A 42,109-nucleotide genomic window follows, 5' to 3' on the forward strand; every position below is an offset into this window, starting at 1 on the left:
TCGCAGCCTTCGGCAGCTCCTACGCCGACCGCGTTTGCCCGTCGGTTCGCCAATCCCCTGTAGGAGCTGCCGCAGGCTGCGATCTTTTGATCCTGGCGTCCGTCGGGGCAACGCATTGTCCGCCGAAAAGATCGCAGCCTGCGGCAGCCCCTACGCCGACCGCGTTTGCCCGTCGGTTCGCCAATCCCCTGTAGGAGCTGCCGCAGGCTGCGATCTTTTGATCCTGGCGTCCGTCGGGGCAACGCATTTGTCCGCCGAAAAGATCGCAGCCTGCGGCACCCTCACTCGAGCATCTTCCCCAACAACCAGCTCCCCGCCGGCCCCGGCGGATGCAGGCGTGACCAGAGGGCATCGACCGCCACCGGTCGCGGCCAGCCGCGCACCTTGAGTTCCTGCAGCGAGCCGGCGCCAAAGCGGCCCACCAGCCAGCGCGGCAAGGGTGCCCAGCCGAACCCGCGCTGGGCCATTTCCAGCAGCATCAGGTAACTCGGCGCCGACCAGACCCGGCCTTGGGCACGGCTTTCGTAAGGGTTGACGATGGTCGCCAGGCGCAACTCGCGGTGCTGTTGCAGGCTGTCCTTGTCGACTTTGTTCAGTGCCGCCAAGGGATGGTCACGAGACACAAACAAGGCAATTTCCGTGCGTTCGTCCACTGTCGAGCTGGCGAGGTCCGCCGGGTAATTCGGTTGCATCTCGGCAAAGGCAATCTGCGCCCGGCCACTCTGAACCAGGGCGATCAGATCGGCGCATTCGGCGATCAGGCATTCGAGTTCGAGGTCTGGGTAACGCTGCTCGAAGGCGCTCAAGCTCGCCTCGAAACGATCGGACTGATAGGTATCGGAAATGGCCACGGTCAGCTTCGGCTCGAAACCTTGAGACAGCTGACTGGCGGCCATTTCCAGGCGACTGGTCGCGTCGAGGATGTCTTCGGCGCGCTGCAGCATGACGTGCCCGGCCGGGGTCAGCGTCGGCTTGCGGCTGCTGCGATCGAACAGCACCACATCCAGGTCGATTTCCAGGCTGGCAACGGCGGCGCTGATGGTCGACTGGCTCCTTCCCAGCTTGCGCGCCGCCGCGGAAAACGAGCCTTGGGTCGCGGCCTGGACAAAGGCCAGTAACACTTCGTGAGAGGCCATAAACTATCGCCTTGATCGATGGTTATTAGTTATGAAGTATCGGTCTGCAAGGTGATGATGGCAACATCTTCACTTAGGGAGCCCAGTCATGAGCACCAATAAATCCATCACTGAACGTATTTTCCAGGCCATCGGTTTCGAGCTGCTCGCGGTCCTGTTGTGTACCCCGCTGCTCGCCTGGCTGATGGACAAGCCGCTGGTCGACATGGGTGTCGCGACCATCGCCATCGGCCTGATTGCCCTGGGTTGGAACGTCCTGTTCAACGGCCTGTTCGACCGCTTGCTCAAGCACCTCGGCATGACTCCAAGCGGCTGGACCCGCGTGCTGCACGCGCTGCTGTTCGAGGGTGGTCTGGTGGCGGTCAGCGTGCCGCTGATCGCCTGGTGGCTGAACATCAGCCTGTTGCAGGCACTGATTCTGGACCTCGGCGTGCTGCTGTTTTTCCTGCCATACACCTACGTCTATCACTGGGCGTATGACGTGCTGCGCGAGCGACTGCTGCTGAGTCGGATGATCTGAGCCAACGCGTTCAGCGCCGCACCGAATGCTGCTGCGGCGCGAGGAACGCATCATGGAAGTAATCACGGAACGCTTGCATCGCCGGAGTGAAGGCGTGTTCGCGGTGCCAGGCCAGGCCGACGCTCATGGGCGTCACCGGGTCGGTCACGGTCAGGGTTTCGATGCGTTTGCCTTCCAGCGACCAGGGGCGATGCACCAGGTCGGAGAGGATCGCTACACCACTGCCATTGGCGACCATGCTGCGCACCGCCTCCACTGAACTGGTGCGCACCCGCACCTTGGGTTGTTGGCCGGCGTGTTCCCAGTAACGCATCGCACTTTGTTCGGCCTCGTCGACCGTCAGCAGGATGTAGGGTTCTTGCGCCACATCGGCGAGGCTGACCGCCGAGCGCTCGCAAAGTGGATGATGGCTGGGCAGCCACAGGCGGCGCTCGGAGTTGAAGAGTATTTCCGAGACGATGTCCGGGTGGGTGAGGTTAGCGGTCAGCACCACCGCCATGTCGAAGCGGCCCTCCAGCAGGCCTTGTTCGATGGCCTGGCGTTCCTGCTCATGGACTTCGATCGACACGTCCGGATGCCAGTGGCTCATGCGCTGAAGGTGATGGGGCAGGAAGTAGCCAATCACCGTGTAGCTGGCGGCGACGCGCAATACACCGCTGGCGCGATAGTCCGGCAACGGGCTGTTCAGCGCATCGTCGACGCTGCGCAATATCACGTAGGCCCGATTGAGAAAATGCCGACCGGCGTCGGTCAGGCTCATGCCCTGGGCCGAGCGTTGAAACAGCAAGGTGCCCAACATGCCCTCCAGTTCCTTGATCGCCGTGGTCACCGCCGACTGAGAAATATTCAGATGGATCGCCGCCTGGGAGATCTGCCCGATCTCGGCGGTGGCGACAAAGTAGCGGACCTGACGCAGGGTAAGGGACATGGAAAGTTCCTGAGGTTTTTATCGACCCTTGTCGCCGCGCAGGCTCTGGTAGCGGCTTCATTGAGGTATCTGTTTTTCAGAAGATACCCTATCTGTTAATAGATCTTCCCAAGGGGTTGGCGGAAATTTAACGTGGACTGCATGAAGTCACAAGAGTCAGGAGCAAACATCATGCAGGCAGTGGATTTCAATTCGGACATGGGCGAAAGCTTCGGCCCGTGGACCATCGGCGATGGCGTCGACACTGAGTTGATGGGCTTTATCAGCTCGGCCAATATCGCCACCGGCTTTCATGCCGGTGACCCCGGCACCATGCGCCGTACCGTCGAGCAGGCCAAGCGCCTGGGCGTGGCCATCGGTGCCCACCCGGGGTTTCGCGACCTGGTGGGGTTCGGTCGTCGACATATCAACGCGCCGGCCCAGGAGTTGGTCGACGACATGCTCTACCAGCTCGGTGCCCTGCGGGAAATCGCCCGCGTCCAGGGCGTGCCGCTGCAACACATCAAACCCCACGGCGCGCTCTACATGCACCTGGCCCGGGACGAGGAGGCCGCCCGGCTGTTTGTCGAAAACCTCAACCGCCTCGATCCTGAATTACTGCTGTATTGCATGCCGAACTCGGTGATCTGGCGCATCGCCAAGGAGCTCGGCCAACCGGTGATTCGCGAGTTCTACGCCGACCGCGATTACGACCTCAGCGGCTCCATCGTCTTCACCCGTAATGTTCGTGCGCTTGATCCGGCAACCGTAGCCGCCAAGGTTCTGCGCGCTTGCCAGCAAGGTCTGGTGCGCACCGTCGAGGGCGAAGACCTGTTTATCGAATTCGATTCCATCTGCCTGCACAGCGACACCCCGGGTGCGCTGGATCTGGTTGAGGCTACACGTACCGCGCTGGATCAGGCCGGGATCGAGGTGCGCGCGCCGCGCTAAGCGTTTAACCCAACACCCCGCGCCCAGACGCGGGGGTTTCAGAGACTGGTTTCACTTTTTGCCTGCCTTTCTACAACTATTCCAAGAGGAACAGACATGGCCGAATACACTGTTATCACCCCGTTGCCGGGAACGTTCTACCGCAAGGCCACGCCCGAGTCGCCGAACTTTGTCGAGGTCGGTGCGCTGGTTGGCGCCGACACCGTGATTGGCCTGATCGAGGTCATGAAGCAGTTTTCCGAACTGACCGCCGGGACGGCCGGTCGTGTGACAGCCTTTATGGTAGAAGACGGCGATCCGGTGGAGCCGGGTCAGATCGTCGCGACGCTCGACGAAGAGTGAGGACGCGATCATGACTCAGCGCATTAGCAAACTGTTGATCGCCAATCGTGGCGAGATCGCGGTGCGGATCATCCGTGCCGCCAAAGAACTGGGGATCCCCACCGTCGCCGCCTGCAGCGAGGCGGATGTCGATTCGCTCGCGGCGCGCATGGCCGATGAAGTGCACATCCTCGGCCCGGCCCGTGCCGATAAAAGTTACCTGAATGTCGAGGCCCTGCTGGGCGCCTTGAAAGCCAGCGGCGCCAACGCGGTACACCCTGGCTATGGCTTCCTGTCGGAGAACGCCGCGTTCGCCGAAGCGGTGCAGGCCGCCGGCGCGATCTTCGTCGGGCCGAGCCCGGAGACGATCCGGCGCATGGGCGACAAGGCCGAAGCACGGCGCACAGCGCAAGCCGCCGGGGTGCCGGTGGTGCCTGGTTCACCCGGTGAACTGTTTGACCTCGAGTCGGCGTTGCGGGCGGCCGAAGCAGTCGGCTTTCCGCTACTGATCAAAGCCTCGGCCGGTGGTGGCGGGCGCGGTATTCGCCTGGCCGAAAGTGCCGCGCAGCTGGCCGAAGAATTCCCCCGTTCGCAACGCGAAGCGCAAGCGGCGTTCGGCAACGGCGCGGTGTATCTGGAACGCTTTATCGGCAAGGCCCGACACATCGAAGTCCAGGTACTGGGCGATGGCAAGCACGCGGTGCATCTGTTCGAGCGCGAGTGCTCGCTGCAACGGCGGCGACAGAAGATCTTCGAAGAAGCGCCGTCGCCGGTGCTGAGTTCGCAGCAACGCGAATCTCTTTGCGCGAGTGCCGTACGCCTGACTGAAGCCCTCGGCTACAAGGGCGCCGGTACCCTGGAATATCTCTACGACGACAGCACCGGCGAGTTCTTCTTTATCGAGATGAACACGCGGATTCAGGTCGAGCATCCGGTCAGCGAACTGATCACCGGCATCGACCTGGTCCAGGCGATGTTGCGCATTGCCGGTGGCGAGCCGTTGGGGTTGCAGCAAAGCGATATCCGGATGAACGGTGCGGCGCTGCAAATGCGCCTGAACGCCGAAGACCCGGCGCGGGATTTCTTTCCAAGCCCGGGGCTGGTCGAACAGTTGGTCTGGCCCGAGGGCGAAGGGGTGCGAGTCGACACCCATCTGTACCAAGGCTATCGTGTGCCGCCGTACTATGACTCGCTGCTGGCCAAGTTGATTGTGCATGGCAGCGATCGCGCCGAAGCCCTGGCCCGTGCCCGTATCGCGCTGCAAAACACCACCCTGACCGGCATGGCCAGCACCTTGTCGCTGCATCGCCAATTGCTCGACCAGCCGTGGCTGCACAGCGCCGACTTCCATACCGGCACCCTGGAAACCTGGCTGGCCGAACGCCCCATGGGAGGTGAGTGATGAGCAGTTCGATTCGCTACAGCTTCGGCGCTGATGAACATTTGTTCGCCGAGGTCAGTGAAAGCATGTCCCTTGAGGCGTTCTTCAAGGGCATGGCGGTGACGCGTGCGGTGGAGCGTCTGGCCCTCGATGGGGTGCTCGATGTATGCCTGGCCAACGCCTCGTTCCAGATCCGTTTCGACCCGGACCGGATTGCTCCGCACACGCTGCTCGATGCGGTCCAGAGTGCGGAAGCGCAGGCCGTGGCCGAGCGCACGTTGCAGACGCGGATCATCGAGATTCCGGTGCTGTACAACGATCCCTGGACCCATGAAACCCTGATGCGTTTTCGCGACCGCCATCAAGACCCGAGCTCCACCGACCTGGAATACGCCGCGCGGATCAATGGCCTGGCCGACGTCGACGCGTTCATCGCCGCGCACAGTGGTGCGCCGTGGTTCGTCTCGATGGTCGGCTTCGTCGCCGGGTTGCCGTTCATGTTCCAGATGGTCGAGCGCGAGCGGCAGTTGCAGGTGCCCAAATACCTGCGGCCGCGTACCGATACCCCCAAGTTGACCCTCGGTCATGGCGGTTGCTTTGGCTGCATCTACTCGGTGCGCGGTGCCGGCGGCTATCAAATGTTCGGCGTCACGCCGGCACCGATCTACGACCCGGAGCAGAAGCTGGCTTATCTGCAAGAGCACATGGTGTTCTTCCGTCCCGGCGATATCGTCCAGTTCAAGCCCATGCAGCGTGAGGAGTACGACCTGGCGGTGGCTGAGGTCGAGGCCGGACGCTTTGATCTGCGCATTCGTCCGGTGGAGTTCTCATTGGACGCCTTTCTCGCCGACCCGGTCGGTTATCCCAAGTCGTTGCAGGAGGTGCTGGCATGATCAAGGTGCTCAAACCCGGCCTCGCCACCTCGGTTCAGGACCTGGGCCGCGAAGGCTACTATCACCTCGGCATTCCACCCTCTGGCGCACTGGATCAATACGCGTTGAGCGCCGCCAACCAATTGGTCGGAAACCCGGCGGGCGCCGCGGCACTGGAGTGCACGCTACTGGGTCCTGAACTGGAGTTTCATCAGGATGCACTGGTGGCGGTCTGCGGCGCCCTCATGACGCCCCGGGTCGACGGCGTGGAAATGCACCACGACACCGCCTTCAGCGTCCGCGCCGGGCAGGTGCTGCGCTTTGACTTTCCCAAGGCCGGTGCTCGCGCCTATCTGGCGGTCGCGGGCGGGATTGATGTGCCGCTGGTGCTGGGCAGTCGTTCGACTTATGCCTTGGGCGCGCTCGGTGGTTTTCAAGGGCGGCGCCTGGCGATTGGCGATGAACTGCCGATCGGCATCGACAGCGGCAAGAGTCGCGCCGGGGCCAGCTTGCCAATGGCCTTGCGCCAGGCCCTGGGCGGTGAGATCACCCTGCGGGTGGTCCCCGGTCTGTATTACCACCGCCTGACCGAGTCCGCCAAGAGCAGCTTCTTCGCCGAACCCTGGACTGTCGGCTCTGAAGCGGACCGCATCGGCTATCGCTTCAAGGGCGGCAGCGCGCTGAGTTTCCAGCCCCGCGAACAGCCGTTCGGTGCCGGCTCCGATCCGTCGAACATCGTCGACAGTTGCTACCCCATCGGTTCGATCCAGGTTCCGGCCGGGCTCGAGCCAATCGTCCTGCATCGCGACGCGGTCTCCGGTGGCGGCTACGCGATGATCGGCACGGTGATCAGTGCCGACCTCGACCTGATCGGGCAGATGCAGCCCAATCAGAAGGCCCGCTTCGTCGCGGTGACCCTCGAAGAGGCGCTGGAGGCTCGGCGCTCCTATAAGAAAAAACTCAGTTGCCTGAGCAAACTGTTCCCTTCCTGATGCTGCCCGCCGTTTAGCGCGGGCAATGCCAAAAGGTACGCCAACGCCGCACTGCGGTGCGGTGGCGGCTGCCCGCGCTTCAACCTTTGACTGGTTTTGGAGTTCACGCAAATGGCTGCTTTATCGCAATCGAGTCAAACCGGGCAGGACCCGGCCAGCGTTCCGGTCCCGGCGGATGCACGCATGGGTCGACTGTCCCTGACCATGGCCTGGTGGGCCGTCTGCAGCGCGATGTTCTACATCGTGGTCGGCGCGTCCCTGGCGTTGTCCTACGGCACGCGCAATGCGCTGATCGGCATGCTGCTGTCGGTGATCAGCTATGGGCTGGTCAACACTGTACTCAGCCGCTTCGCGATTCGCAGCGGCCTGTCGGTGGCGCTGTTTTCCCGGCTGTTGTTTGGCCGCACGGGGGCCTGTCTGGCAACGCTGATCTTCTTCTCCACGGCGATTTATTACGCGGTGTTCGAAGGCTCGGTGATCGCCGTGGCGCTCAACCACCTGTACCCGGAGCTGGTCTATCCGCTCGCCGCGCTGCTGGTGGTGCTGTACAGCGTGCCGCTGATTCTGGGCAGCGTGCAGCACTGGCTGGACAAGCTCAACGGTGTGTTGCTTCCGGTCTATCTGGGCGGCTTGCTGTTCGCCGTTGGTTTGTCCATCAGCCGCTATGGCTATCAGCCGCAGTGGCTGGATTTCGGTCCGGCAACTCCCCGCGCGTTTGGCTGGTGGGATTGTTTTGTGGCCTACATGGGCGTCTGGGTGCTGATGTTGTTCACCTTCGATTACGCGCGTTTTGGCAAGCCCGAGGACGCCACTTACCATGGTCGCTGGAACTTCGGCATGCCGTTCTATGCAGTGACTTTCCTGCTCAATGGCGCAGCCGGGATCTATCTGGTCAGCAGCATTCCCCACGAAGGCACGCTGAATGAAGTCTCGGTGGTGATGGCGATTCTGCAATTGATGGGGTTGTGGGGGCTGCTGTTCGTCTGGGCTACACAGACCCGGATCAACACCGCCAATTACTACCTGGCGACCCTGAACATGCAGGCGTTCTTCGCCCGTTTCGGCCTGCGTGGTTCGTACCTGATGTGGGCGGTAGCGGTGGGGCTGATTGTGTATGGGTTGATGCTCGCGGATGTCTTTTCCTACCTGCTCAAGGCCTTGGCCTATCAGGGCATTTTCGTGGTGGCCTGGGTCGGTGTGGCGCTGGCGCAGATTCTCTATGGCGGGCGCGATGTGAGCGCGATACACAGCGCGCCGGCGTTCAATCCGGTAGGGCTGACGGCCTGGTTTGGTGGCACGGCATTGGGCTTGCTGTTGATGTTCACGGGAGGTGTGCCGGGGAGTTTTTCGGCGCCGTTGACCGGGGTGTTGGCGTTTGGCTTGCAGGTCGGGTTGTCCAGGTGGCCGCTGAAAAGAGCGCAGTCTGTCGGCAGCTCCTACCCATGACGGCGTGACTCCTGGTGGCCTGGTATAGGTGCGTTTTGCTTGCCAGCGAATGGGCTCGAGCGGACGTCAGTAGTCCTGGCGCTTGCGAAACGCCCAACGCCCGGCCAGCACGGTGAAGGTCGCCACCAGCGCCACCAGAATCCAGAAACCTTCCGGGTCGGCCGAGAGTGGAATGCCGCCGACATTCATGCCGAAGAACCCGGCAATGATGTTGATCGGCAGCGCCAACACCGTCACCACGGTCAGGGTGAACAGGGTGCGGTTGCTTTGTTCGTTGAGGTTGGCGGCGATTTCTTCCTGCAGCAGCTTGATGCGCTCGCCCAGGGCGGTGAGGTCGTTGATGATCAGCGCAAACTCCTCGGTGGATTTGCGCAGTTCCTTGACGTCCTCTTTCTGCAGCCAGTGCGGCGGGCGATTGAGCAGTCGCAGCAACGACCCCGGCTCCAGTGCCAGCAAGCGTTGCAGGCGTACCAGCACCCGGCGGTTGGTACCCAGTTCGGCGCGGTTGGTGGACAGGCGCGAGGACAATAACTGGTCCTCGATCTGATCGACGCTGCTGCTGGTCTTGCGCACGATCTGGGTCAGCACCTCACCCTGGTCGCGCAGTAGATGCACCAGCAGCTCCAACGGTGAGCGGAAGCATTCACCGGCCTTGACCGAGGAGCGCAGCTTGTCCACCGAGTGCAAGGGTTGCAGGCGGGCGCTGATGATCAGGCGGCTGCGGGCGCAGACCCACAAAGTCGAAATATCCGAAGAAACCATGTTGCTCAGGTTGAACACCACATCGTTGACCACCGCCAGCAGCGCCGAATCGACGTGTTCGATACGGGTCGAGCGCGAACCTTCGTGCAGCGCTTCGAAGAACTCCTGCGGCAGTTCCAGGTTGGTTTTCATCCAGCGTTCGCAGGCGGCGTGGGCCAGGTTCAGGTGCAGCCAGAGAAATTCCTCGGGATCGCCGGGTTGCCGCAAGCATTGCACGGCGCTCGCCGAATCGATTTCGCGCCCCCGTTCGCCAGGGCGAAAACTGAACCCGTAGAGCAGACCGAACAGATCAGTGTCGCGATGGCTTTGGCTGATGCTGTGGTTCATGGAGTCTCGCTGGCGGGACGCGCCTGTCCCAGGCTTCACAGGTTCGCTTGAACCGCATCATGACAAGGCTGTTTGACGGTTTTGTGACAGCTTGGCGACATCGGCAAGCGCGCCATGACCAGTGGTCGGCGCCATTAAAGAATGCGAGCCCAGTGCCGATCAAGCTCAGGTAGTCTTTCGCGCCTTTGGCCAAAAGGCCTCGTTGTTTCTGACAGGGATGTCTGGACGTCATGCATGCCTCTGGTTGGCCTGCTTTATCCCTGTCATGAGATCCCACTCGATGTTTGTGCACAAATCCCTGAGAGCTCAAATCCTGGCACTGCTGAGCGGCAGTCTGTTTGCAATGCTGCTGATTGCGCTGGCGTGCTTTCATTTTCTTTCCAGCGGTGTTCAGAGCTATCGCAATCTGATCGATGGCCCGCTGCATACTTCGCAACTGATCGATGAAGCCAACCTGCAATTCAAGGTTCAGGTTCAGGAATGGAAAAACGTCTTGCTGCGTGGCAAGCGGCCAGCAGACTTGAACACGTACTGGAAGCAATTCGAAGACCGCCAGCGCGATGTACAAGGCATTCTCGGACAACTGGGCAGCATCCCGGGGATTGATGCGCAACTCAAAAGTCGTATCGAGCGACTGCGTGAAGAGCACCGCGTTTTGGGTACGGCCTATCAGAAGGGCCGGGATGCCTATCTGGCCGCCGGGGCCGACGCTGCTGCTGGCGATGCCGCGGTCAAAGGCGTGGACCGTGCCGTTAGCGAGCAAATGAGTGAACTGGTGAGCGAACTGCGCAAGCAGGGTGCCAGGCAATCAACCCTGATCAGTGCCAATGCTGATCGCACCGTGTTGCTGGGGATCATGGTGATGCTGGCTTCGGGCCTGTTGATCGGCCTGCTCAGCCTGTGGCTGGTCAACCGCAATCTGGTCGAGCCGATCCGCAAACTGATCGAGTACGTCGCTCAACTCAGCCAGGGTCGGTTTGCCGCGCGTGTGGCATGCGATCGTCAGGATGAACTGGGCAAGCTGGCTGTTGCTGCCAATACCTTGCGGGATTTTCTCGCAGAGACCTTCAGCCGCTTACAACGCAGCGCCACCGATCTGGACAGCGCCAGTGGCGAGCTGAATTCGATCGCCAGCCAGATGACTCAGGGCACCAACGAGCAGTTCAACCGCACCGATCAAGTGGCCACGGCGATGAACGAGATGTCCGCCACGGCGCAGGAAGTCGCCCGGCATGCAGCGGATGCGGCACGGGCTGCCGATGATGCCGATCACTCTGCTCAGCAGGGCGAAAAGGTCATGCAGGGGACGATTCACACCATCACCCGGATGCGTGGCGAAATCGCCAATACCGCTACCGTCATCCGTCAGCTGGAGACCGACAGCGGGCGGATCGGCAAGGTGCTGGAAGTGATTCGTGCCATTGCCGAACAGACCAACCTGCTGGCGCTCAATGCCGCCATCGAAGCGGCCCGCGCCGGCGAGGCAGGACGCGGATTTGCCGTGGTCGCCGATGAAGTGCGCAGCCTGGCTCAGCGCACGGCGGCATCGATCATCGAGATCAATCAGATCATTCAAACGGTGCAGAAGGGTGCAGTGGATGCGGCCCAGGCCATCGACAGCGGCCAGTCACGCAGCGAAGAAAGCGTCGAACAAGTGACTCAGGCTGGCGCGATGCTGGAGCGGATCACCGCTTCGGTGGAAGCGATACGCGACATGAACCGGCAAATCGCTACGGCCGCCGAAGAGCAGACTTCGGTGGCTGAAGACATTTCGCGCAACCTCACTGAAATCACCAGCATCGCCAGCACCAACCTGGACAACGTGCAGCGCACTGAAGCGGCGAGCCGGAATTTACACGGGTTGTCGGGGCAGTTGAATGAGGTGACCGCGCGCCTGAGCGCATAAAAAAAGCCGCGCGACCCGAAGGCCGCGCGGCTTTTTGTGATGCCGTTACTTGTCTTGTTTGTTGCTCAGCACCTGACCGGTCTTGGCGTTCAGGTCCACGTCCCACTTGACGCCTTTGGCGTCACGAATTTCCACCTGGTAGACGTAGTCCGCGCCTTTGAGCTCAAGCTCGGTATCGGTGATGCTGGCCGCCGTTGTGCCTGGATGCTGGGTGAGGGCGGTCTGGTTGAGTTTTTCCAGGTCCATGATGGTGCCGGCTTTGAGCAGGCCTGGAATCTGGTCTGGACGAACGTCGGCCTGGGCCAGGCCGGCAGTCAGGGTCAAGGCAGCAGCGGCGAACAGGGCGGTCAACGTCTTCATAAGGTTCTTTCCTTGGAGTGAAACTGTTTAAGTGGCGTTAGAGTAACCCGCTGAACTTAATTCACCCTTAATTTCATTTCGGCTCGGTTAAAAGCCGTTGGCTTCAAGCAACTGCGCGACAGTGGCCGGGGCCGGACGCTTGAAGTACTTGAGCAGCTCGGAGCTGCGGTTGGTGAAGATGCCATCGACGCCGGCATCCATCACTTTCTGGTAATCCACCGGTTCGTCGATGGTGTAGGCATGCACCAACAGGCCTTTGTCGTGAGCGAAACTGTTCATCCACGGCTGCACCAGGTCCGAATAGCTTTGATCGCCACCGGCGGTCAGGGCGGCCGAAGGTCCGGTGCCAATGGCGCCTTGAGCCTTGGCGTAGTCGACCCACTTCTCGAATTCGGCTTTGTCCTTGGGTTCCTGCCTGGCGTAGAAGGCGGCCTTATCCTTTTCCCCGCTGTCGGCGAAAGTGACGTTGGACTTGGGTTCGATACTGCCTTCACCGACCCACAGCAGGAGGATTTTCGGGACCTGCGGCATCTCTTTTTGCAACAGCTCCAGGCTGCTCTTTTCGAAGGTTTGCAGCACGACCTTGCCTTTGCCCTGGCCGACCGCAATTTCGCCTTTCGCCAGTTTCGAGCCGATCGGGCTGAGCCAGCCACGGTCCTGCAATTTATCCTTGAGGTCGCGTTCCAGGCCCGGAAACTGCTTCGGCTCCTTGGTTTCGATATACAGCCCGGGCTTGTGCAGCGGGTTGCCCTGGGCGATATCGATGATTTCGTCGAGGGTCAGAATCTTCAGGCCGACATAGGACGGGCGCGCGCGGTCCGGGTAGGCGTTGTTGAACCAACTGCCGGCATCCAGAGTTTTCAGTTCGGCCAGGGTGAATTGGTTGGCGGGACTGTCCTTGCGCTCGGGGAATTTACTCGCGACATCGGTGGTGCGTTGCAGGTTGTCGTCATGCAGGGCGAACAACACGCCGTCCTTGCTGCGTTGCAAGTCCAGTTCCAGATAGTCGGCACCCAGGTCGCGGGCCAGTTTGTAAGCGGCCGCGGTGGATTCCGGGGCATCGAAGGATGCTCCACGGTGGGCAATGACCGCCGGGCGCGGAATGCCCGTTGCGGTGGCCAGGGCGCTGGGGCTTGGCTGGCTACTGGCCTGTGCCTGGCCCAGACCGAGCATCAGGCTCAGCAGCAGGGCGCTTTTTTGGAAGGTGGCAGGCATAGTCGAGATCCTTTCGTTGTGAGCGATACTATGTTTTAACAACTGAACGCTGTCAGTGCTATCGCCAAACCGACATAAAGCTGCATTCGAAGCATTTTTTTCAGCGCTTTTGTGCGGCTCTTTGCAGTACTCTTTGGCCCAACAGTCTCCCCGTCAGAGGGACACCTGAAAAAAACTGCTTCACTTGCCCAGCGTGCAAACCATCGATCACCTGTCTTTCGGGACCTACCGTGAGGTTTAGCATGCGCATCACTTCCGAGCTTATCTGCCAGGCCGCCGACCAACTCAAAGGTTTCGTCGGTTTCAATCGCAAGACCGGCCGGCATATCGTTCGTTTCAGCGAAGACTCGTTTGGCATGGACGTCGCGGATGACGCGATCATCCCCTGCAGCGAATTCGTCTGGCAGCCGGCGATCCATCAAACCATGACCCTCAAGCGCGAGCTGATTCAACTGCTGCTGGACCAGAATATCGACGACCGCATCAACATCACCGAACCGCTGCGGGTGTACATGCGTCGCGAGGACGTGCCGGAGATTTCGGCGCAGCGCAGTCTGGTGCAGCCGGTGGTGGGGTGATTCGAGGTAGAGGGTGTCTGGTCTGACGTCTTCGCGGGCAAGTCGGATCGCCGCACTGCCGCTCCCTCAGAGTCCGAGTTGATCCGTCTATCCGTGGTGACGAAACGTGTAGGCGAGCTTGCTCTTTTGGGGCGGTCAGAAAAATCCTTCAGAGATAAGGTCGATAGACGATGACCTTTGTAGCCTTCGCTGATTGAAGCGTGCTGGCTCTATCTTTACGTTAAGTTTCCGCCCTTGAGGTGGTTTCATTAACTGATAAGTGGGATGCCACAGATGCACAAAATCACTCGATCAATGTTGGCTGTTTCTTTCTGTGCACTGGCATTACCTGCCGTCGCTCAGCCCTTCATCTGTGGTGGTTATTTCATTGGCAGCGACACGCAGGCGAAGCTGGCTCATACGATTCTCGAGGATGGCGGCAGGGCAGTCGGCATCCAGCAGGTATTCACCCTATGCCAAAAGGGAGTCATCCAGGTGGTCCTGGACGGCAACAATGAGACGTCCACCCCGAGTTACAAAAACCGCTGGCAACAGCGCGCGGTAACGCTGTTCGAGGTCCCGCAGAACAAAGTGGTCGTTCGCTGATTCAAGCCTTGGGCTCATCCTTGCGCACAAAGTGCTGATGCATTTCGGAGGTCAGGCTTTCTATGCGCTCGGTCAGCGACTTGGTCATCTCGGTCAAGCGGGTGTTTTGCTCAAGCAATGCCATTAACTGTGCGGTGTTGTGCGCCGCTTGTTCCTGGCGCTTGGTATTGGCGTTGGCCAGGGATTCCCGGTGGCGGGCATCGGCGTCGGACTTGGCTTTGTCGCGCGCCGCCTGGCGGGTCTGAGCCAGCAGAATCAGTGGTGCGGCGTAGGCCGATTGCAGGCTGAACGCCAGGTTGAGCAGGATGAATGGGTAAAGGTCGAAATGCGTGAGGCCAGACAGATTGAGGCAGACCCAGATCACCACGATCAGGGTTTGTGCGCCAAGAAAGGTCGGCGTGCCGAAAAAGCGCGCAAAGGCTTCGGCTCTCAAGGCAAAACGGTCAGTGCCGAAGGTCGGAGCCAGATGGGCATGGGGGCGGTGAAAACGCAGGGGGTCGACTGATTCCGTAGACGCTACTTCGGGTTTGCTCGAATTCATGGTGCTCTCTGCAATGCCGTGGGACTGGGGCCTACTATAGCCCTCGAGCCCTCTGGACTGAGGTAAACCGCCAGAGTTTGTATCGGCTGATGCTGGAGGAGCCTGCGCGTTGGTTATTCATTACCCAATTTCTTCAGAAACAAATTGTCGTGTTTCAGTGGGCGCGCTCGTTTACCGGAAAATGTCAGCAATAGTGTCATTTATTCCAGACGCACTAGAGCTGCAGAAGCCCTGAAGGAAAGGGTAACGGGTCTGACAGCAGCCTCGGACTACAGCTGATAGCAAGTCAGGAACATGTCCAGGGTCGACTCGACCACGCAGGTCTGCATCTCTGCCGACAACCCCGGCTGGCCCATGGAAATCTGCGGCCAGAAGGCGAAAGCCTTGATCAGCCCTTGCACCTGGTGCGCGGCAAAAATCGGATCGACCGCTTTCAACCGGCCATCTGCCTGGGCTGCACGAATCCACACCGTAAGACCTTCTTCCCGTTCGCCCAGACGCGCGACCATGTCCTGGCCGCGCTCGGGCGAGTGAATAGTGGCGGCGATTGCCACTCGAGCCAGGTCGAGAAAATTATTGTCCGACAGCGTTTGCAGTTTGGCCCGCAGCACCGCTTCGAGTTGCGGGCGTAGCGGCTGGTCATTGTGGTACGGCGTTTCCTGTTCCGTGCAGATGCTGTTCCACAATTTATTCAGGATCTCGGCAAACAGCTCTTCCTTGCTGGGGAAGTGGTTGTACACCGTTCGCTTCGACACCCCGGCCGTTGCAGCAATCTTGTCCATGCTGGTGATGTCGAAACCGTTGGCACGGAATTCGACAATGGCCGCCTGAATGATGGCGTCGCGTTTACGGTCGGTGAGACGCAGTGGAACTGTCATAAATAGGCTTCGGCGGGAATTAGGGAAACTTACACTCTGGAGTTTACTTGCTCTCGGATTTGTTGCAATCTAGAAACTACACCGTGCAGTGTAACTGTTCGGCAAACATAGAGTCTCGGCCCAAGCGTGCATGCATTGGCCATTTATCGTCCAGCAACGGAACGCGGCAACCTCGTCGAATTCCTTGGAGCCACCTCAATCATGGCCACCTCCTCATCCCGCGACGACTGCGCTGTCGGCCTTGAAGCGTCTTTGCAGGATCAAGGTCACTACCGCAACCACGCGCCGGTGCAGCGCGAAGGCTTGCGCAAAACCTTGCGGATATTCTGGAACATGCTGTTCCATAAACCGCGTAATACCCGCCCGGCAGGGGATATCCCGGTTCAAGCCCTGACCCGCGAAGCGCTCTTTGCCGCGCCCAATCACAGCGTGTTCCGTCTCGGCCATTCCACCGTGCTGCTCAAACTGCACGACAAATTCTGGCTGACCGACCCGGTCTTCGCCGAGCGCGCATCGCCGGTGCAATGGGCCGGTCCGCGGCGCTTCCATCAGCCCCCCATCAGCCTCGAGCAACTGCCTCCCATCGAGGCGGTGATCCTGTCCCACGATCACTACGACCATCTCGACCATCAATCCATCCTCAAACTGGCCGACAAAACCCGGTACTTCCTTACGCCGCTGGGCGTGGGCGATACCTTGATCAAGTGGGGTATCGAGCCAGGCAAAGTGCGCCAACTGGATTGGTGGCGGGACACCGAGGTGGACGGCATGCGCTTTATCGCCACGCCTTCGCAACACTTTTCCGGTCGCGGCCTGTTCGATGGCAACCGCACGTTATGGGCATCCTGGGTCATGATCGATGGCGACACGCGAATCTTCTTCAGTGGTGACACCGGCTATTTCGATGGCTTCAAGCGTATTGGCGAACAGTACGGACCCTTTGACCTGACCCTGATGGAAACCGGTGCCTACAATGTCGACTGGCCGCACATCCATATGCAGCCCGAGCAAACCCTCCAGGCGCATATCGACCTCAAGGGCCGCTGGTTGCTACCGATCCACAACGGCACTTTCGACCTGTCGATGCACGCCTGGCACGAACCCTTCGATCGCATCCTGGCCCTGGCCTGGGAGCGCAATGTGTCCATCACCACGCCGCAAATGGGTGAAGCGTTCAACCTGAAACAGCCCCAGCGTGGACAGGCCTGGTGGCTGGAGGTCGAAAGCGGGACGGAGCAAGTCATCGTCAACAACCTGTAAGCAATTACCCAGCCGCCTTTATGCGCCGAAATATTGCCATGACGGCGGCTACGGGTTATGTAAAGACCGTGAATGAGACAGTCAGCAACGGACCCTGCCATGACCTACAGAATTCATCTCTTCGGAGCTTCCGGCTCCGGTACCACCACCCTGGGCCAGGCGTTGGCCGAGCGATTGGCTGTTGCCCACTTCGACTCGGACACCTTCTACTGGCACCCCACCGAGAAGCCCTTCAGCAGCAGGCGCACTCGCGACGAACGCATTCAACTGCTGCAAGAACGTGTCGCCGGCCTGGATAGCTGGGTGCTTTCCGGTTCCCTCTGCGGCTGGGGCGACCCGATAACTTCTGCGTTCACCCACGCCATCTTCGTCCGCCTCGATCCAGAGGTCCGCTTGCAACGCTTGCGCGCCCGGGAATTCCAGCGCTACGGCGAACAGATCTTCGAAGGCGGAGCGCGCTACGGCGAAACCCAAACCTTCCTCGCCTGGGCCGCCGGCTACGACGAGGGCGGCCACGGCACCCGCAGCCTGCGCCGACATGAAACCTGGCTCAAAACCCTGAACTGCCCGGTGATACGCCTGGACTCAACGGATTGTTCGGTTGAGGCGCTGGTGGGGCAGGTGTTGGAGACGATCATTCGATCATCGCGTAATCAGCCCGCCCGACCGGATCCGGCGTTGCCCCTTTGACATTCATCCCTCTGCCCGGCGCAAAGCCCGGGAAAAACACCAGCCCTTCAGCCTCCAGCCGAAACGCCAGGGCCAAACGGGTGACGTCCAGCAAATCCCCACGGGCTTCGAACAACTGGATGGCTTCTACGGAAACCCCCGACTCCCGAGACAGCCGCTTGAGGCTCCAGCCCAGTAAATCCCGGGCTTGCGCACAGTGTTCGGGGGTGAATTGAAACAGGGCGATACGTTCGAGGGTGACTTTCATCGCAAGAGAGGCCATGGTTTTCTCCGGGGCACGAGAGTGGCGATTCAATAAAATACTGTGTTTTTGTACAGTTGTTTTAGGCCCGGATCAAACTCAATTTTTTGATCAATTCTATTTTTATCGCTCGGATAAACCGTTTGGCGCTGGCCCCGTAGCAGCTGCAGCTGCTACACGAGCCGGACGCCGGCTTCGCCAGCGGCTACAGGAACTACCAGTAGACATCAACTCCCCATTGGCCGAGTCTAGGGCTCAGCACCTTTTGTTGGTCCGAGGACGGACAAAGTGAAAATGGTAACGGTGATCGGCCTGGTCACTCTGCTGCTTTGTCAGCCGGGGCGGGCTGAGGCGGGTTCCGTTCCCGGGGATGACAAAGCCTTGTTCATCGCCGATCTCCTGCAGCGCATGACCATTGAAGAAAAGATCGGCCAGCTCAGACTCAACTGCATCGGCCAGCAAATGCCTCAAGAGACATTTCTTGAAGAAGCTACCCAGGGGCAAGTCGGTGGCCTCTTTTATGTGACAGGCCGTTCGGATCTGCGAGCGTTTCAGGACGCCGCCTTGCGCAGCCGACTGAAAATCCCTTTGTTCTTTGCCTACGACGTCATTCACGGTCATCGCACGCTGTTTCCGATCGGCCTCGGTCTGGCTTCCACCTGGGACGTGGACGCTGTCGCCTTGAGCGCACGCATCGCGGCGAAGGAGGCGAGTGCCGATGGCCTGGACATGGTGTTTTCCCCCATGGTCGATATCACCCGAGACCCGCGTTGGGGGCGGATGTCCGAAGGTCTGGGCGAAGATACCTATATGGCCTCGCGTTATGCCCAGGTGATGGTCAACGCGCTGCAAGGGTCGAAACTCGGTGCAGTGGACAGTGTCATGGCCAGCGCCAAGCATTTTGCCTTGTACGGTGCGGCGGAAGGCGGTCGCGACTACAACTCGGTCGATATGAGCCTGCCGAAGATGTATCAGGACTACCTGCCGCCTTATCGTTCCGCGGTAAACGCTGGCGTGGGGGCCATGATGCTGACCTACGTCGCCATCAATGGCACGCCCGCCACCTCCAATACCTGGTTGATCCATGATCTGTTGCGCAAACAGTGGGATTTCAAAGGCCTGACCATCAGCGATTTCGATGCGGTCAACGAATTGGTGACCCATGGCGTGGCGCGCGATGGCCGTGAGGCCGCCCTGCGGGCGATCAAGGCCGGGGTCAACATGAGCATGACCGACACGCTTTATCGCAAGGAACTGCCGGGTCTGTTGCAATCAGGAGAGGTCTCGCAGGAGGAAATCGACGACGCTGTGCGAGCCGTGCTGGGGGCCAAGTACGATCTGGGACTGTTCGCAGATCCCTACCTGCGAATCGGCGCCGCCCCTGAAGATCCGCCAGATAACAACGCCGAGGACCGCCTGCACCGGGCCCAGGCCCGTGAAGTCGCGCGCAAGAGTCTGGTGCTGTTGAAGAACCGGGCCAATGTACTGCCACTCAAGAAGGACAGTGTGGTGGCCGTCGTCGGGGCCCTGGCGAAAAGCCGTCTCGATATCCTCGGGACCTGGAGCTCCATTGGCTCACCGGTGCAGGCGGTATCGGTCTATGACGGTATCGCCAATGCACTGGGCGACCCAAGCCGACTGCTTTACGCCCGGGGCGCCGATATCACTGACGACCAATCGGTCCTCAACTACCTGAACCAGCCTGGCGCCAACCCGTCCGATGTCGAGATCGATCCACGCCCGGCTCAACAAATGATCGAAGAGGCGGTCAAGGTCGCGGAGCAGGCCGAGATCGTCGTCGCGGTGGTCGGAGAGTCTCGCGGCATGTCGTATGAAGGGGCAAGCCGTGCCAGCCTGGGATTGCCCGGCTATCAGTCCGAACTGATCAAAGCGCTAAAGGCCACCGGTAAACCCCTGGTGCTGGTCCTGATGAACGGCCGTCCACTGTCCGTTGGCAAGGAACAGGACGCCGCCGATGCGGTGCTGGAAACCTGGTACAGCGGCACCGAAGGCGGTAATGCGATCGCCGATGTGCTGTTCGGCGACTACAACCCTTCCGGCAAACTGCCGGTTTCATTCCCACGCTCCGTGGGCCAGATTCCGATGTACTACAACCACCTGAACACCAGCCGACCGCACCTGCTGGAGAATCCTCGTGCAGTGACCTCGCGCTATTTCGACGAAGCGTACGGCCCGCTGTACCCCTTTGGTTTCGGTCTGAGCTACACCCAATTCAGTCTGTCCGACGTGACCTTGACCAGTAAACAACTGGAGCGCAGCGATACCCTGGGTGCCAGCGTCGTGGTGAAAAATACCGGGCAGCGGGAGGGCGAGACCGTGGTGCAGCTTTATGTGCGGGACGTGAGCGCCTCCATCAGTCGCCCCATCAAGGAATTGAAGGGTTTTCAAAAGATCATGCTCAAGCCCGGGGAAGAGAAAGTCATCCAATTCACCCTCAACGAAAATGACCTGAAGTTTTACGATGCGCAGTTGAAGCACGCGGCAGAGTCGGGTGAGTTCAGAGTGCTGATCGGGCTGGATTCGCAGAATGTGAAAGAACGGAGTTTTGAGCTGCTGTAAGGCCGAGGCATTGGTTAATGCAATTCAGCTAAGGAATTCCTGGCTGCGCACATTCCTCGTAGAAGCTTAACCCCCCGGCATTAGAGGCATTACCGACCTTTTTTGATAGCGTTCCATCTGAGCCAAGTGTGTACATCACCAAACCACTCACAGCCGCACCTCCGCACTTATGACGTTACGTTTTATGGTCATGTACAATTTGCTGACCGACGCCGAGTTGTCGGTGCTCAGCGAAGGCGCATTGCGCTGCGTGGAGGACGTCGTCAGACGGCCCTACAAGCTGAATTGGGTTGAAGAAGTCGTGCGCCAGAAGTGACAGGAAACGTTCTGAGTACGGACATTTGTCAAAGAGGAAAGTGGATTTGTTGGTCTTCAATTGCACCGAGGCGGCGAGCGGTTTTTTCAGCCGTGTTCACAAGGGTAAAACAATCACGCCCGTCCAACGTCCGCCTTCGACCCCTATCGACGACGATCAGGCGGATGACTCGACGTCAGCGCCTTCGCAATGGCTGGTGCATGCCATTACCGTCCAGCGTAAGCACGTACTGCTGGCGATTCACCTGCAAACGCGCTACTGCATGATCTTCGCCGACATGAAAAAAGCCGATGTAGACGGCTTTGTTCAGGCCTTCGCCCAGCGCTGGATGAATAACATGCTGAATCACGCGCTGCACAGAGGCGTGCTGGAGTGGGTCGAGTACCCCTCCATGCTTGAGCGGTTCACGGAACTCAATCGTGAGTTCAGTTTTTACCGGCGCAGCGACCGAAGTGCTCAGGGGCACCTCAACGAAATAGTCTGGATGTTCAAAGGGGATGTCGCCGATGCGGGGTGTCTGCCACCGGATGAAGCGGCCGCGTCCCGTTACGACACCAGAACCAACCACTGTCTTCGGAGCAGAAGGCTTAAAGACTATTTCTACCCTGACGAGGAAATGCTCATCCACTGGCTACAGAAGTTCTGCGGCGTAAGCGAGGTCAGCGCCCAGGAGGCCGGAGAGCTTAGCAGGCAGTTGAACAGAGAACGTTCTGATCAGGAATGGGCGCCTTCGCAGAGCTGAGGTGCACATCGTAAAGCCCATGCAGAGGATTGGACCTTTGCTGATGGCTTTATCTACTCATACACCGTCACCCGATTGCGCCCGGCGTTCTTCGACGCATACAGCGCGTGGTCGGCCCAGGCGATCAGGTCGGCGTAGTTAGTCGAGGGCTGGCTCAGGTCGGCCACCCCCAGGCTGATGGTGAAACGGATGCTCTGGCCGTTGTGCAGCACTTCCAGCCCTTCGACGGCCTTACGCAGACGCTCGGCGAAAACCCGTGCGCCGGTCTTGTCGGTGTCCGAAAGCACCACGCCGAACTCTTCACCGCCATAACGCCCAGCCACATCGGTTTCGCGCTCATGCTCGCGGATCAGCCTGGCGACTTGCTCGATGACCTTGTCGCCCGCCTGGTGACCATAGGTGTCGTTGACCCGCTTGAAGTGGTCGATATCCAGCATCACCAGGCTGGTGGCATTGCCATAACGCTGGTGCCGAGCATAAGCGACTTTCAGGCTTTCTTCCCAATGACCGCGGTTGTACAGGCCCGTCAGCCGATCGGTGATGGAGAGTTGCTGCAACTGCGCATTGGCGGCCTGGAGCTGATGGCGGTTGGTGGCGACGTCAGTGACGTCATAGATCACCAGGCAAATATGGTTAATTTTGCTATCGGTGGAGCGCAGCGGTAACAGCGTGGTGTTCTGGTACATGAACTCTTCCTGGCCGGTGATCGGCTGGTAGTTCTTGAACCGCACCAGATACGGGCGCTGCTCCCAGACAGTGAACGCCGGCGTGCCCAGGGTAGCGACGCTTTCCACCTTGCGGCTGAACCATTGGCGGTCGATTTCGGGAAACAGACTAAAGAAATCCTGATTGTGGGCGTCCTTGGGCTGCACCCCGGAGCGGTTCTCCATGAAGGTGTTCCAGACCTGCACGCGGTAGTCGCGGTCGAGCACCACCACACCGACGTCAATGCTCTGGACGATCGCCAGCAACCAGTGAAACTCGTTCAAATCGAGAGGACCGTTCATAAGTCAGTTCATCAAGTAGGCGAGTTTGTGGGACAACCGTTCGATGGAGTCTTCCGTGAACAGCAGCAATAGGTCGAAACGAATATCATGCCCTTCCAGGCTGTAACTGATTTCCACCGCCAGGGTCTTTTTCCAGCGCTTGTGGTTGACCCGGATCAGCTCATCGATGGCCGCGTGCTGGCCGAGGATCTGCGGGTGGCCTTGAGAAAACACCACATCGATCTGTTCGGCAATGCTGCACAGGCATGCACCGATCAGCACGCTGGAAAGGTCCAGCAGCATTTCCAGGTCCGAATAATCGGTACTCTGGCGCTGCATCAATTGCGCTATGTCGGCGATTTCCGAGTCGTGAAACATCAGCAGGGCTTCGCCGGCGATGCCACTGCCGATAAAACCCTGGCAGATGGCCGTGAGTTGCTTGCTGCTGCTGGCATCGGTCAGCGCCATGTGCAACTCACCGACTTCGAGGATGTTCACGTTCGGTACCGGCAACTGCACAAAGACTCCCAACACCTGGGCTATCAGGGCGGCCGCCCCGCCCATCGCAACGTTGACCGTTTCGCGGAACGCATCGTGAAAACTGATGACCGTGTTCGCTGCCGGGCGACTCCCCAGCGACGCCTGGCCAAGTTCCGTCAGTAGCCCCAGCCGACTGAGTGTCTGGCGCAGCTCGTGTTCGTCGAAAGGCTTTTTCAGGAACGCCAGCGCGCCTAGCTCACGCACGCGGCGCACCGCTTCTTCCTGAATGTCACCGGAAATCACGATGACTTGCGCCTTCAATCCTTCGGCGCGCAAGGCGCTCAATACCTGATAACCATCCATCTCCGGCATGGTCAGGTCGAGCAGCACCACCTGCCCCAAACCCCGGCGTATGGCCTCCATCGCCTCGCGACCATTACCCGCCTCGGTGACCGAAACCGGCCAGTCCGCCGGCAGTGCCCGTAACACCTGCTTACGGGCCATGTTGGAGTCGTCACAGACCAATAGGGGAATCACTGACACAAGATAAGGCACTCATAGGCGTAGGACATCAGGGAAAGCACTACGGCCCATCATGCCCCATAAGCGTACAAAGACCACCTTATAAACAGGGTTTTATTGAGAACGACGTCCAGCAGGGTGAGCCAATGCCTATTTACTCGCCAACCCTGGCGCCTCACGAATGATGAAATGATCCAGGTTCTCAATATTGGCACTGAACACCCCGAACGTCTGCTCGGGGTCTTTCTTGCTCGGCACCTGCTTCAACTCCGGCGTCACGCCGTAAAAGAAGCAATACAACTGCGCCTCACTGTCGATGGCATGCTTGATCTCCTCCAGAAACGCTTTGCGCTTGCGGTAGGTGTCGATCAGCTTCTTGCTCAGGTAAACGTTGACTGAATAAGGCTTCTTCTTCGTCTCGTCCGGTTGCTTGAACCAGACCTTTTGTTCGAAATCGATGCGAAAGCTCTGGGTGTAATCCTTGATCTCCTTGATCTTGCCCCAGTAAATCAGCCCCTTGTTGTCCTGCAGGTACTCGATCTTCTTGAAGAACGACCCGTAAGGCGCGGTGTGCTCGCCGATCTTCAGTGGCATGCGCTTGAGCAGATCCTTGTCCTCGAAGTTCGACACAAAGCACTCAACCGGATGGGCGAAGACACTGGTTTTGTCCGGCGCCGTTTCACGGGGCACGTGTTCCGTGTCAGTGTTCGCCGATACCGCCTTCAACTCATCCCGCGGCGATCCGCTGTCTACCACCGGGCTGGGCGGCTTTCGCACATAGTGGCGACGAGTCAGCAGCAACTCCGACGGGAAATGCTCCTCCCGATCACTACCACCCTCGGCATCTTCTCCGGCCGCCAAGGCTTTGGAAGTGCCATAAGGGCAGCCTTCAACGTGCCGGGTACTGGGCAGATTCTTGAAATGCGGCGTGCGGATGTAATTGACGTTCTTCGCATTGAACGTACCCAGCACATTTTGCGCATCAAACCCCGCCCGGCAGGCATCGTCAGGGCACAGGAAACTCTCCTTGGCCGAGTCGAACGTCATCGTCTCGTCGAAATTCAAATCCCGCACGTCATAGATCGACAGCTTGTCGTCGAAGCTGAGGCAGTAGGCTTTGTCGAATTTCATGAGCACTCAGGTCCGTGAGAGGGGATGGCCTATTAATAGCGGGCGGAGCGTCGGAGTGCACCAACCTTTTAAACACACCACCAAACCTGTGGGAGCGGGCTTGCTCGCGATGCAGACGGCGCGGTCTATCAGCAAAAATCCGCATCTCTGTGTTGCTTTACCCTCGATGGCAATGTAGTTACCGTTGTAGGAATAATCTTCTGCGGCTGTACGCTTTTTCCATTATCGGGTTCGGCTCGTATAATTTCCTACCGATTATGATTGAGACGCTAACCCGCGATGCCCTTTTTTGCTCACGTAGCCAAGGATAGCAATTCGATGACTTCGCCTGCACTTAACCAAATCTTGTTTGGCCCTCCGGGTACGGGGAAGACGTACGCCACCATTGAGGCTGCGCTGGAGATCCTTGCTCCTGAGTTTCTTCAAGCCAACAAAGATAATCGGGGAGCGTTGAAGAAGCGCTTTGATGAATTAGCTGCAGACGGACATATCGAGTTCGTTACATTTCATCAAAGCTTCAGCTACGAAGACTTCGTCGAAGGCCTGCGCGCGGAAAGCGGAGACGACGGGCAATTGCGCTATGACGTTGTCGATGGCGTGTTCAAAAACTTGTGCACCACTGCAATCGCCAAGGTAACCCAACAAGCACCTGCGCCTATGGACGTAGAACGACGTCGAGTTTGGAAGATGTCGTTGGGCAATATTCATGGCAGCGATTCGTACATTTTTGATGAGTGCAAAGACAATAACTACGCCTTGCTTGGTTACGGTGGATGTATCGATTTTAGTGGATGTAAGAGCAGAGAAGACATAGCCCAACGCTTCGCTGAGGCGGATGAAACTCTACCTCAAAATGCTTATGGAATTACCGCCGTTCACAGTTTTCTGCTGAAAATGAAAATTGGTGATTTGCTGATCGTGACTGAGGGCAATACCAAGTTTCGGGCTGTCGGTGAGGTGACTGGGGAGTACCATTGCCTAAACGGGGAAGATAGAGACTTCGAGTACGGCCAATGCCGCTCAGTAAAATGGCTACGAATTTATGAACCGTCCTTGCCGCATGATCGACTCATGAATGGCAAATTCACCCAGCGTACGCTTTACGAATTGAGTTCTGGATCACTGGACCGCGGCAAGCTGGCTCAGTTACTGGGCGCTGAATCGCAGGCTCTTGAGATAGAAGTTGGCTCGGGAGAGCTTTTTAAACTGGGTGAAAGTTTCGGAACCGGGTACGTCGTGACCCATTCTTCTGCTGACATAGTTGAGTTGAGCAAACCTAAAGGCAACCAGTTGCCTATAGGCATGAGTATTCTCAGTACGCTTGCAGACTATGTGCGAGCAGGCCGCTTATCCGTTGCAGATATTCGCAACCGGCTCGTATTCGACAAAGTACCGGAAACCAAGCTTGATCCATTTCTCGTCAACGGATACCTAAATATTTTGCCCGCTTTGGTTGAGCGCCTACTGGGGGCTTCGACCAACCGAACGTCGGTGAAGCCAAACCCTCAGCCAAATAATGCACGCGTACTAATCATCGACGAAATAAATCGCGGCAATATTTCTCGGATCTTCGGTGAACTGATCACGTTAATCGAGCCATCCAAGCGTGCAGGAGCCGATGAGGCTTTGAAAGTGATGCTGCCGTATTCGAAGGAGCATTTCAGCGTACCGAACAATGTCTATCTCATTGGCACCATGAACACTGCTGACCGTTCATTGGCCGGTCTAGATATCGCATTGCGTCGTCGTTTCACATTTCGCGAAATGCCGCCTAAGCCTGAGCTGCTAAAAGACGTTACCGTGGGCGAACTCAACGTTGGCCAACTACTGGGAGTGATGAATCAGCGAATCGAGATGCTGCTAGATCGAGATCATTGCTTAGGGCACGCGTATTTCATGCCGCTAGTGAGTGATCCTACGCTGGAACGATTGGGACAAATCTTTCGCGAGCAGGTGCTCCCGTTGCTGCAAGAGTATTTTTTCGAAGATTGGCAGCGGATTCAATGGGTGCTCAACGATCATCGCAAGGTTCCTGAAAACTGCTTTATCGAACAGCCGACATTCAACCCTGGGTCGTTGTTTGGCGATCAAGTGGTGCTCAGTAACCAAAATAACCAATGGCTTATCAACGAAGACGCCTTTGCGCGGATTGAGTCTTTTTGGGGTGTCATAGATCACCAAGCAGTGCCTCCAAAGCTGCAGGATGCTATCGAAGCTGAAAAAGGTGACATCCAGGTTCGTCAGCTTGAAAGCGGCTCTATCGAAGTTTTACAGGCGGGGAAGATTGTCCGCCCGTCTAAACCGATTTTGCGAGACCTTGCTGCAGCGCATGGCCTGATAACCCACCATGCAAGTGGTCGTGAGTTTAATACTCGTCATCTCGGTGTGGCAGTTATCAGCGCATTGAACGGTGTGACGGCGTGAAACCCGTCATCACGGTTCGCGAATACGCGAGGCTGACGACGGGCAGCGTCACTGTGCCAACGCTGGACCTTGCTCAAGTATCGGTTTCCGCTTTTGACTGGTTGTGCAAATTAAATGCTTCTTTCAGCAACGCTGGGGCCGCGCTGATTCAGCTCGAAAACCGTTGTTTACTTAAGCTCGACAACTACGTCGGAGTGTTGGAAACACCCTGTGGCACTCGTCTTGAAATTCTCCCCAAACATTTTGAGCGCGAAGACTGCGTCAAGCAGAGCAGAGCTTTGTTGAGACGCATGATCCAAGCGTCTCTAAATTTACCCACCCGTGAAGTCGGTGCGGCGGATGTGCAGAATTTTGATGCGCCGTTGAGCGAATGGGTCATGGGCCGATTCTTGTTGGCGCTGGATCACTTGATCAAACGAGGTCTACGTTTTGACTATCATCGCGTGGAGGAGGAACAGCGTTTCTTGCGTGGTCAGTTGGATGTGGTCAAGCAAATGCGCCAACCCCCTGGGCGCCAGCACCATTTCCAGATTCGACACGATATCTATTTGCCCGACCGGCCAGAAAATCGCTTACTCAAATTCGCGTTAGATCAGGTCTGCAAAACAACAAAAGATGCCGGTAATTGGCGACTGGCTCATGAGTTAAGAAGTGTGTTGTTAGAGGTCACTATAAGCCGCGACGTGCAGCAGGACTTTCAACAATGGAGCAACGAGCGACTGATGGCGCACTACGTGCCGGTGAAGCCATGGTGCGAGCTGATCATCAAGCAACAGATGCCTTTGGCGGTCGCTGGGGATTGGCATGGCATGAGCCTGTTGTTCCCGATGGAAAAGCTATTTGAACGCTATGTAGCCGCGAGCCTAAATAGGGATTTGTCGCACGATGCTCGACTTCTCACTCAAACTCGCAGTGAATATTTGTGTCAGCACAAGGGCGAAAACTTCTTTCAGTTGCGGCCGGATCTTATGATCCACCATCAACAAAAAAGCTGGGTGCTAGATACAAAATGGAAGCGGTTGAGTTCATTCGGGACGGATAAAAGCTACGGATTGAAGCAGTCCGATTTTTATCAGTTGTTCGCTTATGGCCATAAATACCTAGCGGGCGAGGGCGAGTTGGTGCTGATTTATCCAAGGCGAGCTGTATTTGATACCCCATTGCAGGTATTCGAGTTCGCACCGCAACTCAAGCTTTGGGTACTGCCGTTTGATTTGGAGCAAGGCGTATTGTTGGGGACTCCTGAAGGGTTCCCGCTTCACTCTCGGCAACAGAAATCGAGGTCTCAATCGGCTTGATACGCGGTAGGCCAAATCAAGTGGGTGCAGAAGGCTGCACCCATGTGTGACAGCTTTCTAAAATAGAAATAACCGCGAAGCCTTTCGCCACCAAGACGTTTGCTGTTGGGTCAGCAGGATGCAAGGCATATCCCGCAGCCGAATCCACGGTTCATCTCGCCAATGCAACAAACCCAGTTGCATCTGCGGCCACTCCAACACGCTCAAGGTCGGATGCTCCCCTGCTCGTACAAGTCTCGCATCACGCAATGCCGGCACAACCTGATGAGTCAGCCATTCGCGTAGTGATCGGTATTCCGGGCAATAGTGATAAACCAACAATGCATACACCCCCGATTCGGTGAGCATCAGTCGTTCCTCAGCCATTCCGTGGGCGTGTACCAACAATATTCGTCGTTGATCCGCGTCGAGTTTTCGAGACATGCGCTCATCTAAATACTTGCCCATCAATCGCCCCAAATCACGAGCACAAAACCAGACTTGGTTTTCTAAGAGCAGAGCGTGGAGATGAATCTCATGGCGAGTGAATAGGGTAGAGACGAGGGGCTCCGGCGCGCCGTTAGGTAGCGTGGAAAAGGTTTTGAGCGCGAGTTGAGTAGGCATAATCAGTGACCTCTACGTATTGAGTGACAGGGCCAGACCCCAACGTAGAGTGGGCTAAAAAAATCCCAACGAGCGTAGCTTTAACACACTCGAACGACAAACCACCAAGTCGTGGATTGCGTGTTTGTGTGATTGGGCATGCTTCTACGTTGGGTGTTTCTTAGGCACCTGTGATGGAGCTTAGAGGTGCTTTGAATGGGCATCAATGCAGAAGGAGCTGTAAGTGTTGTAGGAGTTTTGGCGGAGAAGCGTAGGGGGAGTAAAAGGTTTTCCTTCCCAATAAAAAGCCCTGAACAAGTCAGGGCTTTTTGTTTTTCCGATGTGCCGGTTCAAGACATGACCGGCAGACCGTGGTCAGCGCAAGGAATTAATCCCAGCTAAGCGCGCCGCCGGTTTGGTATTCAATAACCCGAGTCTCAAAGAAGTTCTTCTCTTTCTTCAAGTCCATGATCTCGCTCATCCATGGGAACGGGTTAGTCGTCCCTGGGTACTCTTCTTTCAAACCGATCTGGCTCAAACGACGGTTGGCGATGAATTTGAGGTAGTCCTCCATCATTGCGGCGTTCATGCCCAGTACGCCGCGCGGCATGGTGTCGCGTGCGTATTCGATTTCCAGCTGAGTGCCCTGCAGGATCATCTGCGAAGCTTCTTCCTTCATTTCAGCATCCCACAAATGTGGGTTTTCGATTTTGATCTGGTTGATCACGTCGATGCCGAAGTTCAGGTGCATGGATTCGTCGCGCAGGATGTACTGGAACTGCTCGGCGACGCCGGTCATTTTGTTGCGGCGGCCCATGGAGAGGATCTGGGTGAAGCCGCAATAGAAGAAGATGCCTTCCAGAACGCAGTAGTAGGCGATCAGGTTGCGCAGCAGTTCTTTGTCGGTGTCGACGGTGCCGGTTTCGAACTTCGGATCGGAGATCGAACGGGTGTATTTCAGGCCCCAGGTGGCTTTTTTCGCGACCGATGGGATCTCGTGGTACATGTTGAAGATTTCGCCTTCATCCATGGCCAGCGATTCGATGCAGTACTGGTAGGCGTGGGTGTGGATCGCCTCTTCGAAGGCCTGGCGCAGGATGTACTGGCGGCATTCCGGGTTGGTGATCAGGCGGTACACGGCCAGGACCAGGTTGTTGGCAACCAGGGAGTCGGCGGTGGAGAAGAAGCCGAGGTTGCGCATGACGATGCGGCGCTCGTCGTCGGTCAGGCCTTCCGGGTCTTTCCAGAGGGCGATGTCGGCGGTCATGTTGACTTCTTGCGGCATCCAGTGGTTTGCGCAGCCGTCGAGGTACTTCTGCCAGGCCCAGTCGTATTTGAACGGGACGAGTTGGTTGAGGTCGGCGCGGCAGTTGATCATGCGCTTTTCGTCGACGGCAACACGGGCGGAGGCACCTTCGAGCTCGGCCAGGCCTTCGGCGATGTCGAGGTCGTCCAGGGCTGCCTTGGCGCGGATGATCGCGGCGGAGTCATTGGCGGTCACGGCGCGGGCTTCGAGCGCGGCGGCACCGCCGGCGCTGTCGAGGCGGTCCATGTTGGCTTCAGAAGCGTGGCCGGCGTTGGCGCCTTTGGCGGCAACTTCGCCGTCCTCTTTGTCGAATTCGTCCCAGCTCAGCATGACGTGTCGTCTCCTGCGTGAGGGCCAGAAGCCCGTGTGATTAACACTTATGGTGGGTTTGTCACACGGCTAGTGGCCGCTTTGGATCTAAAGGATTGTTTGCAGTGGCGGTTAACGCACGCAAAAAACATAAATTTGGTTGGGGTTGACCCCGGAGTCGCTGATGGGAGGCGGGCGCTGGGCCTTTCCCTATGGCCTTTGGAGGCTGAGTCAGCGTGGGTTTATAGCCCGACTTGGGGATATTTCAAGCCCTTTTGACTGCGCCAGTATAAGGGTTTTCATCAGGGTATTTCAGCCAGTTTTTAAGATCCGGTGCGGCGGATTGGCTCAGTGAGGAGGGTGGCCTGGGCTTTGTTGAGGCGGGGCAAGGGTTTGCGGGGGATTGGGGCTGGAGAGAAATTTTTGTCGGCTTGGGTGTTGCGCAAGGGCGGGAAATTTGGGTGGCTTTTAGGGGGACCGCTGCGCGGTCTTCGCGAGCAGGCTCGCTCCCACAGGATGTGCATGGATTGTGGGGTTTTTGTTCCTCCAGAAACAACTAAGCCCGGCCGAGGCCGGGCTGTGACGTCGCGGTCAGCTATTAGCTGAGGCGGTTGGTGCCGGTGCGGTCGGAGCCATCGGCGGCCAAGGTGGCGGAACCGGTGCGATCGAAACCATCAGCAGCCAGGGTAGCGGAACCGGTGCGGTCGAAGCCATCAGCAGCGAGGGTAGCGGAACCGGTGTGGTCGAAGCCGTCAGCAGCCAGAGTGGCGGAACCGGTGCGGTCGAAGCCATCAGCAGCGAGGGTAGCGGAACCGGTGTGGTCGAAGCCATCAGCAGCCAGGGTAGCGGAACCGGTGCGATCGAAACCATCAGCAGCGACAGTGGCAGAACCGGTGCGGTCGAAGCCATCGGCGGCGATGGTGCGGTCGTAGCCGTCGGCAGCGAAGGTGTTGGCAGCCAGTACGGAGAGGGTCAGGGCGATGATCAGTTTGGTTTTCATGGTGGTGGCTCCGGGTTGTTTGTTTTGTTCAGTGGGTGTGAAGCTCATACTACTCTGACTAATTCGATTAAAAAGCGCATAAATATGCTAAAAACAATCGTATAAATCGATGTATAGTGCCGGGCGTTCTTTGCGCCTGCAGCCAGGAAAGCTGAGCAGCGCGATCAAGCGATCGGTGAAGAATCAGTTGAGTGCGAGTGCCGTGGTCGCACTTCATTAGGCGATGCTGTGCAACAGTCCCGAGGTAGGGGTGCGTCAGGCATCTTTGCCCCAAGAGTGATTTCTTGTGGCCGGCAGTGGTAACGAGTGTCTGGGTCTAATCCGGGCGTTTAGCCGTTAGAGCATCCATTACCCATCAGGCTGTATTGCAGGATATGCCGTTGGCCTTTGGAGTCTTCATATTCCATGCGGGCCGGTACAACTTCGCAGACATTCGGAATTTCGCTCATCGATATAACTTTGGCGACGTCCAGGTGAGTCGAGTAGGTGTACTCCATCACCGGTGTTTGCTGGCTGGCGACGTCTGTCGGTGCCTCTTCAGCCATCGCGGTGGCGCAAAGACTGCTGAGGGCCAGCACTACTAAAGCTTTCATTTCAGTTTTACCTTTCTTGGGTCGTGAGGGGTCACGCAACCTTTTTGGGGTTGCGTGTGGAACTTGAAAAAAGTATCTGGAGTAACCTGCCTTCGTGGGGGCTGTAACTTGGTTAATCACGTTGCCGTTGCTGGCGAGGCTGATTTTAGGCGGCTGAAAGGCATTCATATAGACGTGCTTTTGATAAAGACTATTGACTGATTCTGTAACAATCGCCGGAAAAACCACCTGTAGGAGCTGCCGAAGGCAGCGATCTTTTGATTTTTGGCCTCTTGTGGGCGCCAAAAGATCGCTGCCCGAGGCAGCTCCTACGGGGCTTGCGGGGTAAATAGGACATTTTGTAGGGGCTTGTTACTACCATCGTCGAATGGTTCTATAGGCCCGCCCCGGCTAAAACTGGGGCATACAAAAACAACTATGTCACCGAGGTAAAAAAGATGAGTGCGGCTTCTCTGTATCCCGTTCGTCCCGAGGTTGCGGCCAACACGTTGACTGATGAAGCAACCTATAAGGCCATGTACCAGCAGTCGGTGGTCAATCCCGACGGTTTCTGGCGTGAGCAGGCCAAACGCCTCGACTGGATCAAGCCTTTCACCACGGTGAAGCAGACTTCCTTCGATGATCACCATGTCGACATCAAGTGGTTCGCCGACGGCACCCTGAACGTTTCCTACAACTGTCTGGACCGTCACCTCGCCGAGCGCGGCGACCAGATCGCGATTATCTGGGAGGGCGATGACCCTGCCGAGAGCCGCAACATCACCTACCGCGAGCTGCACGAAGAAGTCTGCAAGTTCGCCAACGCCTTGCGGGGCCAGGATGTGCACCGCGGCGACGTGGTGACTATCTATATGCCGATGATTCCCGAAGCCGTGGTCGCCATGCTGGCGTGCACCCGGATCGGCGCGATTCACTCGGTGGTGTTCGGTGGTTTCTCGCCGGAAGCCCTGGCCGGTCGGATCATCGACTGCAAATCCAAAGTGGTGATCACCGCTGACGAAGGCCTGCGTGCCGGGAAAAAAATCCCGCTCAAGTCGAACGTCGATGATGCGCTGACCAACCCGGATACCCACAGCATTCAGAAAGTCATCGTGTGCAAGCGCACCGGTGGCGACATCAAGTGGAACCAGCATCGCGATATCTGGTACGAAGACTTGATGAAAGTGGCGGGCACTGTCTGCGCGCCGAAAGAAATGGGCGCTGAAGAAGCGCTGTTCATCCTTTATACCTCCGGTTCGACCGGCAAGCCGAAGGGCGTGCAGCACACCACCGGCGGCTATCTGTTGTACGCGGCGATGACCCATGAGCGGGTGTTCGACTACCGTCCAGGCGAAGTCTACTGGTGCACCGCCGATGTCGGCTGGGTCACTGGCCACACTTATATTGTCTATGGCCCGCTGGCCAATGGCGCGACCACCTTGCTGTTCGAAGGCGTGCCGAACTACCCGGATATCACCCGGGTGGCGAAGATCGTCGACAAGCACAAGGTCAATATCCTCTACACCGCGCCGACTGCAATCCGCGCGATGATGGCTTCGGGCAAGGCCGCGGTTGAAGGTGCTGATGGCAGCAGCTTGCGTCTGCTGGGTTCGGTCGGCGAGCCGATCAATCCGCAAGCCTGGGACTGGTACTACAAGAACGTCGGCCAGTCGCGTTGCCCGATCGTCGATACCTGGTGGCAGACCGAGACCGGCGCCACCCTGATGAGCCCGCTGCCGGGTGCTCACGCGCTCAAGCCAGGCTCGGCGGCACGCCCATTCTTCGGCGTAGTGCCGGCGTTGGTGGATAACCTGGGCAACATCATCGAAGGCGTTGCCGAGGGCAACCTGGTGATTCTCGATTCGTGGCCAGGCCAGGCGCGCACTTTGTTTGGCGACCATGACCGGTTCGTCGACACCTACTTCAAGACGTTCCGTGGCATGTACTTCACCGGTGACGGCGCGCGTCGTGACGAGGATGGTTACTACTGGATCACCGGGCGTGTGGATGACGTGTTGAACGTGTCCGGTCACCGCATGGGTACCGCCGAGATCGAAAGCGCGATGGTCGCTCACCCGAAAGTCGCCGAAGCGGCCGTGGTTGGTGTACCGCACGACATCAAGGGGCAGGGCATTTATGTCTACGTCACCCTCAACGGTGGCGAAGAGCCGAGCGAAGCGCTGCGCCTGGAGTTGAAGAACTGGGTGCGCAAAGAGATCGGTCCGATTGCCTCGCCGGATGTCATCCAGTGGGCGCCGGGCCTGCCGAAAACCCGTTCCGGGAAGATCATGCGCCGGATTCTGCGCAAGATTGCCACCGGCGAATATGACGGCCTGGGCGATATCTCCACCCTGGCGGATCCGGGTGTAGTGCAGCATTTGATCGAAACTCACAGGGTAATGAACGTCGCGTAAAGCGAGTTCCGCGTCATCGAGCCCCATCCGGTGTTGAGCCGGGTGGGGCTTTTTTGTGGGTTGGGTTTTTGAATCGGCTGGAGGTTTGGGGTGGCTGGTCTATTGCTATCGTGAGCAAGCTCGCTCCCACATGAGTTCTATGCTGATCGCACCATAGCGGCCTTGCATAGATCCACTGTGGGAGCGAGCTTGCTCGCGATAGAGGTTGCTCAGACAGCGGCGGAGTAGGCCCCGAACCAATAATTATCGGCTTCCCCGGTAGGAACCTTCCTGTTGTTACTCAAGTAACCGAATGTGTAACCGTGCAGCCCGATTCGGGGCAATGCGAAACGCAAAGCCCCATTTCAGGGTCACCTCATCCCTGATGAAAAATAAGATAGAACGCTACACTTGCCGCAATAGAAGGGTTTGCGAATAATAGGCCCGCTATTTGCAATACAGATCGGTTATTCGTCTTTTGCTTCTGCATAAACTTGCAGGGCTGTCAATGAGCTCGCTCGGCTTTTTCAGTGCATCTGTAAATTGTTGTCGCATTGAAGAAATATCGGCTTCGGGCCTGTCGTTAGAATGCCGATCACTTGCTCGTCGTTGCTTGCGTTGAATTCAACTCAAGGTTCCTACGCCGAAGCACCGCTATCAGGTTCCACTCATTCGCATATTGGGCTATCGCTCACTCTGCCGTTTTAGCCCTTTACCGATGGAGTCCCAAGATGAAGAAACTCGTGCTGCTTGGCGCCCTGGCACTGTCCGTGCTGTCCCTGCCGACTTTCGCCGATGAAAAACCTCTGAAAATCGGTATCGAAGCGGCTTACCCTCCGTTCGCATCGAAAGCGCCGGACGGCAACATCGTCGGTTTCGACTACGACATCGGCAATGCCTTGTGCGAAGAGATGAAGGTCAAGTGCGTGTGGGTCGAGCAAGAGTTCGACGGTCTGATCCCGGCACTCAAAGTGCGCAAGATCGACGCGATCCTGTCGTCCATGTCGATCACTGAAGACCGTAAGAAGTCCGTGGACTTCACCAACAAGTACTACAACACCCCGGCTCGTCTGGTGATGAAGTCCGGTACTCAGGTCAGCGACGGCTTGACCGAACTCAAGGGCAAGAACATCGGCGTGCAGCGCGGTTCGATCCACGAGCGTTTCGCTCGCGAAGTCCTGACTCCGCTGGGTGCTGAAATCAAGCCTTACGGTTCGCAGAACGAAATTTACCTGGACGTAGCGGCCGGTCGCCTCGACGGCACCGTGGCAGACGCTACCCTGTTGGATGACGGTTTCCTGAAAACCGATGCCGGCAAAGGTTTCGCTTTCGTTGGCCCGGCCTTCACCGACGTCAAATACTTCGGCGACGGCGTGGGTATCGCGGTACGCAAAGGCGACGCGCTGAAAGACAAGATCAACACCGCGATCACGGCCATTCGTGAAAACGGCAAGTACAAGCAAATCCAGGACAAGTACTTCGCTTTCGACATTTACGGCAAGTAATAGCTCGCAGCGGTAAGTCCGAAATGGCGCAAGCAACAGGATCTCTGAGGTTTGCGCCATTTTTTCATCCCAACTTTCGAGGACCTGAATCATGTTGAAAGGCTACGGGGCTGTCATCCTCGATGGCGCATGGCTGACGCTTCAGCTCGCCTTGTCGTCCATGGCCTTGGCCATTGTTCTGGGTCTGATCGGGGTCGCATTGCGCCTGTCGCCGGTACGCTGGCTGGCCTGGCTGGGCGATCTGTATTCCACGGTGATCCGCGGGATCCCCGATCTGGTGCTGATCCTGCTGATTTTCTACGGTGGTCAGGACCTGCTCAACCGCGTTGCACCGATGCTCGGTTTTGACGATTACATCGACTTGAATCCGTTGGCGGCCGGTATCGGCACCCTGGGTTTCATCTTCGGTGCCTACCTGTCGGAAACCTTCCGTGGGGCCTTCATGGCGATCCCGAAGGGTCAGGCAGAAGCCGGCATGGCTTATGGCATGAGCAGTTTTCAGGTGTTTTTCCGGGTATTGGTGCCACAGATGATTCGCCTGGCGATTCCGGGCTTCACCAATAACTGGCTGGTATTGACCAAGGCCACCGCGCTGATTTCGGTGGTCGGTCTGCAAGACATGATGTTCAAGGCCAAGCAGGCGGCAGATGCCACTCGCGAGCCTTTCACCTTCTTCCTCGCAGTGGCGGCGATGTACCTGGTCATTACCAGTGTCTCGTTGCTGGCATTGCGTCACCTTGAGAAGCGCTACTCGGTAGGCGTAAGGGCGGCTGATCTATGATCTTCGACTACAACGTCATTTGGGAGGCCCTGCCGCTGTACTTCGGCGGCTTGCTGACCACCTTGAAACTGCTCGCGCTGTCGCTGTTTTTCGGCCTGCTGGCGGCCTTGCCGCTGGGGCTGATGCGCGTGTCCAAGCAGCCGATCGTCAACATGAGCGCCTGGCTTTTCACCTACGTGATCCGCGGCACGCCGATGCTGGTGCAGTTGTTTCTGATCTACTACGGTCTGGCGCAATTCGAAGCTGTACGCGAAAGCTTCCTTTGGCCCTGGTTGTCGAGCGCGACGTTCTGCGCTTGCCTGGCGTTTGCCATCAACACCAGTGCCTACACCGCGGAAATCATCGCCGGTAGCCTGCGCGCTACGCCCAATGGCGAGATCGAAGCGGCCAAGGCCATGGGTATGTCGCGCTACAAGCTGTATCGCCGGATCCTGCTGCCGTCGGCCCTGCGCCGGGCGTTGCCGCAGTACAGTAACGAAGTGATCATGATGCTGCAGACCACCAGTCTGGCCTCCATCGTGACCCTGATCGACATCACCGGCGCCGCGCGCACGGTGAACGCGCAGTTCTATTTGCCGTTCGAAGCCTATATCACCGCAGGCGTGTTCTACCTGTGCCTGACGTTCATCCTGGTGCGCCTGTTTAAAATGGCCGAGCACCGCTGGCTGGGCTATATGGCCCCACGCAAGGCCTGACCATGGAACGTATCGATCATCCATTGCCGTGGAACCAGTTGGGCAGCGAGCGCCATGTATCGGTGTTCCGCTTTGGCAGCGGCGAGCGCAAGGCCTATATCCAGGCCAGCCTGCACGCCGACGAACTGCCGGGGATGCGCACGGCCTGGGAGCTGAAAAAGCGCCTGACCGAGCTGGAAGCCCAAGGCGCCTTGAATGGCGTGATCGAGCTGGTGCCGGTGGCCAACCCGATGGGCCTCAGTCAACTGCTGCAGGGCAGCCATCAAGGGCGTTTCGAGTTCGCCAGTGGCAAGAATTTCAACCGCGATTTCGTTGAACTGAGCGAGCCGGTAGCGGCGCAGTTGGCAGGCAGTCTGGGCGATGATCCACACGCCAATATCGAGCTGATCCGCCTGGCCATGAGCGATGCGCTGGCCGCGTTGCCGCCGGCCGAAAGCCAGTTGCAAGGCATGCAGCGAGTGCTGCTGAGCCATGCCTGTACCGCGGATGTGGTGCTCGATCTGCATTGCGACACCGAGGCGGCGCTGCACATGTACGCCTTGCCGCAGCACTGGCCGCAGTGGCGTTCGCTGGCGGCGCATCTGAATGTGCGGGTCGGGCTGCTGGCGGAAGAATCCGGCGGCAGTTCCTTTGACGAGGCCTGCTCGCTGCCGTGGCTGCGATTGTCGCGACTGTTCCCGGACGCGAAAATCCCGTTGGCCTGTCTGGCTACGACCATTGAATTAGGCGGTCAGGCCGATACCGGTCGTCCGCAAGCCGTGGCTCACGCCGAAGGCATTCTGGCGTTCCTCGCCGAGCAGGGTTTGATCAGCGGCGAATGGCCGAAGCCTGCCCAGGACGCTTGCGAAGGCATGCCGTTCGAAGGCACCGAGTTGCTGTTCGCGCCGCACCCGGGCGTGGTGAGCTTTTTGCGTCAGCCCGGTGAGTGGGTTGAAGCCGGCGACGAAATTTTTGAAGTGATCGATCCTTTATCCGATCGGGTCAGCACGGTGTGTGCTGGTACGTCCGGGGTGCTGTTTGCCATTGAACGGCTACGTTATGCCCAACCCGGTTTCTGGCTGGCCAAGGTGGCGGGGCGCGAAGCGCTGCGTCACGGGCGCTTGCTCAACGACTGACTGACTGTTTTTGTGAGAACCGACCGCATGTACAAACTTGAAGTCCAAGACCTGCATAAACGCTATGGCAGTCACGAAGTGCTCAAGGGTGTGTCCCTGAAAGCGGCGGCTGGCGATGTGATCAGCATCATCGGCTCCAGTGGCTCCGGCAAAAGCACCTTCCTGCGTTGCATCAACCTGCTCGAGCAGCCCCACGCAGGCAAGATTCTGCTCAACAACGAAGAGTTGAAGCTGGTGCCGAACAAGGAGGGCGCGCTGAAGGCCGCCGACCCGAAACAGCTGCAACGCATGCGTTCGCGGCTGTCGATGGTGTTCCAGCATTTCAATCTGTGGTCGCACATGACCGCGATGGAAAACATCATGGAAGCGCCGGTGCACGTGCTTGGCATGTCCAAGGCCGAAGCCCGCGAAAAGGCCGAGCTGTACCTGGCCAAGGTTGGTGTGTCCCATCGCAAGGACGCCTATCCGGGCCATATGTCCGGCGGCGAGCAGCAGCGTGTAGCGATTGCCCGGGCGCTGGCGATGGAGCCGGAAGTGATGCTGTTCGACGAACCGACTTCGGCACTCGACCCGGAACTGGTGGGCGATGTGCTCAAGGTCATGCAAGCCCTGGCTCAGGAAGGCCGGACCATGGTCGTGGTCACTCACGAGATGGGCTTCGCCCGTGAAGTGTCAAACCAGCTGGTGTTTCTGCACAAGGGTGTCGTGGAAGAGTGCGGCAACCCGCGTGAGGTGCTGGTCAATCCGCAATCCGAACGTCTGCAACAATTCCTCTCGGGCAGCCTCAAGTAATCGCTCCCGTTACGCACCAAATTAGGTCATGCTGCGCACCGCGCGCCAGATGGTCTAGTTTGGTTGCTGCCGCTTCCGGCTTCTAACACTGTTTTGTTTTCGGATTGCTCGCCATGACTGCCCATCGAATTGGTTTCCTGATTTGGCCCAGCACTAAAGCCTTGACGCTGGCGCTGGCTGAGGAGGCCTTGCGTGTTGCTCAGCGCGTGCATCCGGATGTTGTTTACGAACTCTCGTTTCTGCAGGCCGAACCACCCATCGAAGGCGCCTGGCAATTGCCGGGTGAGCCCTGGGCCGGAAAGCTCGAAGGTTTTCAGAAGCTGTTTCTGCTGGCGGACGAGCCGCCGACAACCCTGGCTCCAGCCTTGAGCAGCGCGCTCAAGCAGCAGGTGCGCGCGGGGTGTGTGATCGGTGGTTTGTCTGCTGGTGTTTATCCTCTGGCGCAACTGGGCCTGCTCGATGGCTACCGCGCCGCGGTGCACTGGCGCTGGCAGGATGATTTCGCCGAGCGCTACCCGAAGGTCATCGCCACCAGTCATCTGTTCGACTGGGACCGTGATCGCCTGACCGCTTGCGGTGGCATGTCGGTGCTGGACCTGCTGCTGGCAGTGTTGGCCCGTGACCACGGCGCCGAGCTGGCGGGCGCGGTGTCCGAAGAATTGGTGGTGGAGCGGATTCGCGAAGGTGGCGAGCGCCAACGCATTCCCTTGCAGAATCGCCTGGGTTCGAGCCATCCGAAGCTCACGCAGGCGGTGTTGCTGATGGAAGCGAACATCGAAGAACCGCTGACCACCGATGAAATTGCCCAGCATGTCTGCGTGTCTCGCCGCCAGCTGGAGCGGATCTTCAAGCAGTACCTCAATCGTGTGCCGAGCCAGTATTACCTGGAACTGCGCCTGAACAAGGCCCGGCAGATGTTGATGCAGACCAGCAAGTCGATCATCCAGATCGGTTTGTCCTGCGGCTTCTCCTCGGGGCCGCACTTCTCCAGCGCCTATCGCAACTTCTTCGGCGCCACCCCGCGTGAAGACCGCAACCAGCGTCGCAACAGCAGCCCGTTCGAATTGTCGTCGGCGCCTTCAGAGCGCGGCTAAGTTTCAAGATTTGTTTTGCCTTTGCTATCGCCATCGTGAGCAAGCTCGCTCCTACATGAGATCTGCGGTGAGCATCAGATTGATGCCCATACGCGATTCAGTGTAGGAGCGAGCTTGCTCGCGATGGCCATCACAGACACCACACCTCTAAACCTGTGCAAATCAAATTCCCCCAACCCAGCCGCAAATCCCCGTCGGCAGTTTAAACTGCGCCTTTGCGACGCTATTTGTCGCATTGCCGTAAACCCCGGTAAAAGCCGGTTTGACGCTATAAGAAGTTGTCGCTTGGCGGCAAGGCCAAGCTGAAAACTGTCCTTACAATCCCCCCATCGCTTGCCAGTTTCAGGCAAGCGTTCCTCTTCAGGAGACTCCGATGTCCGTTGAGCTAGCTCCGGTGCAACGCGCCGATTTCGACCAGGTAATGGTTCCCAACTATGCGCCTGCTGCTTTCATTCCTGTGCGCGGCGCCGGCTCCCGAGTCTGGGATCAGTCGGGTCGTGAGCTGATCGATTTCGGCGGCGGGATCGCAGTTAACGTATTGGGCCATGCGCACCCGGCGCTGGTCGGTGCCTTGACCGAACAAGCGAACAAGCTGTGGCACGTCTCCAACGTATTCACCAATGAGCCGGCCTTGCGCCTGGCCCATAAGCTGATCGACGCCACCTTTGCCGAGCGGGTATTCCTCTGCAACTCCGGCGCTGAAGCCAACGAGGCCGCCTTCAAGCTGGCCCGTCGTGTGGCTCACGATCGTTTCGGTCCTGAAAAGTACGAAATCATCGCCGCGCTGAACAGCTTCCACGGTCGTACGCTGTTTACCGTGAACGTCGGCGGTCAGTCGAAGTACTCCGACGGCTTCGGCCCGAAGATCGTTGGCATCACTCACGTACCGTTCAACGATCTGGCCGCGCTGAAAGCTGCCATCTCCGACAAAACCTGCGCCGTGGTGCTGGAACCGGTCCAGGGCGAGGGCGGGGTGATGCCGGCGGAGCTGGCTTACCTGCAAGGCGCCCGCGAGCTGTGCAATGAGCACAACGCGCTGCTGGTGTTCGATGAAGTACAAACCGGCATGGGCCGCAGTGGCGAGCTGTTTGCCTACATGCATTACGGCGTGACCCCGGACATCCTCACCAGCGCCAAGAGCCTGGGCGGCGGTTTCCCGATCGCGGCGATGCTGACCACTGAAGCGTTGGCCAAGCACCTGGTAGTCGGTACTCACGGCACCACTTACGGCGGCAACCCATTGGCTTGCGCCGTGGCTGGCGCGGTGATGGACGTGGTCAACACTCCAGAAGTGTTGAATGGCGTTAAAGCCAGGCACGACAAGTTCAAGACCCGCCTGGAGCAGATCGGCGCCAAATACGGCCTGTTCACTCAAGTTCGCGGTCTGGGCCTGTTGCTCGGCTGCGTCCTCAGCGATGCCTGGAAAGGCAAGGCCAAAGACATTTTCAACGCCGCTGAAAGCGAAGGCCTGATGATCCTGCAGGCCGGCCCGGACGTGATTCGTTTCGCGCCAAGCCTGGTGGTTGAAGACGCCGATATCGAGCAGGGCCTGGAGCGTTTCGAGCGCGCCGCGGCGAAACTGACTCAAGCCTGATAGTTATTTCGACGCCTGACCTC

Annotated in this window: 40 protein-coding genes; 25 read left to right on the plus strand and 15 right to left on the minus strand. The window is 58.3% G+C overall.

What is annotated here, in order from left to right; all coding sequences use genetic code 11:
- Positions 1–281: 281 nt before the first annotated feature.
- Positions 282–1,136 (minus strand): LysR family transcriptional regulator, encoded by an 855-nt coding sequence (locus F8N85_RS28570; RefSeq protein ID WP_150806818.1) that lies wholly within the window; start codon positions 1,134–1,136, stop codon positions 282–284.
- 88 nt (positions 1,137–1,224) lie between these two features.
- On the opposite strand from F8N85_RS28570, the gene F8N85_RS28575 reads away from it, so the two are divergent.
- Complete coding sequence (locus tag F8N85_RS28575; protein WP_150806819.1) at positions 1,225–1,656, plus strand: multidrug/biocide efflux PACE transporter; 432 nt, start codon at positions 1,225–1,227, stop codon at positions 1,654–1,656.
- Between the two features lie 10 nt (positions 1,657–1,666).
- On the opposite strand, the gene F8N85_RS28580 is transcribed toward F8N85_RS28575, so the two are convergent.
- A complete protein-coding gene (locus F8N85_RS28580; RefSeq protein ID WP_150806820.1) occupies positions 1,667–2,584 on the minus strand; it encodes a LysR family transcriptional regulator in 918 nt (305 codons plus the stop codon).
- Between the two features lie 171 nt (positions 2,585–2,755).
- Here F8N85_RS28580 and F8N85_RS28585 point away from each other — a divergent pair, with 171 nt between their 5' ends.
- The 6 genes from F8N85_RS28585 (at position 2,756) to F8N85_RS28610 (ending at position 8,526) form a co-directional block, all read left to right on the plus strand.
- On the plus strand, positions 2,756–3,514 hold the full coding sequence (locus F8N85_RS28585) for a 5-oxoprolinase subunit PxpA (protein WP_150806821.1): 759 nt from the start codon (positions 2,756–2,758) through the stop codon (positions 3,512–3,514).
- 96 nt (positions 3,515–3,610) lie between these two features.
- Positions 3,611–3,856: an acetyl-CoA carboxylase gene (locus F8N85_RS28590; RefSeq protein ID WP_150806822.1), complete on the plus strand. Its 246-nt coding sequence runs from the start codon at positions 3,611–3,613 to the stop codon at positions 3,854–3,856.
- Between the two features lie 10 nt (positions 3,857–3,866).
- Positions 3,867–5,237, plus strand: coding sequence for an acetyl-CoA carboxylase biotin carboxylase subunit (locus tag F8N85_RS28595; protein WP_150806823.1), 1,371 nt, complete (start codon positions 3,867–3,869; stop codon positions 5,235–5,237).
- Entirely contained in the window at positions 5,237–6,109 is an 873-nt protein-coding gene (locus F8N85_RS28600) for a 5-oxoprolinase subunit B family protein (protein WP_150806824.1), read from the plus strand. The genes F8N85_RS28595 and F8N85_RS28600 overlap by 1 nt, the downstream gene beginning before the upstream one ends.
- Entirely contained in the window at positions 6,106–7,080 is a 975-nt protein-coding gene (locus F8N85_RS28605) for a biotin-dependent carboxyltransferase family protein (RefSeq protein WP_150806825.1), read from the plus strand. The genes F8N85_RS28600 and F8N85_RS28605 overlap by 4 nt, the downstream gene beginning before the upstream one ends.
- Positions 7,081–7,191: 111 nt before the next feature.
- Positions 7,192–8,526 carry a purine-cytosine permease family protein gene (locus F8N85_RS28610; RefSeq protein ID WP_150806826.1) on the plus strand — a complete coding sequence of 445 codons (1,335 nt, stop codon included), beginning with the start codon at positions 7,192–7,194 and terminating at the stop codon, positions 8,524–8,526.
- Between the two features lie 66 nt (positions 8,527–8,592).
- On the opposite strand, the gene F8N85_RS28615 is transcribed toward F8N85_RS28610, so the two are convergent.
- Entirely contained in the window at positions 8,593–9,615 is a 1,023-nt protein-coding gene (locus F8N85_RS28615; protein WP_150806827.1) for a transporter, read from the minus strand.
- Between the two features lie 280 nt (positions 9,616–9,895).
- Between F8N85_RS28615 and F8N85_RS28620 the strand changes: the two genes are divergently transcribed.
- A complete protein-coding gene (locus F8N85_RS28620; RefSeq protein WP_150806828.1) occupies positions 9,896–11,521 on the plus strand; it encodes a methyl-accepting chemotaxis protein in 1,626 nt (541 codons plus the stop codon).
- 45 nt (positions 11,522–11,566) lie between these two features.
- Here F8N85_RS28620 and F8N85_RS28625 read toward each other — a convergent pair whose 3' ends face one another.
- Together F8N85_RS28625 and F8N85_RS28630 are read right to left on the minus strand one after the other, a co-directional pair.
- Positions 11,567–11,881, minus strand: coding sequence for a PepSY domain-containing protein (locus F8N85_RS28625; RefSeq protein ID WP_150806829.1), 315 nt, complete (start codon positions 11,879–11,881; stop codon positions 11,567–11,569).
- Positions 11,882–11,968: 87 nt separating this feature from the next.
- On the minus strand, positions 11,969–13,096 hold the full coding sequence (locus F8N85_RS28630) for a glycerophosphodiester phosphodiesterase (protein ID WP_150806830.1): 1,128 nt from the start codon (positions 13,094–13,096) through the stop codon (positions 11,969–11,971).
- A gap of 242 nt (positions 13,097–13,338) precedes the next feature.
- Between F8N85_RS28630 and F8N85_RS28635 the strand changes: the two genes are divergently transcribed.
- Both F8N85_RS28635 and F8N85_RS28640 read left to right on the plus strand, forming a co-directional pair.
- Positions 13,339–13,674 carry a DUF2025 family protein gene (locus F8N85_RS28635; protein ID WP_150806831.1) on the plus strand — a complete coding sequence of 112 codons (336 nt, stop codon included), beginning with the start codon at positions 13,339–13,341 and terminating at the stop codon, positions 13,672–13,674.
- A 273-nt stretch (positions 13,675–13,947) separates the two neighbouring features.
- On the plus strand, positions 13,948–14,259 hold the full coding sequence (locus F8N85_RS28640) for a hypothetical protein (RefSeq protein WP_150806832.1): 312 nt from the start codon (positions 13,948–13,950) through the stop codon (positions 14,257–14,259).
- A 1-nt stretch (position 14,260) separates the two neighbouring features.
- Here F8N85_RS28640 and F8N85_RS28645 read toward each other — a convergent pair whose 3' ends face one another.
- Complete coding sequence (locus F8N85_RS28645) at positions 14,261–14,800, minus strand: DUF1003 domain-containing protein (RefSeq protein WP_150806833.1); 540 nt, start codon at positions 14,798–14,800, stop codon at positions 14,261–14,263.
- A gap of 269 nt (positions 14,801–15,069) precedes the next feature.
- The gene (locus F8N85_RS28650) at positions 15,070–15,678 is read right to left on the minus strand and encodes a TetR/AcrR family transcriptional regulator (protein WP_150806834.1); all 609 of its coding nucleotides are present in this window, start codon (positions 15,676–15,678) and stop codon (positions 15,070–15,072) included.
- Between the two features lie 201 nt (positions 15,679–15,879).
- Between F8N85_RS28650 and F8N85_RS28655 the strand changes: the two genes are divergently transcribed.
- Both F8N85_RS28655 and F8N85_RS28660 read left to right on the plus strand, forming a co-directional pair.
- Positions 15,880–16,938, plus strand: coding sequence for an MBL fold metallo-hydrolase (locus F8N85_RS28655; RefSeq protein WP_150806835.1), 1,059 nt, complete (start codon positions 15,880–15,882; stop codon positions 16,936–16,938).
- 99 nt (positions 16,939–17,037) lie between these two features.
- The gene (locus tag F8N85_RS28660) at positions 17,038–17,628 is read left to right on the plus strand and encodes an AAA family ATPase (RefSeq protein WP_150806836.1); all 591 of its coding nucleotides are present in this window, start codon (positions 17,038–17,040) and stop codon (positions 17,626–17,628) included.
- Here F8N85_RS28660 and F8N85_RS28665 read toward each other — a convergent pair.
- Positions 17,573–17,890: an XRE family transcriptional regulator gene (locus F8N85_RS28665; protein WP_150806837.1), complete on the minus strand. Its 318-nt coding sequence runs from the start codon at positions 17,888–17,890 to the stop codon at positions 17,573–17,575. The two genes, F8N85_RS28660 and F8N85_RS28665, sit on opposite strands and share 56 nt — an antisense overlap.
- A gap of 267 nt (positions 17,891–18,157) precedes the next feature.
- Here F8N85_RS28665 and bglX point away from each other — a divergent pair, with 267 nt between their 5' ends.
- The 3 genes from bglX to F8N85_RS28675 all read left to right on the plus strand — a co-directional run bounded on the left by bglX (position 18,158) and on the right by F8N85_RS28675 (position 21,507).
- On the plus strand, positions 18,158–20,449 hold the full coding sequence (gene bglX / locus F8N85_RS28670; protein WP_412072518.1) for a beta-glucosidase BglX: 2,292 nt from the start codon (positions 18,158–18,160) through the stop codon (positions 20,447–20,449).
- 190 nt (positions 20,450–20,639) lie between these two features.
- Positions 20,640–20,765: a hypothetical protein gene (locus F8N85_RS35510; protein WP_263596391.1), complete on the plus strand. Its 126-nt coding sequence runs from the start codon at positions 20,640–20,642 to the stop codon at positions 20,763–20,765.
- A gap of 46 nt (positions 20,766–20,811) precedes the next feature.
- Positions 20,812–21,507 carry a DUF6933 domain-containing protein gene (locus F8N85_RS28675; RefSeq protein ID WP_150806838.1) on the plus strand — a complete coding sequence of 232 codons (696 nt, stop codon included), beginning with the start codon at positions 20,812–20,814 and terminating at the stop codon, positions 21,505–21,507.
- Positions 21,508–21,560: 53 nt separating this feature from the next.
- On the opposite strand, the gene F8N85_RS28680 is transcribed toward F8N85_RS28675, so the two are convergent.
- The 3 genes from F8N85_RS28680 to F8N85_RS28690 form a co-directional block, all read right to left on the minus strand.
- Complete coding sequence (locus F8N85_RS28680; RefSeq protein WP_150806839.1) at positions 21,561–22,514, minus strand: diguanylate cyclase; 954 nt, start codon at positions 22,512–22,514, stop codon at positions 21,561–21,563.
- Positions 22,515–22,517: 3 nt separating this feature from the next.
- The gene (locus F8N85_RS28685; protein WP_150806840.1) at positions 22,518–23,516 is read right to left on the minus strand and encodes a response regulator; all 999 of its coding nucleotides are present in this window, start codon (positions 23,514–23,516) and stop codon (positions 22,518–22,520) included.
- A 129-nt stretch (positions 23,517–23,645) separates the two neighbouring features.
- Positions 23,646–24,626: a hypothetical protein gene (locus tag F8N85_RS28690; protein WP_150806841.1), complete on the minus strand. Its 981-nt coding sequence runs from the start codon at positions 24,624–24,626 to the stop codon at positions 23,646–23,648.
- Positions 24,627–24,944: 318 nt separating this feature from the next.
- Here F8N85_RS28690 and F8N85_RS28695 point away from each other — a divergent pair, with 318 nt between their 5' ends.
- Positions 24,945–27,050: an AAA family ATPase gene (locus F8N85_RS28695; RefSeq protein ID WP_224795769.1), complete on the plus strand. Its 2,106-nt coding sequence runs from the start codon at positions 24,945–24,947 to the stop codon at positions 27,048–27,050.
- Positions 27,047–28,348 carry an McrC family protein gene (locus tag F8N85_RS28700; protein ID WP_150806843.1) on the plus strand — a complete coding sequence of 434 codons (1,302 nt, stop codon included), beginning with the start codon at positions 27,047–27,049 and terminating at the stop codon, positions 28,346–28,348. The genes F8N85_RS28695 and F8N85_RS28700 overlap by 4 nt, the downstream gene beginning before the upstream one ends.
- Positions 28,349–28,405: 57 nt before the next feature.
- Here F8N85_RS28700 and F8N85_RS28705 read toward each other — a convergent pair whose 3' ends face one another.
- From F8N85_RS28705 to F8N85_RS28720, 4 genes are all read right to left on the minus strand, one after another.
- Positions 28,406–28,951 (minus strand): Bro-N domain-containing protein, encoded by a 546-nt coding sequence (locus F8N85_RS28705; protein ID WP_150806844.1) that lies wholly within the window; start codon positions 28,949–28,951, stop codon positions 28,406–28,408.
- A 367-nt stretch (positions 28,952–29,318) separates the two neighbouring features.
- A complete protein-coding gene (locus F8N85_RS28710) occupies positions 29,319–30,566 on the minus strand; it encodes a ribonucleotide-diphosphate reductase subunit beta (RefSeq protein ID WP_150806845.1) in 1,248 nt (415 codons plus the stop codon).
- A 577-nt stretch (positions 30,567–31,143) separates the two neighbouring features.
- Positions 31,144–31,545 (minus strand): heme utilization protein, encoded by a 402-nt coding sequence (locus F8N85_RS28715; RefSeq protein ID WP_150806846.1) that lies wholly within the window; start codon positions 31,543–31,545, stop codon positions 31,144–31,146.
- A 329-nt stretch (positions 31,546–31,874) separates the two neighbouring features.
- Positions 31,875–32,138 carry a DUF2790 domain-containing protein gene (locus tag F8N85_RS28720; protein ID WP_150806847.1) on the minus strand — a complete coding sequence of 88 codons (264 nt, stop codon included), beginning with the start codon at positions 32,136–32,138 and terminating at the stop codon, positions 31,875–31,877.
- 437 nt (positions 32,139–32,575) lie between these two features.
- Here F8N85_RS28720 and acs point away from each other — a divergent pair, with 437 nt between their 5' ends.
- The 8 genes from acs (at position 32,576) to F8N85_RS28760 (ending at position 42,086) form a co-directional block, all read left to right on the plus strand.
- On the plus strand, positions 32,576–34,531 hold the full coding sequence (acs, locus tag F8N85_RS28725) for an acetate--CoA ligase (RefSeq protein WP_150806848.1): 1,956 nt from the start codon (positions 32,576–32,578) through the stop codon (positions 34,529–34,531).
- Positions 34,532–35,241: 710 nt separating this feature from the next.
- On the plus strand, positions 35,242–36,015 hold the full coding sequence (locus F8N85_RS28730) for an ABC transporter substrate-binding protein (protein ID WP_150806849.1): 774 nt from the start codon (positions 35,242–35,244) through the stop codon (positions 36,013–36,015).
- Positions 36,016–36,106: 91 nt separating this feature from the next.
- Positions 36,107–36,796 (plus strand): ABC transporter permease, encoded by a 690-nt coding sequence (locus F8N85_RS28735; protein WP_075945348.1) that lies wholly within the window; start codon positions 36,107–36,109, stop codon positions 36,794–36,796.
- Entirely contained in the window at positions 36,793–37,491 is a 699-nt protein-coding gene (locus F8N85_RS28740; RefSeq protein WP_150806850.1) for an ABC transporter permease, read from the plus strand. Before F8N85_RS28735 ends, F8N85_RS28740 begins: the two co-directional genes overlap by 4 nt.
- Positions 37,492–37,493: 2 nt before the next feature.
- Entirely contained in the window at positions 37,494–38,606 is a 1,113-nt protein-coding gene (locus F8N85_RS28745; RefSeq protein WP_150806851.1) for a M14 family metallopeptidase, read from the plus strand.
- A gap of 27 nt (positions 38,607–38,633) precedes the next feature.
- The gene (locus F8N85_RS28750; protein WP_150806852.1) at positions 38,634–39,398 is read left to right on the plus strand and encodes an ABC transporter ATP-binding protein; all 765 of its coding nucleotides are present in this window, start codon (positions 38,634–38,636) and stop codon (positions 39,396–39,398) included.
- Positions 39,399–39,511: 113 nt separating this feature from the next.
- Entirely contained in the window at positions 39,512–40,492 is a 981-nt protein-coding gene (locus tag F8N85_RS28755; RefSeq protein WP_150806853.1) for a GlxA family transcriptional regulator, read from the plus strand.
- A gap of 373 nt (positions 40,493–40,865) precedes the next feature.
- Positions 40,866–42,086, plus strand: a complete 1,221-nt coding sequence (locus F8N85_RS28760) for an aspartate aminotransferase family protein (protein WP_150806854.1) — start codon at positions 40,866–40,868, stop codon at positions 42,084–42,086.
- Positions 42,087–42,109 lie beyond the last annotated feature (23 nt).

Origin of the sequence: Pseudomonas fluorescens (genome assembly GCF_902497875.1) — a bacterium.
GTDB classification, from domain to species: Bacteria; Pseudomonadota; Gammaproteobacteria; order Pseudomonadales; family Pseudomonadaceae; genus Aquipseudomonas; species Aquipseudomonas fluorescens_BR.

Coding starts and splice junctions, on each gene's coding strand:
- F8N85_RS28715 (WP_150806846.1), bottom strand. CDS start 31,545: ATGAAAACCAAACTGATCATCGCCCTGACCCTCTCCGTACTGGCTGCC.
- F8N85_RS28615 (WP_150806827.1), bottom strand. CDS start 9,615: ATGAACCACAGCATCAGCCAAAGCCATCGCGACACTGATCTGTTCGGT.
- F8N85_RS35510 (WP_263596391.1), top strand. CDS start 20,640: ATGTACAATTTGCTGACCGACGCCGAGTTGTCGGTGCTCAGCGAAGGC.
- acs (WP_150806848.1), top strand. CDS start 32,576: ATGAGTGCGGCTTCTCTGTATCCCGTTCGTCCCGAGGTTGCGGCCAAC.
- F8N85_RS28595 (WP_150806823.1), top strand. CDS start 3,867: ATGACTCAGCGCATTAGCAAACTGTTGATCGCCAATCGTGGCGAGATC.
- F8N85_RS28710 (WP_150806845.1), bottom strand. CDS start 30,566: ATGCTGAGCTGGGACGAATTCGACAAAGAGGACGGCGAAGTTGCCGCC.
- F8N85_RS28600 (WP_150806824.1), top strand. CDS start 5,237: ATGAGCAGTTCGATTCGCTACAGCTTCGGCGCTGATGAACATTTGTTC.
- F8N85_RS28655 (WP_150806835.1), top strand. CDS start 15,880: ATGGCCACCTCCTCATCCCGCGACGACTGCGCTGTCGGCCTTGAAGCG.
- F8N85_RS28755 (WP_150806853.1), top strand. CDS start 39,512: ATGACTGCCCATCGAATTGGTTTCCTGATTTGGCCCAGCACTAAAGCC.
- F8N85_RS28695 (WP_224795769.1), top strand. CDS start 24,945: ATGACTTCGCCTGCACTTAACCAAATCTTGTTTGGCCCTCCGGGTACG.
- F8N85_RS28630 (WP_150806830.1), bottom strand. CDS start 13,096: ATGCCTGCCACCTTCCAAAAAAGCGCCCTGCTGCTGAGCCTGATGCTC.
- F8N85_RS28750 (WP_150806852.1), top strand. CDS start 38,634: ATGTACAAACTTGAAGTCCAAGACCTGCATAAACGCTATGGCAGTCAC.
- F8N85_RS28625 (WP_150806829.1), bottom strand. CDS start 11,881: ATGAAGACGTTGACCGCCCTGTTCGCCGCTGCTGCCTTGACCCTGACT.
- F8N85_RS28590 (WP_150806822.1), top strand. CDS start 3,611: ATGGCCGAATACACTGTTATCACCCCGTTGCCGGGAACGTTCTACCGC.
- F8N85_RS28730 (WP_150806849.1), top strand. CDS start 35,242: ATGAAGAAACTCGTGCTGCTTGGCGCCCTGGCACTGTCCGTGCTGTCC.
- F8N85_RS28570 (WP_150806818.1), bottom strand. CDS start 1,136: ATGGCCTCTCACGAAGTGTTACTGGCCTTTGTCCAGGCCGCGACCCAA.
- F8N85_RS28690 (WP_150806841.1), bottom strand. CDS start 24,626: ATGAAATTCGACAAAGCCTACTGCCTCAGCTTCGACGACAAGCTGTCG.
- F8N85_RS28705 (WP_150806844.1), bottom strand. CDS start 28,951: ATGCCTACTCAACTCGCGCTCAAAACCTTTTCCACGCTACCTAACGGC.
- F8N85_RS28680 (WP_150806839.1), bottom strand. CDS start 22,514: ATGAACGGTCCTCTCGATTTGAACGAGTTTCACTGGTTGCTGGCGATC.
- F8N85_RS28660 (WP_150806836.1), top strand. CDS start 17,038: ATGACCTACAGAATTCATCTCTTCGGAGCTTCCGGCTCCGGTACCACC.
- F8N85_RS28620 (WP_150806828.1), top strand. CDS start 9,896: ATGTTTGTGCACAAATCCCTGAGAGCTCAAATCCTGGCACTGCTGAGC.
- F8N85_RS28650 (WP_150806834.1), bottom strand. CDS start 15,678: ATGACAGTTCCACTGCGTCTCACCGACCGTAAACGCGACGCCATCATT.
- F8N85_RS28635 (WP_150806831.1), top strand. CDS start 13,339: ATGCGCATCACTTCCGAGCTTATCTGCCAGGCCGCCGACCAACTCAAA.
- F8N85_RS28580 (WP_150806820.1), bottom strand. CDS start 2,584: ATGTCCCTTACCCTGCGTCAGGTCCGCTACTTTGTCGCCACCGCCGAG.
- F8N85_RS28585 (WP_150806821.1), top strand. CDS start 2,756: ATGCAGGCAGTGGATTTCAATTCGGACATGGGCGAAAGCTTCGGCCCG.
- F8N85_RS28645 (WP_150806833.1), bottom strand. CDS start 14,800: ATGAATTCGAGCAAACCCGAAGTAGCGTCTACGGAATCAGTCGACCCC.
- F8N85_RS28735 (WP_075945348.1), top strand. CDS start 36,107: ATGTTGAAAGGCTACGGGGCTGTCATCCTCGATGGCGCATGGCTGACG.
- F8N85_RS28605 (WP_150806825.1), top strand. CDS start 6,106: ATGATCAAGGTGCTCAAACCCGGCCTCGCCACCTCGGTTCAGGACCTG.
- F8N85_RS28575 (WP_150806819.1), top strand. CDS start 1,225: ATGAGCACCAATAAATCCATCACTGAACGTATTTTCCAGGCCATCGGT.
- F8N85_RS28640 (WP_150806832.1), top strand. CDS start 13,948: ATGCACAAAATCACTCGATCAATGTTGGCTGTTTCTTTCTGTGCACTG.
- F8N85_RS28760 (WP_150806854.1), top strand. CDS start 40,866: ATGTCCGTTGAGCTAGCTCCGGTGCAACGCGCCGATTTCGACCAGGTA.
- F8N85_RS28665 (WP_150806837.1), bottom strand. CDS start 17,890: ATGGCCTCTCTTGCGATGAAAGTCACCCTCGAACGTATCGCCCTGTTT.
- F8N85_RS28720 (WP_150806847.1), bottom strand. CDS start 32,138: ATGAAAGCTTTAGTAGTGCTGGCCCTCAGCAGTCTTTGCGCCACCGCG.
- F8N85_RS28610 (WP_150806826.1), top strand. CDS start 7,192: ATGGCTGCTTTATCGCAATCGAGTCAAACCGGGCAGGACCCGGCCAGC.
- F8N85_RS28745 (WP_150806851.1), top strand. CDS start 37,494: ATGGAACGTATCGATCATCCATTGCCGTGGAACCAGTTGGGCAGCGAG.
- F8N85_RS28740 (WP_150806850.1), top strand. CDS start 36,793: ATGATCTTCGACTACAACGTCATTTGGGAGGCCCTGCCGCTGTACTTC.